At 53.0% G+C, this 50,472-nt stretch carries 56 protein-coding genes and 1 pseudogene (1 of these 57 cut by a window edge); 33 read left to right on the top strand and 24 right to left on the bottom strand.

Annotated features, from left to right (window positions below; translation table 11 throughout):
• The 3 genes in view from J9253_RS17215 to dapA are tightly spaced (at most 29 nt apart) and all read right to left on the bottom strand, a layout consistent with a single transcriptional unit that may run on beyond the window.
• Nucleotides 1-722: the 5' portion of an MBL fold metallo-hydrolase gene (locus tag J9253_RS17215; RefSeq protein WP_210222112.1), read on the bottom strand. The gene continues 43 nt to the left of window position 1, outside the view; only the first 722 of its 765 coding nucleotides appear in the window; it begins with the start codon at nt 720-722; its stop codon lies off the left edge, out of view.
• Complete coding sequence (gene bamC, locus J9253_RS17210) at nt 722-1,828, bottom strand: outer membrane protein assembly factor BamC (RefSeq protein ID WP_210222111.1); 1,107 nt, start codon at nt 1,826-1,828, stop codon at nt 722-724. The genes J9253_RS17215 and bamC overlap by 1 nt, the downstream gene beginning before the upstream one ends.
• Nucleotides 1,829-1,857: 29 nt before the next feature.
• On the bottom strand, nt 1,858-2,739 hold the full coding sequence (gene dapA, locus J9253_RS17205) for a 4-hydroxy-tetrahydrodipicolinate synthase (RefSeq protein WP_210222110.1): 882 nt from the start codon (nt 2,737-2,739) through the stop codon (nt 1,858-1,860).
• Nucleotides 2,740-2,854: 115 nt separating this feature from the next.
• Between dapA and J9253_RS17200 the strand changes: the two genes are divergently transcribed.
• The 3 genes from J9253_RS17200 to J9253_RS17190 are packed head-to-tail and all read left to right on the top strand — an operon-like array spanning nt 2,855 to nt 5,420.
• Nucleotides 2,855-3,328 (top strand): peroxiredoxin, encoded by a 474-nt coding sequence (locus J9253_RS17200; RefSeq protein WP_210222109.1) that lies wholly within the window; start codon nt 2,855-2,857, stop codon nt 3,326-3,328.
• 20 nt (nt 3,329-3,348) lie between these two features.
• Nucleotides 3,349-4,770, top strand: a complete 1,422-nt coding sequence (locus J9253_RS17195; RefSeq protein ID WP_210222108.1) for a PhoH family protein — start codon at nt 3,349-3,351, stop codon at nt 4,768-4,770.
• 47 nt (nt 4,771-4,817) lie between these two features.
• Nucleotides 4,818-5,420, top strand: a complete 603-nt coding sequence (locus J9253_RS17190) for a DedA family protein (RefSeq protein ID WP_210222107.1) — start codon at nt 4,818-4,820, stop codon at nt 5,418-5,420.
• On the opposite strand, the gene J9253_RS17185 is transcribed toward J9253_RS17190, so the two are convergent.
• Nucleotides 5,421-6,311: a LysR family transcriptional regulator gene (locus J9253_RS17185; RefSeq protein ID WP_210222106.1), complete on the bottom strand. Its 891-nt coding sequence runs from the start codon at nt 6,309-6,311 to the stop codon at nt 5,421-5,423. It abuts the gene before it with no gap.
• Nucleotides 6,312-6,415: 104 nt separating this feature from the next.
• Here J9253_RS17185 and J9253_RS17180 point away from each other — a divergent pair, with 104 nt between their 5' ends.
• Genes J9253_RS17180 through J9253_RS17170 form a run of 3 tightly spaced genes read left to right on the top strand, consistent with a single transcriptional unit; the run spans nt 6,416 to nt 8,264 of the window.
• Nucleotides 6,416-7,129, top strand: coding sequence for a pirin family protein (locus tag J9253_RS17180; protein WP_210222105.1), 714 nt, complete (start codon nt 6,416-6,418; stop codon nt 7,127-7,129).
• Nucleotides 7,130-7,681, top strand: coding sequence for a cytochrome b (locus J9253_RS17175; RefSeq protein WP_210222104.1), 552 nt, complete (start codon nt 7,130-7,132; stop codon nt 7,679-7,681).
• Between the two features lie 22 nt (nt 7,682-7,703).
• Nucleotides 7,704-8,264, top strand: coding sequence for a YceI family protein (locus J9253_RS17170; protein ID WP_210222103.1), 561 nt, complete (start codon nt 7,704-7,706; stop codon nt 8,262-8,264).
• A gap of 37 nt (nt 8,265-8,301) precedes the next feature.
• Here the strand turns inward: J9253_RS17170 and J9253_RS17165 are convergent, their stop codons facing one another.
• From J9253_RS17165 to J9253_RS17150, 4 genes are read right to left on the bottom strand one after another with little or no spacing between them, the layout of a single operon-like run.
• Nucleotides 8,302-10,497, bottom strand: a complete 2,196-nt coding sequence (locus J9253_RS17165; RefSeq protein ID WP_228291415.1) for a patatin-like phospholipase family protein — start codon at nt 10,495-10,497, stop codon at nt 8,302-8,304.
• Nucleotides 10,442-11,266 (bottom strand): exodeoxyribonuclease III, encoded by an 825-nt coding sequence (locus tag J9253_RS17160; RefSeq protein WP_210222101.1) that lies wholly within the window; start codon nt 11,264-11,266, stop codon nt 10,442-10,444. The genes J9253_RS17165 and J9253_RS17160 overlap by 56 nt, the downstream gene beginning before the upstream one ends.
• Nucleotides 11,263-12,213, bottom strand: a complete 951-nt coding sequence (gene argF, locus J9253_RS17155; protein ID WP_407701774.1) for an ornithine carbamoyltransferase — start codon at nt 12,211-12,213, stop codon at nt 11,263-11,265. The genes J9253_RS17160 and argF overlap by 4 nt, the downstream gene beginning before the upstream one ends.
• Entirely contained in the window at nt 12,210-13,403 is a 1,194-nt protein-coding gene (locus J9253_RS17150; RefSeq protein WP_228291414.1) for an aspartate aminotransferase family protein, read from the bottom strand. The genes argF and J9253_RS17150 overlap by 4 nt, the downstream gene beginning before the upstream one ends.
• A 611-nt stretch (nt 13,404-14,014) precedes the next feature.
• Between J9253_RS17150 and hslV the strand changes: the two genes are divergently transcribed.
• The 3 genes from hslV to J9253_RS17135 are packed head-to-tail and all read left to right on the top strand — an operon-like array spanning nt 14,015 to nt 16,293.
• Nucleotides 14,015-14,548: an ATP-dependent protease subunit HslV gene (hslV, locus tag J9253_RS17145; protein ID WP_210224654.1), complete on the top strand. Its 534-nt coding sequence runs from the start codon at nt 14,015-14,017 to the stop codon at nt 14,546-14,548.
• Entirely contained in the window at nt 14,548-15,915 is a 1,368-nt protein-coding gene (gene hslU, locus J9253_RS17140) for an ATP-dependent protease ATPase subunit HslU (protein ID WP_210222100.1), read from the top strand. The genes hslV and hslU overlap by 1 nt, the downstream gene beginning before the upstream one ends.
• A gap of 12 nt (nt 15,916-15,927) precedes the next feature.
• Nucleotides 15,928-16,293: a gamma-butyrobetaine hydroxylase-like domain-containing protein gene (locus tag J9253_RS17135; RefSeq protein WP_028489339.1), complete on the top strand. Its 366-nt coding sequence runs from the start codon at nt 15,928-15,930 to the stop codon at nt 16,291-16,293.
• 69 nt (nt 16,294-16,362) lie between these two features.
• Here J9253_RS17135 and J9253_RS17130 read toward each other — a convergent pair whose 3' ends face one another.
• Nucleotides 16,363-17,031: a glutathione S-transferase N-terminal domain-containing protein gene (locus tag J9253_RS17130; protein WP_210222099.1), complete on the bottom strand. Its 669-nt coding sequence runs from the start codon at nt 17,029-17,031 to the stop codon at nt 16,363-16,365.
• A gap of 89 nt (nt 17,032-17,120) precedes the next feature.
• Here J9253_RS17130 and hisI point away from each other — a divergent pair, with 89 nt between their 5' ends.
• Both hisI and J9253_RS17120 read left to right on the top strand, forming a co-directional pair.
• A complete protein-coding gene (gene hisI / locus J9253_RS17125; RefSeq protein WP_051543097.1) occupies nt 17,121-17,507 on the top strand; it encodes a phosphoribosyl-AMP cyclohydrolase in 387 nt (128 codons plus the stop codon).
• Nucleotides 17,507-18,241 (top strand): sulfite exporter TauE/SafE family protein, encoded by a 735-nt coding sequence (locus tag J9253_RS17120; protein WP_210224653.1) that lies wholly within the window; start codon nt 17,507-17,509, stop codon nt 18,239-18,241. The genes hisI and J9253_RS17120 overlap by 1 nt, the downstream gene beginning before the upstream one ends.
• Nucleotides 18,242-18,246: 5 nt before the next feature.
• On the opposite strand, the gene J9253_RS17115 is transcribed toward J9253_RS17120, so the two are convergent.
• Nucleotides 18,247-18,714: a Dps family protein gene (locus J9253_RS17115; RefSeq protein WP_210222098.1), complete on the bottom strand. Its 468-nt coding sequence runs from the start codon at nt 18,712-18,714 to the stop codon at nt 18,247-18,249.
• A gap of 225 nt (nt 18,715-18,939) precedes the next feature.
• On the opposite strand from J9253_RS17115, the gene J9253_RS17110 reads away from it, so the two are divergent.
• The 6 genes from J9253_RS17110 (at nt 18,940) to J9253_RS17085 (ending at nt 23,830) form a co-directional block, all read left to right on the top strand.
• Nucleotides 18,940-19,971: a bifunctional nicotinamide-nucleotide adenylyltransferase/Nudix hydroxylase gene (locus tag J9253_RS17110; RefSeq protein WP_210222097.1), complete on the top strand. Its 1,032-nt coding sequence runs from the start codon at nt 18,940-18,942 to the stop codon at nt 19,969-19,971.
• Nucleotides 19,972-20,032: 61 nt separating this feature from the next.
• Nucleotides 20,033-21,415 carry a nicotinate phosphoribosyltransferase gene (locus tag J9253_RS17105; RefSeq protein WP_210222096.1) on the top strand — a complete coding sequence of 461 codons (1,383 nt, stop codon included), beginning with the start codon at nt 20,033-20,035 and terminating at the stop codon, nt 21,413-21,415.
• 71 nt (nt 21,416-21,486) lie between these two features.
• Complete coding sequence (locus J9253_RS17100; protein ID WP_210222095.1) at nt 21,487-22,374, top strand: AAA family ATPase; 888 nt, start codon at nt 21,487-21,489, stop codon at nt 22,372-22,374.
• On the top strand, nt 22,374-22,799 hold the full coding sequence (locus J9253_RS17095) for a PIN domain-containing protein (RefSeq protein WP_210222094.1): 426 nt from the start codon (nt 22,374-22,376) through the stop codon (nt 22,797-22,799). Before J9253_RS17100 ends, J9253_RS17095 begins: the two co-directional genes overlap by 1 nt.
• Nucleotides 22,796-23,053 (top strand): membrane protein insertion efficiency factor YidD, encoded by a 258-nt coding sequence (gene yidD / locus J9253_RS17090; RefSeq protein ID WP_210222093.1) that lies wholly within the window; start codon nt 22,796-22,798, stop codon nt 23,051-23,053. The genes J9253_RS17095 and yidD overlap by 4 nt, the downstream gene beginning before the upstream one ends.
• A gap of 72 nt (nt 23,054-23,125) precedes the next feature.
• Nucleotides 23,126-23,830 (top strand): flagellar basal body-associated FliL family protein, encoded by a 705-nt coding sequence (locus J9253_RS17085; RefSeq protein WP_210222092.1) that lies wholly within the window; start codon nt 23,126-23,128, stop codon nt 23,828-23,830.
• 5 nt (nt 23,831-23,835) lie between these two features.
• On the opposite strand, the gene J9253_RS17080 is transcribed toward J9253_RS17085, so the two are convergent.
• Nucleotides 23,836-24,492 carry a thiopurine S-methyltransferase gene (locus J9253_RS17080; protein ID WP_210222091.1) on the bottom strand — a complete coding sequence of 219 codons (657 nt, stop codon included), beginning with the start codon at nt 24,490-24,492 and terminating at the stop codon, nt 23,836-23,838.
• 19 nt (nt 24,493-24,511) lie between these two features.
• The gene (locus J9253_RS17075) at nt 24,512-25,975 is read right to left on the bottom strand and encodes a RimK family protein (RefSeq protein WP_210222090.1); all 1,464 of its coding nucleotides are present in this window, start codon (nt 25,973-25,975) and stop codon (nt 24,512-24,514) included.
• A gap of 62 nt (nt 25,976-26,037) precedes the next feature.
• On the opposite strand from J9253_RS17075, the gene rimI reads away from it, so the two are divergent.
• A complete protein-coding gene (gene rimI / locus J9253_RS17070; protein ID WP_210222089.1) occupies nt 26,038-27,147 on the top strand; it encodes a ribosomal protein S18-alanine N-acetyltransferase in 1,110 nt (369 codons plus the stop codon).
• Here the strand turns inward: rimI and J9253_RS17065 are convergent.
• On the bottom strand, nt 27,106-27,387 hold the full coding sequence (locus tag J9253_RS17065; RefSeq protein WP_210222088.1) for a helix-turn-helix domain-containing protein: 282 nt from the start codon (nt 27,385-27,387) through the stop codon (nt 27,106-27,108). The genes rimI and J9253_RS17065 overlap by 42 nt on opposite strands.
• A 118-nt stretch (nt 27,388-27,505) precedes the next feature.
• Nucleotides 27,506-28,591, bottom strand: a complete 1,086-nt coding sequence (locus J9253_RS17060) for a ChaN family lipoprotein (protein ID WP_228291413.1) — start codon at nt 28,589-28,591, stop codon at nt 27,506-27,508.
• A 30-nt stretch (nt 28,592-28,621) separates the two neighbouring features.
• Here J9253_RS17060 and J9253_RS17055 point away from each other — a divergent pair, with 30 nt between their 5' ends.
• Together J9253_RS17055 and J9253_RS17050 are read left to right on the top strand one after the other, a co-directional pair.
• The gene (locus J9253_RS17055) at nt 28,622-30,637 is read left to right on the top strand and encodes a M1 family metallopeptidase (RefSeq protein ID WP_210222086.1); all 2,016 of its coding nucleotides are present in this window, start codon (nt 28,622-28,624) and stop codon (nt 30,635-30,637) included.
• Nucleotides 30,638-30,760: 123 nt separating this feature from the next.
• Nucleotides 30,761-31,858: a hypothetical protein gene (locus tag J9253_RS17050; RefSeq protein WP_210222085.1), complete on the top strand. Its 1,098-nt coding sequence runs from the start codon at nt 30,761-30,763 to the stop codon at nt 31,856-31,858.
• A gap of 58 nt (nt 31,859-31,916) precedes the next feature.
• On the opposite strand, the gene J9253_RS17045 is transcribed toward J9253_RS17050, so the two are convergent.
• The 4 genes from J9253_RS17045 to J9253_RS17030 are packed head-to-tail and all read right to left on the bottom strand — an operon-like array spanning nt 31,917 to nt 34,918.
• A complete protein-coding gene (locus J9253_RS17045; protein ID WP_028488768.1) occupies nt 31,917-32,657 on the bottom strand; it encodes a dolichyl-phosphate beta-glucosyltransferase in 741 nt (246 codons plus the stop codon).
• Entirely contained in the window at nt 32,650-33,048 is a 399-nt protein-coding gene (locus J9253_RS17040; RefSeq protein ID WP_210222084.1) for a DMT family transporter, read from the bottom strand. The genes J9253_RS17045 and J9253_RS17040 overlap by 8 nt, the downstream gene beginning before the upstream one ends.
• A complete protein-coding gene (locus J9253_RS17035; RefSeq protein WP_210222083.1) occupies nt 33,045-33,410 on the bottom strand; it encodes a DMT family transporter in 366 nt (121 codons plus the stop codon). Before J9253_RS17035 ends, J9253_RS17040 begins: the two co-directional genes overlap by 4 nt.
• Nucleotides 33,410-34,918 carry an ArnT family glycosyltransferase gene (locus J9253_RS17030; protein ID WP_210222082.1) on the bottom strand — a complete coding sequence of 503 codons (1,509 nt, stop codon included), beginning with the start codon at nt 34,916-34,918 and terminating at the stop codon, nt 33,410-33,412. The genes J9253_RS17035 and J9253_RS17030 overlap by 1 nt, the downstream gene beginning before the upstream one ends.
• Nucleotides 34,919-35,054: 136 nt before the next feature.
• Between J9253_RS17030 and opgC the strand changes: the two genes are divergently transcribed.
• The gene (opgC, locus tag J9253_RS17025; RefSeq protein ID WP_210222081.1) at nt 35,055-36,281 is read left to right on the top strand and encodes an OpgC domain-containing protein; all 1,227 of its coding nucleotides are present in this window, start codon (nt 35,055-35,057) and stop codon (nt 36,279-36,281) included.
• A 7-nt stretch (nt 36,282-36,288) separates the two neighbouring features.
• Here the strand turns inward: opgC and J9253_RS17020 are convergent, their stop codons facing one another.
• From J9253_RS17020 to J9253_RS17010, 3 genes are all read right to left on the bottom strand, one after another.
• Nucleotides 36,289-37,527 carry a cation:proton antiporter gene (locus J9253_RS17020; protein ID WP_210222080.1) on the bottom strand — a complete coding sequence of 413 codons (1,239 nt, stop codon included), beginning with the start codon at nt 37,525-37,527 and terminating at the stop codon, nt 36,289-36,291.
• A gap of 82 nt (nt 37,528-37,609) precedes the next feature.
• On the bottom strand, nt 37,610-38,506 hold the full coding sequence (locus J9253_RS17015) for an EF-hand domain-containing protein (RefSeq protein ID WP_210222079.1): 897 nt from the start codon (nt 38,504-38,506) through the stop codon (nt 37,610-37,612).
• Complete coding sequence (locus J9253_RS17010) at nt 38,475-39,050, bottom strand: LemA family protein (protein WP_028488779.1); 576 nt, start codon at nt 39,048-39,050, stop codon at nt 38,475-38,477. The genes J9253_RS17015 and J9253_RS17010 overlap by 32 nt, the downstream gene beginning before the upstream one ends.
• A 116-nt stretch (nt 39,051-39,166) precedes the next feature.
• Here J9253_RS17010 and J9253_RS17005 point away from each other — a divergent pair, with 116 nt between their 5' ends.
• Nucleotides 39,167-39,709: a chalcone isomerase family protein gene (locus J9253_RS17005; RefSeq protein ID WP_210222078.1), complete on the top strand. Its 543-nt coding sequence runs from the start codon at nt 39,167-39,169 to the stop codon at nt 39,707-39,709.
• 116 nt (nt 39,710-39,825) lie between these two features.
• On the opposite strand, the gene J9253_RS17000 is transcribed toward J9253_RS17005, so the two are convergent.
• Nucleotides 39,826-40,977, bottom strand: coding sequence for an RNA-guided endonuclease InsQ/TnpB family protein (locus tag J9253_RS17000; RefSeq protein WP_210221241.1), 1,152 nt, complete (start codon nt 40,975-40,977; stop codon nt 39,826-39,828).
• 218 nt (nt 40,978-41,195) lie between these two features.
• On the opposite strand from J9253_RS17000, the gene J9253_RS16995 reads away from it, so the two are divergent.
• Nucleotides 41,196-42,797 (top strand): flotillin family protein, encoded by a 1,602-nt coding sequence (locus tag J9253_RS16995; RefSeq protein ID WP_210222077.1) that lies wholly within the window; start codon nt 41,196-41,198, stop codon nt 42,795-42,797.
• Nucleotides 42,798-42,802: 5 nt separating this feature from the next.
• On the top strand, nt 42,803-42,970 hold the full coding sequence (locus J9253_RS21020) for a hypothetical protein (RefSeq protein WP_228291412.1): 168 nt from the start codon (nt 42,803-42,805) through the stop codon (nt 42,968-42,970).
• Nucleotides 42,971-43,041: 71 nt separating this feature from the next.
• Here J9253_RS21020 and J9253_RS21190 read toward each other — a convergent pair whose 3' ends face one another.
• Both J9253_RS21190 and J9253_RS21365 read right to left on the bottom strand, forming a co-directional pair.
• Nucleotides 43,042-43,170 carry a hypothetical protein gene (locus J9253_RS21190; protein WP_266097350.1) on the bottom strand — a complete coding sequence of 43 codons (129 nt, stop codon included), beginning with the start codon at nt 43,168-43,170 and terminating at the stop codon, nt 43,042-43,044.
• A 34-nt stretch (nt 43,171-43,204) separates the two neighbouring features.
• A pseudogene (locus J9253_RS21365) lies at nt 43,205-43,764 on the bottom strand (ATP-binding protein); the annotation flags it as partial.
• 219 nt (nt 43,765-43,983) lie between these two features.
• Here J9253_RS21365 and J9253_RS16975 point away from each other — a divergent pair.
• From J9253_RS16975 to J9253_RS16935, 9 genes are all read left to right on the top strand, one after another.
• Entirely contained in the window at nt 43,984-44,304 is a 321-nt protein-coding gene (locus J9253_RS16975) for a hypothetical protein (RefSeq protein ID WP_210222075.1), read from the top strand.
• A 121-nt stretch (nt 44,305-44,425) separates the two neighbouring features.
• On the top strand, nt 44,426-46,621 hold the full coding sequence (locus tag J9253_RS16970) for an SdrD B-like domain-containing protein (RefSeq protein WP_210222074.1): 2,196 nt from the start codon (nt 44,426-44,428) through the stop codon (nt 46,619-46,621).
• A gap of 87 nt (nt 46,622-46,708) precedes the next feature.
• The gene (locus J9253_RS16965) at nt 46,709-47,335 is read left to right on the top strand and encodes a hypothetical protein (RefSeq protein ID WP_210222073.1); all 627 of its coding nucleotides are present in this window, start codon (nt 46,709-46,711) and stop codon (nt 47,333-47,335) included.
• Between the two features lie 10 nt (nt 47,336-47,345).
• Nucleotides 47,346-47,987: a hypothetical protein gene (locus J9253_RS16960; RefSeq protein ID WP_210222072.1), complete on the top strand. Its 642-nt coding sequence runs from the start codon at nt 47,346-47,348 to the stop codon at nt 47,985-47,987.
• The gene (locus tag J9253_RS16955; RefSeq protein WP_210222071.1) at nt 47,984-48,466 is read left to right on the top strand and encodes a hypothetical protein; all 483 of its coding nucleotides are present in this window, start codon (nt 47,984-47,986) and stop codon (nt 48,464-48,466) included. The genes J9253_RS16960 and J9253_RS16955 overlap by 4 nt, the downstream gene beginning before the upstream one ends.
• Nucleotides 48,463-49,281: a fimbrial biogenesis chaperone gene (locus J9253_RS16950; RefSeq protein WP_228291411.1), complete on the top strand. Its 819-nt coding sequence runs from the start codon at nt 48,463-48,465 to the stop codon at nt 49,279-49,281. The genes J9253_RS16955 and J9253_RS16950 overlap by 4 nt, the downstream gene beginning before the upstream one ends.
• Nucleotides 49,278-49,898, top strand: a complete 621-nt coding sequence (locus J9253_RS16945; RefSeq protein WP_210222070.1) for a hypothetical protein — start codon at nt 49,278-49,280, stop codon at nt 49,896-49,898. The genes J9253_RS16950 and J9253_RS16945 overlap by 4 nt, the downstream gene beginning before the upstream one ends.
• A 231-nt stretch (nt 49,899-50,129) precedes the next feature.
• The gene (locus J9253_RS16940) at nt 50,130-50,273 is read left to right on the top strand and encodes a hypothetical protein (RefSeq protein WP_210222069.1); all 144 of its coding nucleotides are present in this window, start codon (nt 50,130-50,132) and stop codon (nt 50,271-50,273) included.
• On the top strand, nt 50,264-50,458 hold the full coding sequence (locus tag J9253_RS16935; RefSeq protein ID WP_210222068.1) for a hypothetical protein: 195 nt from the start codon (nt 50,264-50,266) through the stop codon (nt 50,456-50,458). The genes J9253_RS16940 and J9253_RS16935 overlap by 10 nt, the downstream gene beginning before the upstream one ends.
• Nucleotides 50,459-50,472: the final 14 nt, after the last annotated feature.

Genomic DNA, 50,472 nt, shown 5'->3' with positions numbered 1-50,472 from the left:
ACTTGAATCCAGCTTTTATCACAACCGACTCCTTCACAAAGCGCCTGATACGCGTAAGAAGGAAGGTTGTTATTCTCACTCAAATGCATCCCCACCAGATGTTGCAACTGGCTCAAATCGAGTTGCCCCAACAGATGTGTCGACTGTTTATTATCCAAATGCCCGTAACGCCCGGCAACCCGCGCCTTTAACGAAGGTGGATAAGCACTACCAGCCAGCAATGTTGCGTCATAATTACACTCTAACATTAACGCATCTAGCCGCTGAAGCATTTGCAGAATAAGCGGCGTATGACTTCCCACATCCGTCAGAATCCCCAGCTTGTGATTACCATTACTGAATACAAACTGACAGGGTTCTCGGGCATCGTGGGGAACGGGAAACGGCGTAACCTGCAAGTCTTGGATTTCCAGCGCTTGATGGACGTTGATATAGCGGGTTTCAGCAAACTTGACATCACGCATCGCGTGACAAGTGCCAACGGTTAGCCATACAGGGATGTTGTAGCGCCGTGAAAGCCGCCCCACGCCCGCGGCATGATCGCCGTGTTCGTGGGTAACAAGAATGGCAGTAAGGGATTGGGGCGAGCACCCCAAACGGTGCAAACGTCGTTCAGTTTCACTAAGACTAAAACCACAGTCCAGCAAAAGGCGGGTTTTGCCGGACTCGATCAGTGCGCCATTGCCTTTGCTACCGCTACCGAGGGAAGCAAAACGCAACATTAGCGCTCAAATTCAGACTTGAGGCGCTCCAGCAATGCAGTGGCTACGGCTGGCTTGAGCGGATTGCCTTCAGCATCCCCGACCGTGATCAGGCTACGGTTGCCCGCATCAGAAATTTGCACCTGATACTTGCTGCCCACTTTCAGCGCCTCTTTATCAGAGCTAAACAGGCGACTGAAGAAGCCTTGCTTGCTATCACCAGCGCCGCCACCATCAGTCGCGAGGTAAACACCATTGGAACGTTGCTGGCCTTCAATGCTCATACCGATACGCCCTAGCATCACACCGGTACGGATCCAGACATCATTCGCAGCACCGCCTACCGCCAATGCTGGTTGACCACCATCCAGCGCCACCATTGCCACGGGTACAGCAACCTGTTTGGACTCTGCTGCCGGAGCTGCCGCTGCTGTAGCATCACCACCTTGCAAGAAAACCATCAGGCGGTTGAGCATTTCAGCTTCCAACTCTGGTCTGGCAGGCACGTATTGCCATTTCGTCCCCGTACCACTTACTGATTCTTCAGCACGCTCGTGGCTCAGGTAAATATTGGTAGCTTGTGCTGCTGGACGCTCCAGACGAATTTTGAAGCGATCACGACTACCTGCGTCATACGCCCCCTCAAACGCCTTACCAATGGTTTTGCGAATAAAGTCGAGGGGAATTTCCGCCTTATTTTCTGCCCAATCGGTTTCCATGATGCCAACTCGTGGCTCATCACGCTTAATATCAACCCCCATCGTGCGCCAGAATTCCTGCAATTTCGGCCAGACGGCTTCTGCGGGTGCGTTGACTTGCAGCCAACGGACATTGCCTTCACGCATGAGCTGGATACCCGCATTGGTCGGCAGCACCATACGGCTATCATTTTGTACACCACCGCGTGCCAAGGCAGCAGCGCTGACCGAACCACCGGGGATAGTGGCATACGTTGGATCATAATCCGGCGCACTCAGATCAGGGGGCACTTCCAGCGAATTGATGCTTTTATTGTTTTTGTAATCCACCCGTTCGCCGACTGCATCAATGTTCAACCCAGAGCAAGCTGATAAAGCCAGCACTGAACCAAGAACTACCACTGAACGTGACAGAGGAAGAATATTCATGGAACTCATTGTCTATTCCGTTTAGAAAACTAACACTCAATACCGGCTTTACGCATGGCTGCCAGTAATTGGGGCTTAATGGCATCAGAACAAGGTACCAGCGGTAAACGTATGCCGCGCTCATCCCCAAAGCCCATCTGCGCCAATGCCCATTTGACTGGCATCGGATTGGGTTCGAGGAACAGGTCACGGTGCAAAGCTTCCAACGTCGCGTTGATACGGCTGGCGGTTTCCCGATCACCTGCCAACGCCGCCGCACACATGTCATGCATGGCTTTGGGGGCAACGTTAGCCGTGACTGAAATATCACCCTTGCCGCCCATCAGGATTAACTCCATCGCAGTCGCATCATCGCCACTGTAAATGTCGATGCTGTCGCCACAACGCTGCTGGATTTCCGTAACGCGATCCAGATTGCCAGTGGCTTCCTTGATACCGATGATATTGGAAATCGCCGCAAGGCGCTCAACGGTACTGGGCAACATGTCGCAGACTGTCCGACCCGGTACATTATAGAGGATTTGCGGAATCGCGACCCGTTCGGCGATCAGCTTATGATGCTGATACAAACCTTCCTGCGTCGGCTTATTGTAGTAAGGCGTGACCAGCAAACAGGCGTCCGCACCGTCCTGCATGGCGATTTGCGTCATTTCAATCGCTTCTGCCGTGCTATTGGAACCTGTCCCGGCGATGACCGGAATTTTGCCCGCCACCAGTTGAATCACACGTTTCATGACATGCCGGTGTTCCTTGTAATCCAAGGTTGCCGACTCGCCAGTTGTGCCCACAGCTACAATGGCATCGGTGCCATTTTCCAGATGGAACGCCACCAGGGCTTCCAACGCTGCCTCATCCACATCCCCGTTAGCTGTCATCGGGGTAATGAGTGCCACCATACTGCCGCGAAACATGCAATCCTCCAAAAAATGATTTGACAGCATACTACTGAGGCGGGTAATGAAACACAAGCATTACCATATTGCCGCGCTTGGCGCATTGAAAGACGTGTCTAAAAAGGAACCTATCATGACCACACCCACCCTTGGCAACCCTGTTGACGACTTTAGCTTGGCAGCCACATCCGGCCTGACTTTCCGTCTGTCTGATTTTCGGGACAAGGCGCATATCATCCTCTACTTTTATCCTAAGGACAGCACACCCGGCTGTACCACAGAAGGTCAGGACTTCCGCGATGCCTACCCCCAGTTTCAGGCAGCGGATACAGTGATTTTTGGCATTTCCCGCGACAGTCTGAAATCGCACGAGAATTTCAAAGCGAAACAGACCTTTCCGTTTGAACTATTGGCGGATGTGGAAGAAACAGCCTGCCAATGCTTCGATGTCATCAAACTGAAAAACATGTATGGCAAACAGGTACGCGGCATTGAACGCAGTACCTTCCTGATTGACAAACAAGGCATCCTGCGCCATGAATGGCGGAAGGTTTCTGTCAAAAACCATGTGGCAGCCGTGCTGACGGCGGCGCAAACATTATCCTAATCATGACCCCTAGGAGTAACATGAGCCCGATACCAGCCCCCCACACACACGAAAAGCGCCTGTTTGTCCTCGATACCAATGTGCTGATGCACGACCCTACCGCCCTGTTCCGCTTTCAAGAACATGATATTTTCCTGCCGATGGTGGTGTTGGAAGAACTCGACCACAGCAAAAAAGGCGTCTCCGAAGTCGCTCGCAACGTGCGCCAAGTCAGCCGCTTCATGGATGACCTGATTTCAGCAGCCGGTACTGAATCCATCCACGCAGGCGTACCACTGGCTGGCAATACGCTGTTGAGCGGCGGCAAAGCGCCCAGCGGCAAGCTGATGTTCCAGACCGAAGCACTGAACGCCCCTGCCCCGACCGGGCTGCCCGGTGATTCGCCGGACAACACTATCCTCAGCGTTGCACTGAGTTTGCGGGATAAATACCCGGAACGTGATGTCATTCTGGTTTCCAAAGACATCAACCTGCGCATCAAAGCCACGATTGTCGGCCTGAAAGCCGAAGATTACTTCAACGACCAAGTGCTGGATGATGCCGACCTGCTACCAACCGGTTTCCACGAACTACCGGCGGATTTCTGGGAAGCGCATAACAAGGAAATGGAATCGTGGAAGGAACACGGGCATACCTTCTACAAGCTGTTTGGCCCCCTGACACAAGAATGGCTACCGGGGCACTTTCTCGCCCTACCGGGGGATCAGCCGTTTCAAGCGATTGTGCGCAAAAAAACCGCTGATCACGTCGTTATTGAAACCACCCGTGACTTCACCGAACCGCGCCATGCGGTGTGGGGCATTACCGCGCGTAACCGCGAGCAGAACTTTGCCCTGAACCTACTCATGGATCCTGACATCGACTTCGTGACCCTGCTCGGTGCGGCCGGTACAGGCAAAACCTTGCTGACACTGGCGGCAGGCTTGGCACAATTACTCGACGAGCAGCTTTACAAAGAAATCATCATGACCCGCGTCACCGTGCCTGTTGGCGAGGACATTGGCTTTTTGCCCGGCACCGAAGAGGAAAAAATGGCTCCGTGGATGGGTGCATTGATGGATAACCTCGAAGTGCTGACCCAACCGACCAACGGTGGCAAATGGGGACGCAATGCCACGGATGAGTTCCTGATGAGCAAAATCAAGATCAAATCCCTGAACTTTATGCGTGGTCGAACCTTCCTGAATCGTTATATCATCATCGACGAAGCGCAAAACCTGACACCCAAACAGATGAAAACCCTGATTACGCGTGCAGGGCCGGGAACCAAGGTAGTGTGTCTGGGCAATATTGCGCAAATTGACACGCCTTACCTGACCGAAACCTCGTCAGGCTTGACCTATGTGGTAGACCGTTTTAAGGGCTGGGAACACGGCGGGCATGTCACGCTGCAACGCGGCGAACGTTCACGCCTAGCGGATTACGCTTCTGATCATCTTTAATTAAATATCCCTTCGACTACGCTCAGGGAACAACAAAAGGGTTTGATATGTTGCACGATTTTATCAACTGGGTACTCGCTACGGTTGAAGCATGGGGTTATTGGGGTATTTTCATTGCAATGGCGATGGAATCAACCGTGTTACCCGTACCGAGTGAATTGGTGGTTATCCCCGCAGGCATGTTGGCACACCAAGGAAAAATGGACTTAACCCTGGTGGTGTTGGCCTCCACTTTTGGTAGTTTGCTGGGCGCATCCATCAACTATGCCTTCGCCTTGTGGGTGGGACGCCCGTTTTTGGAAAAGTACGGCAAATACTTTTTCGTGCGCCCCGCCTTGCTGCAAAAAACGGATACATTTTTCCTCAAACACGGCGCTATTTCCACGTTTACCGGACGCTTGGTGCTAGGGATTCGCCACCTGATCTCCTTACCTGCTGGCCTCACGCGGATGAATCCGGCGAAATTTGCCTTGTATACCGTGCTAGGCGCGGGGCTGTGGTCGCTGGTATTGGCACTGTTTGGCTATTTCATCGGCGGTAATCAAGCACTGATTGAGGAAAACAAGCTACTGATCACTGCTAGCGTTCTGGGCTTCGTCGCAGTGGTGTTGGTTGGCTATTATTTCTGGCAGAAACGCCGCCCGGCATAATTACGTCATCTGTAAGGACTGAATCAAAAAGTCCACCAATGCCCGGGTCTTTTCGGGCAAGAACTGGCGGCTAGGGTAAACCGCATAGACCGACAGGGTTTGTGCGGAATACTCCGGCAGAATGCGTACCAACTCACCTTTTTCCAGCGCATCGGTCACTTCAAAATCGGGCTGTAGAGCAATGCCCATCCCCGCTATCGCCGCCTGCTTCAGCACTTCGCCATTATTGGTACACAGTTGCCCCTGTATTTGCACGTTATGGGCATTTCCGCCCTCATCATACAACGTCCAGCCTTCACGATGACTGACATTGGTATAGTGCAAACACTGGTGTTTCGCCAAATCAGCCGGGATTTGCGGCACACCCTGAGCTTGCAGGTAAGCCGGGGAAGCCACCGGCATCAGGTAAACATTTTCCAGCTTACGGGCAACCAGCCGTGAATCTTCCAGCACCCCAATGCGAATCACCACGTCGTAATCGCCATTCGCCGCATCGGTGTAAGCATCATCCAAATGCGCAGTGAGGTGAATATCTGGGTGTTGTTGCAAAAAACGGATCAGCCATTGCGACAAACGCACTTTGCCGTAGGTCATCGGCATATTAATGCGTAACGAGCCACTCAGCGTACCTTGCATGGCGAGCAAATGCTGATCAACCCGCGAGACCTCTTCCTGAATTTCGCGGCAATGTTGGTAGTAATATTGCCCAGCTTCCGTCAGGGAAAGCTGGCGCGTATTGCGAGTCAGCAAGCGCACCCCCAGCTCCGTTTCCAGCATTTTCAAGCGCTTGCTCACAGCGGCAACGGTCAATTCCAGCTTGTCAGCAGCAGCGGTAATGCTGCCACCATCAACGATGGCGACAAAATTTCCCATGTATTCCAAACGGCTCATTATAAACCCCTGATTAACAGTCAATGCAATAACAATGACTTTATCAAAACAAGATTAAACATTATCCTGTTACTCAAGTAAAAACAAGTTATCAGGAGCACATCATGGAACACATCCACGCAGATTCACGCGGCGCATTCAAAAATGAATGGCTGGAAAGCCGCCACAGTTTCTCGTTCAGCGAATACCACGATCCTGCTCGCATGAACTTTTCATCACTACGGGTGATCAATGAAGACTGGGTAGCCGCAAAAGGTGGCTTCCCGATGCATGGGCATCGCGACATGGAAATCGTCACTTACGTGATGGAAGGCGCATTGTCACACAAAGACAGCCTCGGCAATGGCAGCGCCATCCGCCCCGGCGATGTGCAGCGCATGAGTGCCGGGCGCGGCATTTTGCATTCGGAATTCAACCATTCTGAAACAGAGGCTGTACATTTACTGCAAATCTGGCTATTGCCGACTGTCACGGGTATCCAACCCGGTTACGCGCAAGCACATTTCCCGCTAGAACAACGGTGTGGCAAACTACAATTACTGGTATCGCCTGATGGACGTGACGGCTCACTCAGCATGAATACTGACACCTGTTTGTACGCCAGCATTCTGGCAGCCGGGGAAACCACGCATTGGGTGAAACCGGACAAGCGTGCGGTTTATGTACATGTGGCACGCGGTAGCTTGATACTGAACGGTATGACCCTACAGGCGGGGGATGCTTTAGCCATACCCGAAGCAACCCCGTTAGAACTCGCCTTTTCCAGCGATTCAACGGCAGAGTTTTTGGTATTTGATTTGCCCGTAGCGAGGGAATAGATGCAACTGAACAATTCAACACAGGCTTACGGCTGGGTTTCGATCCTGCTGCATTGGCTGATGGCGGTGGCACTGATTGGCATGTATTGCGTCGGCACTTACATGGTCGATCTGGAATATTACGACCGCTTGTACCACACCCTGCCTACCTTGCATAAAGCCACAGGTCTGCTGTTGGCGGGCTTGTTACTGATACGGCTGGCATGGGTTTATGCCCAACCGCGCCCTTTGCCCGCTGTAAGCCGTGCGCCTGCCTTCACCCATCTCGCGGGCAAATTAGGGCATATCGCCTTGTATGGCCTGCTGGTCGTGATCATTATCAGTGGCTACCTGATTTCCACCGCAAAAGGGCATGGCATTAATGTGTTCGACCTGTTCGAGCTACCCGCACTCTTGCCAGCAGATAAGGATCGCGGTGAACTGGCGGGCGACATCCACGAAATCGGCGCCACCCTGTTCATTTTTCTGGTGGGTGTACATGCACTCGCCGCACTCATCCACCATTTTTACTGGAAAGACAAGACCTTGACCCGCATGTTGGGCAAAGGTTAATACCAAACATTGGGAGAACCTCATGAAAACCATTATCGCAAGCTCACTGCTAACCCTCGGCTTACTCGCAGGCAATGCCGCGTATGCGGACGACTACACCATCGACACCGAAGGAATGCACGCCTCCATCCAGTTCCGCATCCAACATCTGGGCTATAGCTGGCTGTACGGGCGTTTCGACAAATTCAGCGGCAACTTCAGCTACGACGAAGCCAAGCCGGAAGACACCAAGGTCGAAGTGACCATCGACACCACCAGCGTCAACAGCAACCACGCCGAGCGCGACAAGCACCTGAGCGGGGAAGATTTTTTGGACGTGAAAAAATTCCCGGAAGCCAAATTCGTCAGTACTAAGTACAGCGGTGGCAAGCTGGAAGGCAACCTGACCCTGCACGGCGTCACCAAACCGATCAGCATTGACGTGAAAGAAATCGGCGCAGGCGCTGACCCGTGGGGTGGCTTCCGCCGTGGCTTTGAGGGCAGCACCAAGTTTACCTTGGCAGACTTCGGCATCGAGAAAGATTTGGGGCCTGCCTCTAAAGAAGTCGAGATGATTCTGGCGATAGAAGGCGTGAAGAAATAAGCAGTCCTAGGGCGTGAGCGATCACGCCCTATCTCTCTTAAAAATCCCGCCCAAAATTGAAATAAGCTTCATGATCAAAGCCTTCGGTCTTGCGTACCCCGATGAATGCAGGGCCAATCGGTGTTTCCCCACCCAAAAAGACTGAACCAGTCGCCCGTAAATCGCTCAGGCTCACCTCATTCGCTTGTTGCCACGCCTGACTACCACCCACTGACGCTCCCACATGCACTTTGGCTACCTGTGGTATTTCGGCAAGCTGACGCATATAGGTCAAGGAACCATCCAGCGTATAATTACCCACCAACTGGTCATTATCGACAAATGACAACCGCCCGGTTTGCAAATCCCCCCCCGCATTACTGGCGCTGAACACCAAGCCATCATCGTTATTGGCCTTGGCACCGACCTGCCCACTCACGATCAAGCTGTGTTTATCGCGACTCAAAACCCGCTCACCTTTCAGTTCAATCCGGGAAAAGTCCGTATCGCTCCCCATCGCCTTCATGCCCTGAGTATACGCAGCCGTCACCCGCCCGCCCTTGGTGGGGAAATTCACCGAATCCAGCGTATCAGATTGATATTGGAAGACTATCCCCGCCTCAGCCAGCGAGTCATCGGGTAAAGTCAGCGTGCCGGTTTTCACCTCCGGCGTAATATGCTGGTAAAACACCCCAGCACGGACTTCGGCATTATTACCCAGGGCACGCCCCACATCGAACTGCGTTCCAGCCTCACTCGCCCGCAACTCCGCCACCTGTTGCGTGCCCTGCAAAATGCTGGCATCGCGTTCCTGATACCATGCACTGGGAGCGACAAAGGTTTCCTTGCCATCCTGCAAGGGATGGTGCAATTCGGCTTTGGCGAGAATGCGTTCGCCGATCACCCCTTGCAGGCGCAACTCCGTCCCCTGCGTTGTCAAGCCCTTGCGCACGTATTTCACCCCAGCCTGATACCCCGTGTCGCCATTAAAGTCATCGCTCAACGCAAACCCGGCACTGATCCGCTGATCGCCTTGGTCAGCCTTGCGTGCCATGACTTTGAGGTCGTAATCACCATCCGAACGCTGGGTCAGGTGGTAATCCACCAGACTGAAATACCCCAAGCTGTACACCCGATCCAGACCTGTTTGCAACCGCTGGTCGTCGAGCACCTCACCCGGCTGGATACCCAGTTTTTGCAACACCAGCTTATCGCTCAAGGAGGACTCATTCTCAAGCTGCACCCGTGCCAATTTGATCGGGCGATCCGCTGTTGCGGGCTGAACATTGGCGCGACGGGGCATCTGTTCCGGCAATACCGCCAGTTTTTTTAAAGCCCCTAATGTTGCATTCGCCCCTTGAACGCCACGCGGAATGGTTTCAGCGACCCGGTCAAACGCCAGATTGCCAATATCGCCCACCGGCGGCTGGATCAGAATATCCTTGTCCGTCAAGCTCGCCAACTGCGTATCGCTGGTCTTGCGCATCAGCAAATCCATCGACTGCAAACTGATGTCCAGCGCCGAATCCAGCGTGCGGTTGGCTTCAGGCGGAATGCTGGAAACGATCACAATGTCAGCGCCCATTTGCCGCGCTATATCTACCGGCAGGTTGTTCGACACCAAACCATCCACCAGCAAACGGTTGTCGATAGTCACGGGTGCAAACAACCCCGGAATCGACATGCTGGCACGTACCGCCGTCGCCAGATTGCCTTGTTTCAATACCACGGTTTCGCCCGTGCGGATGTCGGTGGCTACCGCCCGAAACGGAATCGGCAAACGGTCAAAGTCAGTGACCCGATCCACCGGCTTGAGCAAGCGGCGCAACTCAAACATCAGCCGCTGCCCGTCAATCAGGCCGCCGGGTAGTTTCACCCCATCCTTGGACACACCCAAGCTGAAGGCACTGAAAAAATCCGCGCTCTGCTGCTTTTGGTCATACGATTTGATTTGGTAAGAAGGGTCGTCGCGGAACAGATTGATCCAATCGAGATCGTGCACCACTTTTTCGATGTCAGCGGCACTCATGCCGGAGGCATACAAACTGCCGACAATCGCGCCCATGCTATTGCCCGCAATCACGTCAATGGGAATATGGTTGGCTTCCAACACCTTGAGCACACCGACGTGCGCTACCCCGGCAGCCCCGCCGCCGCCCAGCACCAAACCGATTTTGGGACGCTGCTCGGTATCCGCGTTAGCCGGTGACAGACCCAGCGTTAGCAGCAACAACAGACTGACAAGGAATTTCATAAGCATAATCCAAGCTCAGCGGCGCATGATCGGAGAAGCGTTCATCTTTATAAATCGCCGCTGCGCTCACCTTGCCTTGCAGTGATGGCGAAAGAATCTGGTAATCAATCCGCCAGCCGACATTCTTTGCCCACGCCTGCCCACGGTTTGACCACCACGTATACTGTTCGGCTTCCTGATTCACTTCACGGAAACCATCCACAAAACCAACCTCACCGAACAACTTGTCCAGCCAAGCGCGTTCTTCCGGCAAGAAACCGGAATTTTTCAGGTTGCCCTTCCAGTTTTTGATGTCGATGTTTTGGTGGGCAATGTTCCAGTCGCCGCAGATGATGTAATCACGCCCGCTGGCTTTCATCTGCTCCATCAACGGCAGGAAATGATCCATGCAACGGTACTTGGCTTGCTGACGCTCTTCACTCGACGAGCCGGAAGGCAAGTACAAGGAAATCACGCTCAGTTTGCCAAAACGCGCTTCAATGTAACGGCCTTCCGCATCGAATTCGGCATCGCCCATCCCCATGATGACGTCATCCGGCTGGGTACGGCAATAAAGCGCTACCCCACTATAGCCTTTCTTGATGGCATCATGGTAATAGCAATGATAGCCTTCCGGGAAAAACAGCGCGGGGTTTTCTTGCAGTTGATGGATTTGTGCCTTGGTTTCCTGAATGCACACCACATCCGCCTGCTGCTGCTTCATCCACTCGAAGAAGCCTTTTTTCGCCGCAGAGCGGATGCCGTTGGTGTTGGCTGAAATTATTCTCATGCCGCCTCAGAAGTGCCTTCCGGGAAACCGCACAGCAGCACTTCCAACAAGGCTTTCTGGGCGTGCAAGCGGTTTTCGGCTTCATCCCAGACCACGCTTTGCGCACCATCCATGACTTCAGCGGACACTTCCATACCACGGTAAGCAGGCAGGCAGTGCATAAACAGCGCATCCGGCGTTGCCAGTTGCATCATGTCGGTGGTGACTTGATAACCGGCGAAGGCTGTTTCACGGATTTTCTTTTCCGCTTCCTGACCCATGCTTGCCCACGTATCCGTGACCACCACATCCGCACCTTTGGCCGCTGCGCTAGGGTCACGGAAAAAGGTCACGTGCCCAGCCGTTGCCGCGATCACATCCCCGTCCGGGTCGTAGCCTTCCGGGCAAGCCACATTCAGGTGGAAACCGAACAGCTTGGCCGCATTCATCCACGAATGGCACATATTATTACCATCGCCAATCCATGCCACGGTTTTGCCGTTGGGCAGGCCGCGCTGTTCGATCCACGTCATCATGTCCGCCAACAACTGGCAAGGGTGATATTTATCCGTCAACGCATTGATGACCGGCACGCGGGAATTCGCCGCAAACAGCTCCACTTTTTCCTGCTCAAAGGTGCGGATCATCACCACATCGACCATGCGCGAAATCACCCGCGCAGAATCTTCAATCGGCTCACCCCGCCCCAACTGGGTATCGTTGGGCGACAGGAACATGGAATGCCCGCCCAATTGGGTCATACCCGCTTCAAACGACACGCGGGTACGGGTAGACGATTTCTCGAAAATCATCGCCAAGGTGCGCAGGTGCAGCGGCTCATGGGTTTCCCCGCGTTTCCACATCGCCTTGAGTTGAATGGCACGACCAATCAGGCTGATCAATTCAACCGGAGTAAAGTCAGTTAACGTCAGGAAATGCCTGACAGGTTTATTATTCATCGTTGTCATGAGGGTCTCTCTCCAGCAGCGGGGTGCAAGAATGCCTGCACCAATGCAGTTACCATAGTTATTATTTGGTCGGCCTGTTCGTGCGTAATGACTAAGGGTGGTAACAAACGGATAACATTGCCAGCCGTAACATTGAGCAACAGACCGCTCTCCAGAGCCTGTTTCACCAACTCGCCGCAATCACGTTCCAGTTCCACTCCCACCATCAAACCTTTCACACGAATCTCGCGTACACCTGTCTCACCCGCCAGTTTTGCGCGGAATTGCGACAGGAAATAGTCACCCAACTCAGCCGCACGGGCTGGCAGGTTTTCTTGTTCCATCACGCCAATCACGGCACGCGCCGCACGGCACGCCAGCGGATTACCGCCAAACGTCGAACCATGATTGCCGGGGCCAAACACATTGGCCGCTTTACCACCCGCCAGACACGCACCAATCGGTACGCCATTGCCAAGCGCTTTGGCCAGCGTCATCACATCCGGCTGGATGCCAGAATGCTGGAACGCAAACCACTTGCCGGTACGCGCCATGCCAGACTGAATTTCATCCACCATCAGCAGCCAATCGTGCTGGTCGCAGATAGCGCGTAAACGTGGCAAATAATCGTCTGCCGGGATGCGGATACCGCCTTCACCCTGCACGGGTTCGACCAGCACCGCGACGATATTCGGGTTGCTGCCCAAAGCGGCTACCGCATCGGCATCACCGTATTCGACGCGCACGAAACCTTCGACCAAAGGGCCAAACCCGGCTTGCGCCTTGGGGTTGCCGGTCGCGGTCACGGTGGCCATGGTGCGCCCGTGGAAGGCATTGCTCATCACCACCACCGTGGGGATTTCGACACCTTTATTATGGCCATACAGACGCGCAATCTTGATGGCGGCTTCGTTCGCTTCCGCGCCGGAATTGCCGAAAAACACGTTCTCGAAACCGGACAGCGCACACAGCTTTTCTGCCAATGCCTGCTGGTGTTCGATCTGGTACAGATTGGAGGTGTGCAACAACTCATGGGCTTGCGCACAAATGGCATCCGCCACCTCGCGTCGCGCGTGACCAACGTTGCAAACGGAAATGCCGCTGAGGGCATCCAGATATTGTTTGCCTGCGGTATCCCACAGGAAAGCACCTTCGCCTTTCGCGAAAGTGACCGGCAAACGTGCATACGTCGGCATTACTGCATTAGTCACGGCAAAACCTCCAAAAAATAGCCATAACAGCCAAAAATGCGAAAGGCAGCCCAGACAGGCTGCCTTTGCGAGAAAGCGGGAAACTATAGGCAATCGACTTACGCTTGTCAATCACCAAATTAGTGCCTTGTCAAGCGCTTTCTGTCAGGTGCTCTCAGCGCGTGAATAACAATGAGAACTGCCCGCAGAACACGGGCAGTTCAGGTTTCAATCGGTAGGTAAATATTTTGGGTCGAATTTGTTCTGGATAGTCAACTTACAGCAGTTTCTTAATTTCATCGGGTAAGTTTTCGCGACGGGTACCAAACTGACAGGTATAGCAAGCCGCGAACACAATGATAACGAATATCACCAAGCCAAATATACTCATACAACACCTCCTGAAGGCTCAAGAGCAACAAAATGGGCTGTTGCATCAAAACAACAATGTTGCACCAACAACCCATTGAACTTAAAAGGAAAAATCTCGCACTCCGCTAAGCATAATACACGCTGCAAGCACATTCCTTAAACAATATTTTTTTTATGGCGATGTGGGTATTCCCTAGCCCTTGAAATTTACCCCAAACACCCACACGCTAGGGGCTAGACTAAAAAATCTGGAGCTGATTTTGGAACAATACCGAGGAACCACCATCCTGAGCGTGCGCCGCGACGGCAAAGTTGTCGTAGGTGGTGATGGTCAGGTGACGCTAGGCAATACCGTCATGAAAGGCAATGCCCGCAAAGTACGCCGCCTGTACAACGACAAAGTGATTGCTGGCTTCGCTGGCGGCACGGCGGATGCCTTCACCCTGTTTGAACGCTTTGAAAGCAAGCTCCAGGCACACCACGGCAACCTGACCCGTGCAGCAGTGGAACTGGCGAAAGACTGGCGCACCGACCGCATGTTGCGCAAACTGGAAGCCTTGCTGATCGTCGCCGATGCCACCGCGTCCCTACTGATCACCGGCAACGGCGACGTGATAGAGCAAGAAAACGATTTAATCGCCATCGGTTCCGGCGGTGCATTCGCCCAATCGGCAGCACGCGCCCTGCTGGAAAACACTGAGCTTTCCGCGCGTGAAATCGTCGAAAAAGGCTTGCACATCGCTGCTGACATCTGCATTTACAGCAACCACAACCTGACCATTGAGGAACTCTGATGAGCGTCGGAACCATGACCCCCCGCGAAATCGTCCAAGAACTCGACAAGCACGTGATTGGTCAGGACAAGGCCAAGCGTTCCGTCGCCATTGCCCTGCGCAACCGCTGGCGTCGCCAGCAGCTTGATGATGCGCTGCGCCCCGAAGTGACCCCCAAAAATATCCTGATGATTGGCCCCACGGGTGTCGGCAAAACCGAAATTGCCCGCCGCCTCGCCAAACTCGCCAACGCACCCTTCATCAAGGTCGAAGCCACCAAATTCACCGAAGTCGGTTACGTGGGCAAGGAAGTCGACTCTATCATCCGCGACCTCGCCGACATGGCGATGAAAATGATGCGCGAACAGGAAGTGGACAAGGTTAAATACCGCGCTGGCGAAGCGGCGGAAGAACGCATCCTCGACCTCCTATTACCTGCGCCGCGCAAGGAAACCCCGGTCAACGAATGGCTAGCCACCGGTGATGACGAACCCGCCAAGCCGGTGCGTGACGATTCCCCTACCCGCCAGAAATTCCGCAAAAAACTGCGCGAAGGTGAACTCAACGACAAGGAAATCGAGCTGGATGTCTCCGTCGGCGGTGCCAGCGTGGAAATCATGACCCCGCCGGGCATGGAAGAAATGGCCAGCCAACTCCAAGGCATGTTCCAGAACCTCAACCAGAGCAAAAAACGCAAGCGCAAGATGAAAATCAAGGACGCGCTCAAAGTGCTGACCGAGGAAGAAGCCCACAAGATGGTCAACGAGGATGAGCTGAAGCAACGCGCCTTGTTCGCCGTTGAACAAACCGGCATCGTCTTCCTCGACGAAATCGACAAAGTGGCACGCAGCGGACAAACCAGCGGCGCAGATGTTTCCCGCGAAGGTGTGCAACGTGACTTGCTGCCACTGATCGAAGGCTGCACCGTCAACACCAAATACGGCATGGTCAAAACCGACCATATCTTGTTCATTGCCTCGGGCGCCTTCCACGTTTCCAAACCCTCTGACTTAATACCGGAATTACAGGGTCGGCTACCTATTCGTGTAGAAATGGATGCCTTGAGCGCGAATGACTTCGAGCGCATCCTCACCGAACCGAATGCATCCCTGACTGAACAGTACGAAGGCTTGCTGGCAACCGAAGGCGTCAAGCTGACATTTGCCCCGGATGCGATCCGCCGCATTGCGGAAATTGCCTTTGAAGTCAACGAACGCACCGAAAACATCGGCGCGCGCCGCCTGCACACGGTGGTGGAGCGTTTGCTGGAAACGGTGCTGTTTGAAGCGCCCGATTGCGACAGCACCATGACGGTTGACGCCGCCTACGTGGACAAAACCCTTGGCGAACTGGTTAAAGACGAAGACCTGAGCCGTTACATTTTGTAAAGAGAACCAAACATGACACCACTCGACATTACCCTGAACCAGAAAACCCGCGAACTGCTGATCACTTGGCCGGGCGACGAAGTACACGCCTTGAGCTGTGAATACCTGCGGGTGAATTCACCTTCTGCCGAAGTGCGTGGTCACGGGCCGGGGCAGGAAACCCTGCAAATCGGCAAGGAAAACGTGAATATCAAAGGCATTGAACAGGTAGGGCATTACGCCATCCAGTTAACCTTTGATGACAATCACGACAGTGGTATTTATGACTGGAACTTGCTGTATGACTTGGGCAAGAACATGGAGCAGAACTGGGCAGAGTATCTGGCTAAACTCGAAGAACGCGGTTATAAGCGCAAACTGCCGGGGCAAGTGATTTAACGGTATCGTGGAAGAAAATCCTCCCCCAACCCCTCCTTTTGCAAAGGAGGGGAGCAAGAGAGGGTCTTGTTACGCGCCCATCATGCCGCGACAGGCTTCGTACCAGCGCCCAAATTCAGGGTTGGTCACAGCCGCTGCTTCGAGAATGCCCATGCCTTGGGCAGAACGTAAGACGCCGAAGACGTTGGTGTCCACCAAGCTGGGTTGCTCTCCTCCATAAAAGGCTTTTCCGGCTAAACCTTTATCTATCCAATGCGCCAGTGCTGCCTGAAATTCGCTTTCAGGATTCTGGATATGGTGTTTCAGCTTCATTTTGTTGGCGACACGTGGCATAACCAGCGCTCCCGCCAAACGCACGAAGAAACGCTTTGCTGCGCCATCTTTACTGCTGGTCATCAACAGGCCAAGGTTCTTGAACGACTTGCCGATGTTGGGGTGAATCAATGGCGGCAGGTAATGCACCAGCGTGTTATCTACCCACGCCTGCCATTCATCATCCTGCGGGGCGGGAAGCAAATCTGCGTATTTGTCGTTCAGGTAACGCACAATCGCGCTGGATTCCACCACGATTTCCGCACCGTCTTTCAGCACGGGCACTTTTTTATGGTCGGTAAAATCCAGCTCCTTCATGCCAAACGGGGTGACTTCCACCACGTCATAGGGGATGTGGGTGTAGTTCATGAAGGCTTTCACCTTCCAGCAGAACGGGCAGGCATTAAATTGGTACAGGGTTAACATGGGGTCATTTCGCTTAAATCAGAGGTGGGCTATATCTTACAACATGCTGGTATACTCGCACCAATAAACGATGCATTAGCAGGAACACCATGACACTGACCGACACACTCGACGCGCTTAAATACAATGCTGATGGCCTGATCCCCGCCATTGCCCAGCAACACGATACCCACGAAGTCCTGATGATGGCGTGGATGAACCGGGAAAGTATCGAAGAAACCCTACAAACCGGGCGCGTTTGTTACTGGTCACGTTCGCGCAACAAGTTCTGGCGCAAGGGCGAGTCCTCTGGGCAGATGCAGGTGTTGAAGGAATTGCGCATTGATTGCGATGCCGACACGATTTTGCTGTTGGTGGATCAGACTGGGCCTGCTTGCCATACCGGGCGGCGCTCCTGTTTTTACAACAAGGTGGAAGGCGATCAGGTCATCATTGACCGTGACGTGCTGATTGACCCGCAAACGCTCTACGCTTGATGGAAGTCTGGCAGTATGCTGCTGCAACGGCGATTGTGGTGCTGGCGTATTTCATCCGGGGCATTGCGGGGTTTGGGTCGGGCTTGATTGCCGTGCCCTTGCTGGCGCTGTTTTTGCCGCTGACCTTTGTGGTGCCGCTGATTCTGCTGCTGGATTTCACCGCGTCGCTGGTGATGGGCGGGCTGGATTTGAAGCGGGTGCAATGGCAGGAAATCAATATCCTGATTCCGTTTAGCCTGCTGGGGGTGATCATTGGCACGCAATTGCTGGTGAATCTGCCGATGACGCCAATGTTGTTGGCACTGGCGGCGTTCATTTTAGTCTTTGCCATCCGCAGCTTGCTGAACCTCAAGGGTGAAAAGCCGATTTCACGCGGGTGGGCAGTGCCTGCTGCTTTGACGGGTGGTACGGTGGGCGGCTTGTTCGGCACGGGTGGGCCGCCTTATGTGATTTACCTGAACCACCGCATCCACGACAAAAGCTTGTTGCGAGCCACGTTTTCGGCGCTGTTTTTCATCGAAGGTGCAGTGCGTATTGTCACGTTTTTTATCGCCGGGCTGCTGATGGCGCAAACGGTGTGGTGGAGTGCATTGTTTGCTTTGCCTATTATGTTGGGGGCATTGTGGTTAGGCGGTCATGTGCATACGGGTTTGACGCAAACGCAGATGACGCGCCTGATTGGGGTATTATTGTTGCTGGCGAGTTTGTCGTTGACCTTGAAAGCGCTGAGCTAAACGGATCACTCCAACATGCTACGCAACATCCACGCATTCTTTTCGTGGATTTGCATCCGCTGGGTCAACAAATCCGCTGTGGGTTCATCGCTGGCAGCATCGACCAGTGGGAAAATGCTGCGGGCAGTGCGTACCACCGCTTCCTGACCTTCCACCAGTTTGCGGATCATGTCTTGTGCCTTGGGCACGCCTTCTTCTTCCTTGATGGATGAGAGCTTGCTGTAAGCCGCGTAAGTACCCGGTGCTGGGTAGCCAAGGGCGCGGATGCGTTCTGCCACCAAATCCACCGCAAGTGCCAGTTCGGTGTACTGCGTCTCGAACATGAGGTGCAGGGTATTGAACATCGGCCCGGTCACGTTCCAGTGATAGTTGTGGGTCTTCAAATAAAGCGTGTAAGTGTCGGCGAGCAAGCGTGAAAGGCCGTCAGCAATGGCTTGGCGTTGGTCGTTGGGAATACCGATATTGATGTCCATGAGTAATCTCCTGTCTGGTGTTTATGTATCAATATAGCCAGTATGGGGCTTTCTTCTATTTTTATAAAATTGATTGTCTAATACGTAACGATCTTAAAAAACGATAGATAACCAGACACTTCATCACCAGATGGGCGGTAATTGACTCCCCTCACGAATGGGTGTCTACTGATAAGTATCTTGGATAGACCAAGACCAACCATTCTCAGTAAGGAGCTTACTGACATGTCCAAACCTGATTTCGATTTTCTGGTCTTTATCGGCCGCTTCCAGCCTTTTCATGCAGGCCACCAAGCCGTGGTGGAAACCGCGTTGCAGCGTGCCGAGCGCGTCATTGTACTAGTCGGTTCCAGTTGCCAGCCGCGCACCTTGCGTAACCCGTGGACATTTGCCGAACGCGAACAGTTTATCCGGGCGGTGTTTCCTGAGGCAGGTGAACGCCTGATCCTCGCACCCTTGCTGGATGACACGTACAACGAGCAAGGCTGGATTACCCTTGTGCAACAATCGGTGCATGGCATCACTTGCCGCTTTCCACCCAAAGTGGGCAGTGCCGCGCCGCGCATCGGCCTGATCGGGCACAGCAAAGACCACAGTTCCTACTACCTGTCGATGTTCCCACAATGGCAATCGGTCGCGGTGGACAACGTGCGCGGGCTGTCATCCACTCCGCTGCGTGAACAGTATTTCCAACACGGTACAACGCAAGGCGAATTGCCTGATGCCGTGCAAGGGTGGCTGGAAACCTTCCGCGAATCCGCCACCTTCCAACACATTGCAGGCGAATGGGAATTCGTCAACCAGTACCGCAAGGGCTGGGAAGCTGCACCTTACGCGCCCACCTTCGTCACGGTCGATGCGGTGGTGGTGCAAGCCGGGCACATCTTGCTGATCGAACGCAAAGCCCGCCCCGGCAAAGGCCAATGGGCGCTACCCGGCGGTTTCCTCGACCCGCACGAAAAGCTGCGCGAGGCGGTCATCCGCGAATTGCGTGAAGAAACCCGCATCAAAGTCCCCGCGCCGGTGTTGGCAGGCTCGATTGTGAAGGAACAGGTCTTCGATGACCCCTACCGTTCCGCACGCGGGCGCACCATTACCCATGCATTCCTGATCGAACTCAAACCCGATGCGCACGGCCTGCCGAAAGTGAAAGGCGGCGACGATGCGCAACAGGCTTTCTGGGTTCCGTTGGGCGACCTCGACCCTGAACGATTGTTTGAAGACCATTTCCAGATCATCAAAACGATGATTGGGTAAACATTCTCACTTTCCGCGCTGGATAGACCGGCGCTTAACTCTCAACACAGGAGGATTTCCTATGTTCACCAACCTGATTCTCAACACTGACAGCTACAAAGCCAGCCACTTCCTGCAATACCCTGCCGGAGCGGACGTTGTGTCATCCTACATCGAAGCACGCGGCGGGCAGTTCAAACAATCGCTGTTTTTCGGTTTGCAGGCATTCCTGAAAGAAACCTTGAGCAAGCCCGTCACACTCGCCGATATTGACGAAGCGGAAGCACTGTTTGCCGCGCACGGCGTACCGTTTTACCGCTTGGGCTGGGAACAAATTGTGCAACGGCACGGTGGTTTCCTGCCCATCGAAATCGCAGCCTTGCCTGAAGGCACGATAGTCCCCACCGGCACTGCGCTGGTACAGGTACGCAATACCGACCCGCAAGCCTACTGGCTGACGTCGTATCTGGAAACGGCTTTGCTGCGGGCGATTTGGTATCCGACTACCGTTGCCACACTGTCATGGCAAGTTAAACAGACTATCCGCCAATCACTCGAAGCCACTTGCGAAAACCCGGACGCGGAACTGCCGTTCAAACTGCACGACTTCGGCGCTCGCGGAGTGTCTTCCCACGAATCCGCAGCCCTCGGCGGCATGGCACATTTGGTCAATTTCATGGGCACGGATACGGTCGTGGCCTTGCTGGCAGCGCGGAAATATTACGGCGCAGACATGGCGGGCTTCTCGATTCCAGCGGCGGAACACTCCACCATTACCGCGTGGGGACGCGATGGCGAAGCAGACGCTTACGCCAATATGCTCAAGCAATTCGCCAAACCGGGGAAATTGTTAGCGGTGGTGTCCGATTCCTACGACATTCACCACGCGGTTTCCGAGATTTGGGGCAAGCAATTGCGGGCGCAAGTCGAAAGCAGCGGCGCAACTGTGGTGATCCGCCCTGATTCCGGCGTGCCAGAAGACATCGTGCCGGAAGTGCTGGAACGCCTGTATGCCGAATTCGGCGGACGGGTAAACAGCAAGGGTTACAAAGTGCTGAGTGATTGCGTGCGGGTGATTCAAGGCGACGGGGTGGACGTGGACTCCATCGGCGTGATTTTGCAACGTATCCAGCAAGCGGGCTTTTCCACCGAAAACGTCGCGTTTGGCATGGGCGGCGGGCTGTTGCAGAAGGTTAACCGCGACACCTTGAGCTTTGCCATGAAAGCTTCCGCGATCCAGATCAACGGTGCATGGCGTGACGTGTACAAACAGCCGGTCACCGATTCCGGCAAGCACTCCAAACGTGGGCGGCTGGCGGTGATTCGCGATGCTGGCAAGCTGACAACCATCCGCGAAGATGCGCTGTCGTGGGAAAGCAATTTGCTGCGCCCGGTGTTCCGCAACGGCGAATTGCTGGTGGATGATAGCTTTGATGCAATCCGAGCGAGAAGCAACCAACACTAAGCACCTGATTACCGACACTGAACCATTTCTGCTAAAGTAGCGGAAATGGTTCTACCGATGGAGCGACGACAATGCTGGATTTAACCCACTTACGACTGGAAGACGTGCAAGGCGTCGGCACAATCGAGCTTGACCTCGAACCGGGCAAGCAGGCTTACGTCTTCATCGGCGCAAACGGCGTCGGCAAAACCAGATTACTCAATACACTAGATATTAACTTTCAAATAGATTTAAAGGAAGAACCACCCGTTGTCTTCATTGAAACACAAGATAGGGGACATTTTGAAGAAGCGGCTGAAAAGCCCGACTCTCTACGTAATTGGATAGTGGAAAGTGCTAACTTATCGAGCATCTTCCAAAAAAACAAAAACAATCGCCAGCATTATTTATTCACCCTATTAAAGTGTTTACATGAAATTGATTCAAAATATGATGCCAATTATCTAGAACTTGACGACAAAAATAATATTACCTTAAAAGTTAATAATGAAGAGAAAGAACTATCTCAACTTAGCACTGGCTTTGTTTCTATATTCAAAATTTTAACTAACATTATTTCAGAATATGGTACATCGACTAATACGCGTGATTTGCAAGATGTACAAGGTATCGTCTTAATCGACGAAATCGAGAGCCACCTCCATCTGGCATGGCAGGTTAAGATCATTCCAACGCTCAAAAAGTTGTTTCCCAATACCATATTTTTCATTGCGACCCACTCCCCGCTAGTACTGAGTCAGCTTGAAGATGGTGAAGCCTACGAACTTCGGCGTGACGCTGATGATGTCGTGCGTACCTACAAAATCAAGAATCCGGGCAACACAGCCATGATTGATTTATTGCAACAAGCATTCCATATTGATCTCAACCGTCTAGCACTTGAACGCCCTGTCAGTGATTCGCAAAAAGAAGCGAAGCAAAAATTATTGAAGTATTTGCGTGAAAGGAAAGCATCATAATGCGAAATGTATTACTGGATGCTAATTTATTGATTGGTGTATTTGACACGCACACCTCAGAAGCCGAAACACGCTTTGAACGTTTACTGGAAGAAGATGCTAATTTAGCTATCACGCCACTGATTCGTTACGAAGTCTTATGTGGAATAAAGTGGCATAAACAAGATGACTATCAATTTATTAATGAACAATTAGCTACCTTCGGACTTTTTCAAATCACATCAGAAGTGGCTGAACTAGCGGAGAACCTATTTCGCTTTTCGCAGTACAAAAACATCAAAGTACCTGATAAGAAAAAATACAAATTTGATATTTTTCACTTCGCGGCCGCCAAATACTATGCCCTTGAAATCGAGACGTTCGATGGTGACTTTGATCAATTAGAACGTTTATACGCGGATTACCAACAGGAAATGACCGCATGAAATACCCACTCATCCTCATTATCCGCTTCTACCAATTGTTCCTCAGCCCGATGCTGGGGAGCAATTGCCGCTTCTACCCCACCTGTTCGCACTACGCGAAGGAAGCAATCGAAACCCATGGCGCACTCAAAGGCAGTTGGCTCGCCATTCGCCGCATCGGCCGATGCAACCCGTGGAACGAAGGCGGGGTTGACCCCGTGCCGGAAGCCTGTAGCTGCGGAAAACACCCGCAAAAGCCACCCGACCCTGAATAGCGCGTTCATCTGCCCATCATTTACATCCTGTCGGACTGCTTATACCCTCTAATAAAAAACAGGATAAAAACCATGTCAGAGTCACCACAAGCTCAAATACCAGAACTGTTCGATCTCGTCGTCACCGGGCATAGCTCCGACAAATCGGTCGAAGCCTTGGTGCGCGACGTCCTCACCTTGCTGGATGACAATAGCCCTTACCTCGAATTCAAGCTGTCGGATGCGCTGCTGTTCAACAACGGCATGGTATCCATCCGCGAAAATATCAGTCAGGCAGAAGCCGAAGCCATCAGCCAGCAACTCAGCACATTGGCTATCAAATGCGCGATACGCCCTACCCTACAACTGGTTCCTCTGGAAGAAAATACCCAACTCACTGGCCCGCTGTACACCTGCCCTGCCTGCAAACACCAGCAAGTTCAAACCAAAGAGCACAATGAAAAATGTGAAGCCTGCGGTGTGATCGGTGACAGTTTCCTGCGCACCCAGCGCATGAAAGAAGCCGTGGAAAGCGAACGCCAGAAATACGAAAACGAACTCAGCAAAAGCATCAAGGCAGCCGAAGAAAGCGCCAAGCGTTATGAAAGCGACTCAATGTATCAAGAAGCCCGTCGTCAACTGGGCGTTGAAGACAAATCAGGCGACTCCAAACTAAAAATAGTCGCTGTTGTGGCTGCTATCGGCATTGGCATCGCCGCCCTGTATGCGTTCAATAAACCTGACAAGGCAGCAGCACCACAACCTGAAACAGTCGCGGCTACTGCCCCCACCCAATAACTCCCTTAATTCGGCGTCAGCAAATACACCTTCTCCTCCAGCCGGGTTACGCCCCGCTGGCGGAAACCGGGTTCATCAGCCAGCGCATCCAGCACCAACAGACGTTCCACCGTACACTGCTCCTCATAGAAGCCACGCACTTCCGGTTCATGCACCGCAAACGGTGGCCCCTTCATTTCACTTTGATCGTATTCCAGCGTAATCAATAAAGTCTGCACACCCGGTGGCAAGATAGCCATGAAGTGTTGTGCATAACGAACCCGCATCTCCGGCGGCAAGGCAATCAGTGAGGCACGGTCAAACACCCCGGCACATTCCCGCACATCCACAGAACTCAACTGGAAAAAATCACCCCGCAAAATCACCAGACCATCGCATTCCCAACGCTCAAACGCGCCTTGCTGGGTAACAGTTGGCTTCAAACCATTCTCGGTAAAAAAATCACGGACAGCTACCGCACTGATCTCTATCCCGGTCACGTTAAAACCTTGCGCCTGTAACCACAGCATGTCGCGGCTTTTGCCACACAAAGGCACAAAAATCCGGCTACCGGCAGGCACGACCATCCGTTCCCAGAATGCCTGTAAATGGCTGTTGATTTCAGACTGATGGAAACCAATCTGGTTTTGCTCCCAACGCTCAAGCCAAAATTCTGCTTGCATAGTATCCACTCCTTTAACGCTATCCCTGCTCCAGCCGTCGCCGGAACTCACCCATGATCCGCTGGTAAAGCTGTTTACCCAGCACCTTGTCTTCCACGCCATACTCTAGGCTGGGGTTGTCATTGACCTCAATCACCACCACCCCGGTAGCAGTCTGTTTCAGGTCGACCCCGTACAAGCCATTGCCGATCAAACCCGCAGCCCGTAATGCCGTTGCTAACACCGTAGCCGGAACAGCATCCACAGGCAAGGTTTCCCACTTGCCTTCTTTCGCCTTGCCGCCAGTATTGTGGTTAATGATTTGCCAATGCCCGCGTGACATGAAGTAACGGCACGCGTACAACGCCTCGCCATTCAACACCCCGATGCGCCAATCGAACTCCGTATAAGTATACGCCTGCGCCAGAATCAGTGCCGAATGCTGGAACAATTCCGCCGCTGCACGCTCCATTTCCTCGCGATTACTCGCCTTGAACATGCCCCGCGAAAACGACCCATCAGGAATTTTCAACACCACCGGGTAGCCCAGTTGCTGTTCCGCCTTATCCAGTTCACCTTTCGCCAGAATCAGGCTCGCAGGTGTCGCCACCCCATTCGCCGTCAGCAATTCGCTCAGGAAAATCTTATTCACACAGCGGCGGATCGAATCCGGGTCATCAATCACCACCATGCCCTCGTTGGCAGCCTTGCGGGCAAAACGGTAAGTATGGTGATTCAAGGCCGTAGTTTCGCGGATAAACAGCGCATCGTATTCCAGCAAATGCCCGAAATCCTTGGGCGTGATCAGTTCCGCTGCAATGCCCTGCTCAGCAGCCGCGCGGATGAAGGCTTGCAAGGCTTTCGCATCCGACGGTGGCAGCTTTTCTTCCGGGTTATGCAAAATCGCCAGATCGTAACGCGCCTGTTTGGCACTCGCAGGCTTTTGCCAACGCTGGCGAACTTGCTTGTCGAGCACTTGCAGGAAAAAATGTTCCTGCGGGTAACTCAACTTATCCAACGTTCCCGCCCGCAATTTGCTGATGCGCCAGCGCCCGTTACGGCGAAATTCCACCCGCAACAGCGGCACGCGGAACGCCTCGTAGAGCTTGCGTGCCAAGGGGCGCAGGGTTTCGCTGTCGCATTTGCCGAAATGCAGCACCATTTCAAAGCGCGAAATATCCACGCCATGTGCTTCTTGCCCCAGCGCCTTGTTGACCAATGCATCCAGATCGTCCAGCACCGGACCGTACAAGGTCTTGCGGGTCAAATCCTGCAAAGTGCTGACGGTGGGGAGCACCCGATGCCCCCGCGCTTCCGCCAGCAAGGACGCATAGTAACCGAGGCTTTGGTAAGACAAGTCGCGGCACAAATTGATGACATGCAAATGCGGACGCTTCGCCCACACCTCCCCCGTCAGATAATCCTTGACCGTCGCCAGCGGGTGTTCGGGAAAATCTTTTTTCCAATGCTTGAGGTCATCGACCAGCAACAAATAGTCAGGCATGTAAGCGTTATCCCCATCGTTCGTGTAATAATTAATTTTGGTAAATTTAAGGCTACCCCTGCATGTTTGCAACCGATATTCGTCCCGCCACCAACGCCGACATTGCGGCGCTGGTCACACTGGAAAACACCAGCTTTGATAGCGACCGCTTAAGCCGCCGCAGTTTCCGCTATTTCCTGCAACACGAGCAAAACTGTTTTCTGGTGGCGTATCAGGGGCAAACCCTCGCAGGTTATGTGCTGGCATTATTGCACCGGGGCACGCATCTGGCACGTATTTACTCCCTTGCCGTCGATACCAGCCAGCGCGGGCGCGGTATCGCCCAGCAATTGCTCGAACACGCTGAAAAAGCCTGTGCCGAAAACGGGCGCGTCAGTATGCGCTTGGAAGTACGCACCGATAACGACAGTGCCATTCGCCTCTACCAGCGTTTGGGTTACAAGCCCTTCGGCGAATACAAGGATTATTACGAAGACCATGCCGATGCGCTGCGCCTGCAAAAACGTATCTTGCACCCCAAAGCCCAAACCACCCATGTGGATGTGCCTTATTACCCACAACACACTGATTTTACCTGCGGCCCGGCAGCCTTGATGATGGGCATGGCAGCCCTCAGCGCCCAACAAACCATGAGCATGAGCGAAGAGTTGGGCATCTGGCGCGAATCCACCACCATTTACATGATGGCAGGGCATGGCGGGTGCAGCCCGGTGGGGTTGGCGTTGGCGGCGATCCGACGCGGTTACAGCGCTGCAACTTACCTGTCTTCAACCGAAACGCCGTTTATTGACTCGGTGCGCGATGAAGACAAAAAGCAGGTGATTGAACAGGTACATCAGGATTTCCTGCACCAACTGGCGGAACAGGCCGCCCCGGTGCATTACACCAATATTACCCAAGTGGAATTGGAAGCGGCACTAGAACAAGGCCATGTGCCACTGGTGCTGATCAGCACCTACCGCTTCGACCACAAAAAGACCCCGCATTGGGTCGTGGTCGCGGCGATCGACAAGCGTTTCATCTACATCCATGACCCTTACATCAATGAACCCGACTACCGCTTTGCGCTGGATAATCAGTACTTACCGATCAGTCGCAGTGATTTCGACAAGATGTCACAGTTCGGGCAATCACGCTTGCGCACGGCGGTGATTATTGGCAGGCGCGTGTAAGTGCACCACATCCCCAGTGGTTTCTTCCCCAAAGTAGATGCTTAACAGATGCAGCGGGGTGGTTTCCAGCGCCTCTGCCAGCCGCGCCATGGTCGACAATTTAGCATCAGTGACCTCAGCACTGAGTAAGCGATACCATGTTTGGCGCGAAATATCAGCACGGCGTGCGACTTCTGACTTGGAAAGCCCTAATCTAGCAACGCGCTGCCCGAGATAATCAGCAAAATCTTTTGATGACATGAGTGCCCCTCCGGCTTCTGTTTTCTTTTGAATGATACTTTTACACTCTGTCGCATAATGCACCATAACCGTTCATCAAAATGCGTTAAAAACAGACTTTTTTGAGGGATACCTCTGTCTATTGCAAGACGACGCTGTAAGACAACAAGTCTCTTTCCCCGCTACGCTCCACCGCCAACTGTACCGTTGCGCCTGCCGGACGCTGAGCCAAGGCCAGTTTCAGATCAGCCATGTTATGGATCGTCACGCCGTCCAGACTTGCCACCCGGTCGCCCTCGCGGACACCCGCCTGCGCCGCGCCGCTTTTAGTATCCAGTGCGGCAACGCTCAAACCGCTTGCCTGAGGATTCAACAGCAAACCCAGTTTTCCAAGGGGCGGCAGCGCCAATAACGGGCTGGGTAGCGTGTGATCAACACTGTTCGGCGGCGCATCCGGCGAGCTAGCACTAGCAACGGTGGCTAGCTTGATAGCTGGGATTTGCCGGATCACATCTGCGGGAATGCCAGCGCCGTCGCTGATATGCCCGACGCCCGCGAACACCACCATCTGATGCTGCGGGTGTTTTTGCACATAATTCACCACATGCTGCGCCATGGTTTCATCCCAAATACGCTGCACTGCCAGGAAATGCTCAAACTGCGCTTTATCCTCGGAATGCATCGCAAAAACCGTTTGTAGCCGCGCACGGTAAGCGGTATCTGGCGGGTTAATCGTCGCGGGTAATTGCGCTCGTTCGGTACTGCTCAAGGCTTCCAACCCACCTTTGGACACTTTGCGGGTCAGCTCGACCGGCGCATTCAGGGCAATTACTGGCAAATGGTTGGCCTTGGCGTATTCCATGATCGGGCGTAATTGGCGGTAATCGTAGCCCCAACGCTCGAAATATTCCGTGCCACGCAACAGCTCGGTTTCGTTGATTTTTCCCGCCAGAAAGTCGTTGACCGCCGCTTGAAACGGCTGCTGGAACCATTCCACACCAATCGCAATGTTAGGATTTTTTTGGTGTAATGCCCGCAATACAGCTAGTTGGTTGAGGTGGTGGTCGTAACGGTCGTGGACTTCACCCACGAATACCACCCGGTTTTGCGCCAAGGTGTCTGCGAGCGGCTGAGCCAGTGGATGTGCGTCAACATACGCCAACGCATCTTCCGGTGTTGCTTCCATCGCCCCCCAAGGCAAGCACGTAACCAACAGCATGACCATGACACGACTCATACGATGGACTAATGATTTATGCCGATTCTGAAACATCTTGTTGTCCTACTGGTTTGGTTATTGCCTGCCCTGTCAGTGGCAGACGCTTTGCCAGTGCTGCACCACAACCTGCGGGTCACACCTGACATCAAAACAGGCCGTTTGCAGGTGGAAGACACGCTGCAAGTGCCGGATAGCCTGCGGGTAAATGGCGCGTTTGAATTCACACTCAACCCCGCTTTTAAGCTGACCCCTGATATTCCCTTCGACTCCGCTCAGGGAACGGGTGAGGAAATACACCGCTATAGTATTCCACTTCTGCCAGAGCAACGGGAGATCACCCTCAAATACAGTGGTAAGCTCGCCTCCACCCCTGACTGCGCGTGGCTGACGCAAGCTTGTGTACTGTTGAATGAAACAGGCATTTACCTCGACGGCGCCAGCCAATGGTATGCGCAAAGCGCCAATGCGCTGCACACCTTTGAACTGCACACCACCTTGCCCGAAGGTTGGGTCAGCCTCAGCCAAGGCAAACAGAGCGGCGATGGCTGGGCGGAAAATCAACCGCAAGACAGCCTTTACTTACTGGCGGGCAAATTCCACGTTTACCAGCAACCCGGCAAGCACGCCACCGCGATGGTGTATTTGCAGGAAGCAGACGAAGCCCTTGCGCAACGCTACCTGCAAGCCAGCCAACAATATCTGGATGAGTATTCCGACTTGCTGGGCGCGTACCCTTACGCCAAGTTTGCCACGGTGGAAAGTTTCTGGGAAACAGGCTGGGGAATGCCCTCGTTCACGCTGCTCGGTTCGCGGGTGATGCGCTTGCCGTTTATCCTGCACTCCTCGTTTCCGCATGAAATCTTGCACAATTGGTGGGGCAACGGGGTCTATGTCGATGCCAGCCAAGGCAACTGGTCGGAAGGGCTGACTGCGTACCTCGCCGATCAGCGCATCAAACAGCAAATGGGCGAAGGCACCGAATACCGCCGCAGCACCTTGCAAAAATACGCCACGTTTGTCGGCTCGCAAAACGATTTCCCGCTCACCAATTTCCGCAGCCGTCACGATGAAACCACCCAGGCGATTGGTTACGGCAAGTCGCTGATGCTGTTCCACATGCTGCGCCAGCAGGTTGGCGAAGCGGCTTTTTTCAAAGGCTTGAAGGCTTTCTATCAGGAATACCGTTTCCGCCCCGCCACCTTTGGCAACTTGCTGGACAGCTTGCACGCCGACCAAGCCTTCCGGCAAGTCTGGCTGGAAAGCACGGGTGCGCCACGTTTGAGCATCCAGTCACACACGCTTACGCCGCAAGGTACTGGCTACCGCCTGCAACTGACCTTGCAACAAACACAAAGCGGTAAAGCCTACCCGCTGGCGATTCCTGCCCACATCCGCTTTGCTGACAAACACCCCGCGCAAGTGGAAACCTTGTCGATGACACAAGCCACCCAAACCTTTGAGTTAAGCCTGCCTGCCGCCCCCGCGCAACTGGCGCTTGACCCGGATTTCGACCTGTTCCGCCTGCCGGATGCGGCTGAAATGCCCGCCACCATTGGCGTGTTATACGGCAAAGAAACCAAGACCTACGTGCTGTCGCGCAAAACGGATGAAGCCATGCAAGTGGCGTGGGAAAGCTGGCTGGATGCGCTGAAAGCCCGCGACCCGACGCTGCGGGTGCAATACGACGATGCGCCATTGCCTGATACCGGCACGGTAATCTTGCTGGGTGGCGACAATGCGGCGCTGCAAGGCTTGCTCGAACGCGCCAAGCAACCGTTCAACATGACCGATGCCGCGTTTACCCTCAATAGCGTGAATTACACCTGCGGGCTGCACACGCTAGCGCTGGGTTTACGCGCAGGGCAACAGAATATCGTATTGCTAGATGCCTCCAGCCCCGACGGTCTGGATAAGATGCTGGCAAAACTGCCGCATTACGGCAAGTACAGCTATCTGGTATTCAATAGTGCAACCGGTGAAAACGTCGCAAAAGGGCAATGGGAAGTAACCGATTCACCGCTGGTAGTGGATTTCCCCACTCATCGCCCCTAAGGCTACGCATTTTTTCTTGCATCAATACTAAGCAACAACTCACTCTAGCCATTAACATTATTGATAGATGGGAAGAATGACTGTAAAAGGTATACCGCCCCCCCAATAAATGAGGATACAATAATGTTTAGATTTCCCTCTAAAAAAGCCCTATCAATGGCCGTTTCTATTGCGGTATTTTTAGGTGTTAGCGGCCATGCTTCAGCCAACTATAACGGCAGTACGGCTACCGGCCTTGACCAAATCGTCACCATCATCAATACCGACAAAGCACTCAACAAACGGGTAACACCTGCAAACATTGAGCAAGCCGCCATGTCTGCCGATACCATGAATCAGATTATTATTCAGGCTATTACCACAACAGGTGTTGCCAATGACGCCAATATTTCAACGGCCGACGCACGAGAATTAAACGACTATATTTTTCAGTATCACCATACAGAGTGGCTGACATCCCATGGTGATGATGAAAATGGTGTAGAAACGGGCTTTCATCTGGTACAAGGCGATGGTGCAAAAACCACCCTCTTCGGCAAAAATGCCATCAACACAGTAGCAGACGGCATTTACCATCTGGGGTTTGAATCCCACCGTAAAAACAAGCTGTTGAACGAAGACGGCACCACAAACGCTAGCTATGCCAATGTTGGTCAATGGCTCAATGCACTACTGGCTCAGGATCTAAGCGCCGGAACCTTAAAAAACCCGACCATCACCGAAGTAAACGGAAGCACAGGAACCGGGTTGGATAAGATCATCGACATTATTTATCAAGACCCCGGCTTACAGAAAAAGATCTCAACCGGTGATATACGTGAAGGTGCCGCAGCAGCAGATGCGATGAACCACATTATCGTACAAGCCATTAAAGCCACAGGCATTGCTGCGGATGGCCTCATTGCCCCAACCGAAATACAAACCCTAAGTAACTATATCCAAGCCAATCATTATGACAGTTGGCTGGTTTACCATGGCGATGATGAAGCTGGCGAAGAAACTGGCTTCCATTTGGTGCAAAGCGATGGCGCAAAAACTCAACTCTTTGGCAAAAATGCCATTAACAAGATTGCGGATAGTCTCTATCACTTGGGTTTCGGTCTGAATAACACCCAAAAACGCCTAATCAACGAAGATGCCAATCGTAATGCTACCGTCAAAAACGTGGCAAGCTGGCTCAACCAACTTCTGGCCAACGACCTGAAAAACGGTTCATTGTAACGCTTGTGCTGAAGCCCCCCAGAAAAAAATTTCTGTGGGGGTTGAAGCTAATTGGTTGTCAAATAGCCCGATGCAACCAGCGAATCTTCAGTAAATCCATAAACATCCGAATCGAATCCTTGATCGGATCAACAGTAGAACCTTCCATGTGCTCCCACTTGACCGCCACTTCCTTAATCCTGAAGCCTTGCTTGCGGGCAATGTACAAATGTTCCACGTCAAAACCAAAACCGTAAATACGCTGCAACAAGGCAATGCGCTGCGCTGCTTCGCGCCGATATGCCTTGAATCCACACTGTGTATCCTTAATACCCGGCACTGACAGGGCACGAACCGCTAGGTTGAACAGCAAACTCATCGCATCCCGATACCACGGTTTCTTTTCCACCTCGGAATCTGCCAGTTTGCGTGAACCGATGACCACGTCATAACCTTGATCAAAATACGGCAACAGCTTCTCCAGTTCCTCAATCGGGGTAGAAAGATCAGCATCACTAAACAGCACGATCTCGCCAGAGGCTTTGATCATCCCGCGTGCAATGGAAAAACCTTTACCAACATTCTTAATATTTTCCAGTAACTCACCTTCATCCTGCTCCTTGGTTTCCTTACCGTAGATGTCGATAAACTTCACCACCTCGGTGGTCAGGTCACGGCTACCATCATCCACCACGATGATTTCGCTGCGGTAGGATTGCTGTGAAAGGTAATCTTTCACCTTATAGAGCGAATCGGCAATCCGACTCTGCTCGTTGTAAGCCGGGATAATGATAGACAGGTAAGGTCGTTCGTTATTCATGATTATTTGCCTTAGTCGGAGTTGCTACCAGTGCCACACCCAGCATGATCAGCACAATGCCCGCTGTCTTACCCAACGTGAACGATTCGCCAATCTGCGGCCATAACACTGCGCCTAAATAAACCAAAATATACCCCACGCTCAGCAAAGGGTACGCTACGCTCAGTTCAAAATGCCCGAGCACATAAATCCACACCAGCATTGCAATGCCATAACACACAATGCCCGCCACCACCCACAACACTCCGCCCCATTGTTCAGCACTCACTGTGCCGGATGGCAGCGCAGGAAAAAACGCCGCTAACGCCCCCACCGCTTGCATTCCCGCCTTCATGAACAACTGCCCCAACGCCCCACAAATAATCGACGTTGCCATCAGTAACCACTTCATACGACGCCCCCAACCAACAGCGAAATCCCCGCCATAATAAAGGCCGTACCCAACCAACGGCGCGGCGGAATGGTTTCATGGAATAACTGGCGGGCGGCGAGCATGACCACGACATACCCCATGCTCAGCATCGGGTAGGCTATGCTCAATTCCAGCCTCCCCAGCACCACCAACCACAACAGCAAGCCAGTACCGAGGAAAAAAATGCTCAGCAAAATGTTCTGTTTCAGCAGCAAACGCAACGGTGAGCCGACATGCGTTGCCAGATCCTGTGCGGCCAATTTTTGGAAAATTTGTGCGGCACTGCTACACCCGATCGACACGACCAGCACTACATAAATCCATGCGGGGATACTCGCCATTACTGAAACATCACATCGTTAGCCACTGCAATTCGCGCAGGCTCAGTACTTTTGTACAACTCCAGCACGCCCTTATCCTGATGGCTCATCACTTGCGAAGTCTGCCAAGGGATTTCCAACACCTTTTCATAACCACGGCTGTGCATAACACCCCGCAAATCCTGATTGGCTTTGGGCTGGATCAGGTTATTCATGAACACATAGGTAAACTTACGATCCCACAAGGCTTCCACCACATCCTTCTTTTCGGACTTACCGTCCCTGTTATTGTCCATCCACTGCAATTCCTTGATGTGGTTTTGCGGCAAATGGCTGAAAGCGGCATAGCGCATCAGGTAAGGGTCTTCGCTGGCGATCGTGGTATTGCCATCCAGCGGCTGTGCAGCCAGCGCCGCTATCACCGGGCGCACATCCGGGTAACCGTGGTGCATATCGCGCAAGAAACTGTCATTCAATCCAATCATCGCCAGCACTACTGCCGCCGCGCCTGCTTGCGCCATCAGTGTAAAATTGAAACGTTGCATCACATTCCACAGCAGCCACGCCATTACCGGCGCGAGAAAAAACAGCGCATACACCAGATGCTTGTACAAGGAAATCATGTTCTGCCCGTGTAAATGGTAAGCCACCAATGGCAAAGCAAACACCAGCAGCGCCAGCATGATCAAGGTTGTGCGGTCACGCAGCGCCCGTCCCCGCTGGTGATAACGCTGCCAGCCCAGTGCTGCCAGCCACATCGCCAACGGCAAGGCCAGATACAAACCTTCCATACGCAAAATATCGTCATAAGGCGCATTCGCCCCGTGTACACCCAGAATCTGAATCCGATACAAACCCTGCAAATCCACCCAATGCCAAGCAACATACGCACCCAGAATCAGCGTCACCCCTGCACCGAACAACAGCCCCACCAGCGGCGACAACCACAAAGCCACCAACACCAACAACGGCACATACGCCACCACAATGTATTTACTGGTAACAGCCAGCGAAACCAAACCCACCGCGACCAGCAAAGGCAGATAACGCTGCCTGCCTGACGACTGACACGCCCGTAACAACGGCATCAGCGACAAGCTGAAAAACGCCAAGGCAATAATGTCGTAAGTGGCAAATTTACTGATGAAAATGTGCGCCGCCTGCATCGAGAACAGCGCCACACTCAAGCCCGCCAACAATGCCGACCCGTACAACTGACGCACAAAGCAATACAGCCCTGCCAATGACAATAGCCCAAACAGCCCCGCCACTGCTCTTGCCCCCAGCAGTCCGCCGAGAGCTTCGCCCACCCCCAGCATGTACCAGTTCAAGTTAGAACCAAAAATATAGAAATAGCTGCGCCACTCATTGCCCGACCATAACTGCTTAGCAACAAACAAATAATCGTATTCGTCGATGTGTCCACCATTGAAATTCAGGTACAAGCGCATCACAACGGAAAACAATAGACCGAAGGCCAGCACCGCGAGGAAGAGATAAGGTCGTGCAGCAGGCTTATGGATTGCCACAGATTTGCCCCCTGAAATTATTGTTATGTGTGTAGGGATTTAAGCAGCACCGTATGGCGGCACATGCTTGCTTACCACCATCCTAATCAATAAGATCGATTGACGCGATATAAAAACTGATAAATGGCGGTACACCATGACGACAGACACCCTGCGAGCCTCAGGCTCTTTTTCCGAGCTGATCCCCTCCAGTTGGGCTTACCCCGACACGGGCGCGACCCGTGATTTGCGCCTTGACCTGATGCGTGGCTTTGTTATCCCGCTGCTGTTTGCCAGCCATTTTGAATACTTTTCAGCCTTGATGTTTATCGGTTGGGAACGCATCGGCGTGGTATCAACGGCGGAGATTTTCGTCATCCTCTCCGGCATTGTGGTGGGGATGGTGTACGGCAAAAAGATGAAACGGGACGGTTTAAGCGCCGTCATGCCGGGTCTGATCCAGCGTTCGGTGAGTTTGTACCGCATCAGTGTGGTGATGATTTTGATCGTGGCCGCCATTCGCTACCTGCCGTGGATCGACAGCACCATCATTACCACCTTCCACGACCCGTATGGTGGCAAAACCTTCCAGCTTTACCCGCCGATGGATGCCAGTATTTTTCAGGTAATCAGCAAAGCGCTGTTGTTGCAGATTGGCCCCCACCAGTTCCAGATCATTGGCATGTATGTCTCCATGTTCATCCTGTTCACGCCGCTGGTGTTTTTCATGATCAGCAAGCAAAAAACTGGCTTGTTACTGGGGTTAAGCTGGGTGTTGTACTTGATTAATCTAGGCGCAAACCCGTCTTTCCGCCCCACCAATGCGCAGTTTGAATACGCGTTTCCCATCCTGACTTGGCAGTTGATTTATGTGCATGGCATGGTGGCAGGTTATTACAAGCAAGAACTGATGGCGTTTTTCGCCACGGATTGGGGCAAGCGTCTGGTGTATGCCTGCATCGCCTTGGCGGTAGGGTTCATGTTGCTCACTTGGAACCATCCGCTGGACCAATTCCCTGACTGGGCAAAACTGCACTTCGTGCCGCCGGATACCTTTCTGTACCTGTACAACGAATACTTCCCCAAAAGCACACTGGGGATCGGGCGATTGATTAATGCCGTGGTACTGTTCGTGGCGATTTACGCGCTAATGACACGCTGCTGGCAGCCGATCAACCAGGCACTGGGCTGGCTGTTCATCCCTTTGGGGCAAGCCTCGTTGTATGTGTTCTTCATCCACGTTTTTCTATTGCTGGCGATTGCCAATACCCCGCTGCCGGGGTATGACAATTTCTGGCTCAACACCGGCATTCATCTCGGGTTGATCGCCTTGGTGTGGGTGCTGGTGAAAAAGGAATTCCTGTTTAAGTGGATTCCACACTAACCAACGCTTAGCCTTCTTCCAGCATCCCCAGTTTCCCGGCCACCCACTTTGTGGTCGTGGCCTGGATCAGGATGGTCATCAGGATAGCGATGAAGGTGACTGAAGCCACCACATCCGCCCCCGGTGCTTTCATCCCCACCAACATACCCGCCAACGCGCCCGGAATAACCCCGGTTTCACGTGTCCAGCACATAAACAGCAACTCATTGCGTGTCCACTTAGCTTTAGGGTCGAGTGCCGCACAGGCAAACACCGTTAGCGGGCGACCAATGAACATAAGAACCAGCACGATAATCACCCCACCCACCAAGTATTCATTCATCAAGGTGAAGTTCACCTGTGAACCCAGCAAGATGAAAATAAACATGCGCATGATCAATGCTGTGGTCAGGATATAATCTTCCATCCGCTCCGCTTCACGCTCACGCATGGCAAAGCCGAACATATCCTTATTGCCCAGAATAATCCCGAAGGTAAACACCGCCATAAAGCCTGAAGCATGAGCACCATCCGCCCCCATGTAAGCACCGATCACGGCCATTAACGTCACCAACGGCGCGTATTCCAGCAAGAAACTGAAACGTTCATGGGCAATCAGTACCGCTGCCAAATAGCCGAGCACACCCCCCACAGAAATCCCCAAACAAGACTGCCACAGCAATTCGCCGATCGAACCGAACAAGGAAAACTCTGCATGGCCTGCCGCAATGCCCAATACCGTGAAGGTCGCAATCGCCCCCATTGCATCATTGAAAGCTGACTCACTCATGACCGCTTGCGCCACCCGCTCACGGATTTTGACCTGCTGGAACACTGGCACTAAGGTCGCAGGGTCAGTCGACGCAATGGTCGCCCCCAGCAATAACGCGATAATGAACGGTATGCCCAAAATCCAGTACGCCACCACACCCGTGACCAACATGGAAATCAGCACCCCTAAGGTCGCCAGAATAACCACGGTCAACCACACTTCCTTCAACACCTTGAGCTTGAGTGAAGCCCCGCCATCGAACAGGATGTAACACGAACCAAAAATCAAAATCAGTTGGTTGGCGGCTGAATCTGCCTTGATGTCTATCAGACCCAACATTTCAGGGCCCAGAAGCATTCCGACCAATAAAAAGATGGCGACATCCGGCGTTTTCAACTTTTTGGCGAGGATGCCAACAAAAGAGCCGACTGCCAAAATCAAGCCAAATGTCAACAATGCTTGTTTGGCTATTTCAATAGATGCTGAAGATTCCATAACTTATAACTGTGCACTACAAAAATAAAGCCGCATTGTAGGACAATCAAAAATCAGGTATCAGCTAAATTGAAGATCATATTCAGCGAATGTGCGTACTCATTAACACCGCCAGCCAAAACCCCAAGTGCAGCCATGCTGCCCAGCGATAACGCCGCGCCAGTTCTTCCGGCGGGATATTGGTAATCAGGAATAACTGCCCGGCTTGCGCCCCGGCCATCACATGCGTACCGGGCGCACGCTGCTGTTCACGCAGATCTTCCGCTACCCATTGTTCCGCAGCTTGGCGCACGGTTTGCCATTCGTCCGGGTCGATCTGCCCATTGCCGTTGGCGTCGAAATTCTCCAGTAACTGCTGTTGGTCGCTTTTCCATTCCGCCAACAAGGCCGCCAGCCGTTCGCGCCGATCCAGTTGCAGGTTGTCGGCACGCTGGGTGTACAGCTCACCGAGTGCATACAAGGTTTGTCCGGGGTAAATGGCGTGTAATAGAAACAGGTGGTTATCACCGGTTCGGGTCACAATTTCAGCATGTTCCGGGTAAAGCAGGCAACAGCCATGTTCGTCTTCCAGCACAAACGGCTCATCTTCCACATAACCCGGCAACCAAACGGTGACGGGCAGGTGCGGTAAACCCCGGAAACTTTCTCCCGCTGGTAACAACGCTGTACCCCGCAATTCCACATAACCTTGCGCACTGCTGCTGAGGCGCGAAGTGGGCGTATCCACAATCAAACGGTAACGCCGAAATAGACCGAGGGAAAACAACAGGCTGACAGTGGCGGGCAACAACAGCCATTCCTGCCCCACCCGCTGATACAGGAAATAACACCCTGCCAACCACGCGATGGCAAAACCCCACGTTGCCGCCAGATTCATCACGCCCCCCCGGCGCAGCACAGCAAGCCGCTGGTTTTCCGCGACCTGATACCAGTTCAGGCCATCTGCTTCAGGGTTGGAAGTGGGCGGCCACATCGACATCGCGGGTTTCCTCGGCAGTAAAACTCATCAGGCGGAAACGCTTGAAGCTGAAGGCTTTGGCAATTACCACATCCGGGAATTGTTCGATGCGGGTATTGTTGAACGCGGCGGAATCGTTATAGAACTCACGGCGGTCAGCAATGCTGTCTTCCAAGCCACTGATGCGTTCGCGTAAATGCTGGAAGGAATCGCTGGCTTTGAGTTCCGGGTAGGCTTCCGCCACTGCGAACAGATTACCGAGGCCAATACGCAGCGTATTTTCCGCCGCGCCCAACGCGCCCATATCGCCGGACTGCATGGCACTGGCTACCCGGTTGCGGGCTTCCATCACTTTTTGCAGCGTCTCTTGCTCGTATTGCATGTGTTCTTTGCACACCGCCACCAGTTTGGGCAACTCGGCATTGCGTTGCTTGAGCAACACGTCGGTATTGCTCCAAGCCTTTTCGGTATTGTTTTTCAGGGCAACCAATTGGTTATACAGCAGGATGCCCCACAGCAGCAGGCCACCCAACAGGGAAACGAAAATAAGAAGTCCGGTATTCATGGCGTTATTTTTATCAATGGTTTATCGGGTTACGCCCAGTCTAACAGCTAGCCCTGCCCAGACCAACGTGGTATAGATAAGTGGTTATCATCACAGCAAAAAATGAGGAGGAAGGTATGCGTACCCTGTTGAAATTCTGGTTGGCGTTACTGTGTCTGTTACCTGTTATCGGGCAAGCAGCCGACAATTTTCCCGCCCAGCAAACCCTTGCCGGGCAAGCCCTGACCTTGAATGGCAAAGGCATCCGCACCAAGGCATTTTTCAACCTTTACACCGCCGGACTGTATTTGCAGGCTAAAAGCACCGATGCGGCTGCCATCTTGGCTAGCGACACGCCGACGGCTATCCGCCTCGAAGTCACCTCGTCCATGATCACCAGTGAAAAAATGGAAGAAGCGGTGCGGGAAGGCTTTAAGAAATCCACTGCTGATCCGGCTATTCAGCCGCGTATCGAGCAGTTGATTGGCGTGTTCAAGGAAGAAATCAAAGAAGGCGACGTGTACGATTTCGTCTACAAACCCACCAACGTGGTCATTATCAAGAATGGCAAACCATCCGCGACGATTGCGGGCAATGACTTCAAACAGGCATTGTTTGGCATTTGGCTGGGTGAAAACCCGGTGCAGGCGAGTTTGAAGAAGGCGTTGCTGGGGCAATAAGCACGTTCGGGTTTCATGGAGTGATGATTAATCACTACGGGATAGCCTGCATACAAATCCACGCAACGGAATCAAGATTGACTACTCCCCACGGCTAAAGCCGGGGGATTCCTAATTCACCGAGAACAGGACGACGACACCGAAATGCCATCGCCACTAACATTCTCTCCAAAGGCTAACACCGCCAGCCCGGCGGCTAAAATGTTACGTGCTGCATTCACGTCACGGTCGTGGGTTGTGCCGCATTCGGGGCACTCCCACGATCGCACGTCCAGCGGCATGTTTTCTTTCACGAACCCACAGCAGGAACAGCGTTTAGTGGACGGGAAGAATCTCCCTATCTCAACGTATGTCCTCCCGTACCAGCCAGCTTTGTACGCAAGCTGGCGAGTGAACTCACCCCAACTTGCATCCGCAATGTGCTTGGCTAACGTTGGGTTCTTAATCATGTTCTTCACGGCGAGGTTTTCAGCACAAACCACTTGGTTCTCGTTAATCAGTTTGCGGGACAACTTGTGCAAGTTGTCCGAACGGTCATCGGAAATTTTCGCGTGAACACGGGCGACCTTGCGTTTAGCTTTCAACCGGTTCTTGCTGCCGAGTGTCTTCTTGGCAAGACGGCGTTGGTACTTCGCGAGTTTAGCCGCGTGTTGTGCGGTGTGGCGGGGATTACCGGATTTAAAACCGTCAGAGGTAACGAACAAATCCTTGATGCCCACGTCAATGCCTGCCTTTTTATCGGTGACGGGCAACAGCGTGGGTTCAAATTCACACAAGCAAGACACAAAATAGCGTCCGGCCTGATCTTTGGAAACAGTAACCGTGGTGGGGTCAGCCGGAAGTGCCTGACTCCACTTGATATTCAGCGGTTTATCGCACTTCGCCAGTTTCAATTCACCGTCACGGTAGCTGAACGCGCGGTACGTGAATTCAGCCGATTGGCGGTGCTTTTTAGATTTGAAGACAGGGTATTTTGCCCGACCTTCAAAGAAGTTTTTGAACGCCGTTTGCTGATTCCTCAAGCATTGTTGCAGCGGAACACTGGAAACGTCGTTCAGGAAAGTAGCTTCAGGCAGTTTTTTGATGGCAGTCAGTTGGGAACTCGCTTTCGTGTACCCAACTTTTTCCTGAGCCTGATAGTAGGCATCCGTGCGGTAACGCAAGATGCTGTTGTAAACGTAGCGCACACAACCGAACGTCTGAGCCAGCAACGTTTCTTGTTGTGGGTCTGGGTAGAATCGGAATTGGTAGGCGCGTTTAGTTTTCATTATTCACAAAATATCGTATATTTCGTGAAGAGTCAACAACCGAAGATAGCAAACCAAACGGAGGAGCGAGAAGAGGGTCGGCTGTCGCCGACGCGCTATCCCTCCCCATGCCTAAAGGCAGGGGTATCTCGCGCACGACTGATGAAGGGTTTCCAGCGTACCGTGATTATATTGCGTATACTCCTCCCTATATTGAGTTGTCATATAGGGGCGGATGCATGAACTTTGATCTCTACATTTTCCTGTCCATCGGCATACTGGTCTTGCTGGGGCTGGGTGTCGCGCTGATGTTTTTTTACAAGAGGGCGCAGAAAGACACGTCTTACGTGCGTACTGGTTTGGGTGGCGAGAAGGTTGTCATGGGCGGCGGCGCTTTTGCGTTCCCGGTGCTGCATGAAATGATGCCAATCAACATGCAAACCCTCAAAATTGAAATTACCCGTGAAATGGAGCAAGCGCTTGTTACCAAAGATCCTTTGCGGGTGGATGTGACCGCAGAGTTTTTCTTACGGGTAGAAGCACGCCCTGAAGCAATCAGCATGGCAGCACGGGCGTTGGGCTTGCGTACCTTGGACTTGGCAGCCATCAGAGAGGCGTTTGAAGCACCGTGCGTAGCAGCGTTGCGCTCAGTGGCAGCGGGGATGGAGTTGAATGAGTTACACCAAAAACGTGCTGATTTTGAACACAATGTAGAAGATGCGGTGAATGCCGAGTTCCGCAAAAATGGCTTGGAATTGGTGTCGGTTTCTCTGACAGGGCTGGATCAAACCGACCGAAAATACTTTGACCCTAACAATGCCTTTGACGCCAAGGGCTTAAGTATTTTGGAGCAAGTCACCTCCGATAACGCCAAGCGCCGCAATAATATTGAGCAAGAAACAGCGGTAGCCATCAAACAGCGCAACCTTGAAGCCACCATCAAAAAAGAAGAGATGGAGTACAAGGAAGTCGTCGCGCAGAACGAACGCAAGCGCCAAAAAGCTGAAAACGAAGCCGAAACCCAGCGCAAGATCGAAGAAATCAACATTGAAAAAGAACTCCTGATCGAACGCGCCCAGCAATCGGTGAATGTCCAGCAAGCGGCGTTGGAGCGCGAAGTGTCGATGGCTTGGATCGAAACCAACAAGGTCAAGGCCGAGTTCGAGAAAATTTCCGAAGAAATCCGTACCGCCCGCGAACGTGCTGAAGCCGAACGTTCCAAGGTCGTTGAGCTGATTAGTGCAGAGAAAGAAGCGCGTCGCCAGTACATCATTGCCGAGGCCAATGCGGATGTTGAGAAGCTGGCCTCGATGTCTGCCCAGTTGCGTTACGAAGTGGAAGCGGCGGGCAAGCGGGCGCTGAATGAGGCTTCCAACCTGCTCTCCAACGACCAGATTGCCATGCAGGTCAAAATGGAAATTGTGCGCCAGTTGCCGAATATTATCCGCGAAAGTGTGCGCCCGATGGAAAACATCGAGGGCATCAAGATCATGCACATCGACGGTTTGAACAACGCAATGGGGCGTTCCAGTGGTGGTGGCAATGGCGGCTCAGGGGGTGAGGGTAATAACGGTAATGGTAACGGCGGGGGCGGCAGCAACCTTGCTGAGCAAGTGGTGGACAGTGCCTTACGTTACCGCGCCCAAGTGCCACTGATTGAAAGCTTGCTGGGTGAAGTCGGCTTGAAGGGCGGTTCCCTCAATGATATGACCCGTGGCTTGCATGAAGAAATGTTCTCCGCCAGCAAACCGGCATCAAAACCCGCTCCGACACCTGCCCGTGAGCGCGAACAGCCTGCCATGGCGGATGACGATGATTTCTACCGGGATGAACGTGACTAAGCCTTATGCTGGAGCTGCTTCAAGTTAACGAGAATGCTGTTTTCCTGTTTGCGGGTGAGAAGTTCAAGTCGTGGAAGGCTTGCTGGGCTGTACCTTGCAAGCGCGATACATCCGCCAGCGAAATCAGGGTGATTTATCAGCCTGCCTGTAAGGCTAGTCGGGCAATGACGTAGCCATCCCCGCCATTGTTGCCTGTTCCGCAGAGGATGCTGAGTGAACGGGCGTCAGGCCAGCGGGCGCGGAGTTAGTCGAAGGTGACTTGCCCGGCGCGTGACATCAGAGTGTAGGCGGGGATGCCTGCGTCGTGGATGGCGATGTGGTCGAGTTGGCGGACTTGGGCGGCGGTATAGACCCGGTGTTCTACGGCTGTCATGGTGTATTTTCCTTCAGGGATTTGGTTGATGACGCTACACCGTCACCTTAAACAAATTCCCGTCCCGGTCATCCTCAAAATCAATGTCCGGGTACACCCCCAATGCCCGCCGAATCCCCGACCCCAAGCCATGATACGACACCAGAATCGGGTTACGGCTATTCGCATTCCCGCTACGGATTTTGGCCACCGTCAGGTTATTCGGCAAATGACCGGGGCTGATAATCTCTACCTGGTTGTCGTAGATGAAAATCCGTATGGCGGCATCAATCAGGTAATCCCGGTGTATCAACGCATTCACCAGCAACTCCTCGAAGACCACCGAGGGGATTTCTGGTGTTCCGGGGCATTCACGCCGCGCCCTGCCTGCACCTTATGCAAATTACGCATGATGAAACCCAGCGTATCATCCTCACACACCAGCTTGGTGGTGAACTTTTGTAGCGCATCGTTGCGCTTGTTTTTGATCTTGGCATGAATCGCTTTCACGCGCTTTTTCTGTTTGGCGCGTTGGGCAATGCCTAGCTTTGCTTCGAGGTTGCGGTAGAAATCACCGCGTTCTAGCTTGTCGCCATTGCTGCACGTCGCGGTGTCTCCGATGCATTCACTACCTAACACTTAACTCCAGTCGTTGCAACACAAGCCCATTCTATCCATTGCGCTGACCACTTGTCGGGATAGTTGTGCGGTATGGCGACTGGCTGACTGCAAGCTGAATGAGTATTGCCCAGATGGCTTGTCATCAGTAATTTTCAGCTTTACCATAAGAATAACTTAATCTCAACTGAACCTGATAAAGCGAGGGAGCAAGCGATGAAGTTCATGGACCACAAATATATCGAGATAGCATCAGGGTTCACTGCTGTGGCGTTTGTGATGCTTGCTTGTCAATCTTTGCAGGCGGGTGATGCTGTTGGGTATCGAGGTGACGGCGGGGCGGCGAGTGCTTCAGCAACGGTCAGGCTGGTGGTGAATGTGCCGGTGCGCACGCTGTTGCGGGTTTCTGCCGCCGGAGTTGAGGGACAGGTCAATGTTGATTCAGCCGCTGGCAATGTCTTGATTAGCCAGCCGGTATTGCCTGCTATTGATCCCCTTCTGCCGCCTGCTGCTGTGACTACAATTACGACGCTGTAAGGCGATAATATTCGCTGCTGGCTATCGGTTTTTTACTTGACTCTCCCTGTGTAGTAGTGAGAATATTTTACTATAAAATAAATTAATGATTTCTGGGAAAATAAAATAAGGGCATTGGGGCATGTTAAGAGGTAATCGTTGTGTGCGCTGGCATACGCTTTGCTGTGTGGCATTATTGGCTGCGGGTAAAGTTGCGTTCGCTGCACCTGATGCCTCACTTGCTGCGGTGACTGTCCAGAATCACACTACCAATGCCACCATCCAATCACTGAGCCCTTTTGAAGCCGAGCAGGAACGCTTGCAGCAACTGCTTGAAAGCAAACCGAAAGCCTATCAGGATAAGGTCATGTACTCTGGCGCTGAGCTGAGTGAAAGTGACGATGCGGCTAGTGAAGCGGAGCAGCCGGAGGGCTTCCGTAGTTACTCATTGGAAAGCCGGGTGGGTTTCGCAGAATCTCAGGCGACCGGTATCAATAAAAGTCAGGCCAGCGAAGTCGGAGTGCGTGGGGAATACCGTTTTGAGACCCAAAATTACGGTGAAATGGTCGGGCAAGTGGATGTGCGAACCCAAAACAGCGGGGCTGATGGCATCGGTGTCAGCGCCTTTGCCCGTGCAAACGAACAGCAAAACATGCGTGTGACCGCGCGTAATCTTGGCTTGCCTGTCACCCCGGAAACCCTTGCGGATACGTCGGTAGGTGACATTAGCAGTGAAGTGACCGATGCCTTTGGGCGTAGTTATCGCTTGTCGTTGGGAACCAGCCCGGTACGTGGGGTTGGCACGCGGGTTTACAACAATACCTTTGATTTGCGTGCCGGGTCGGGGAAACGTGGCGAACTGGCTGGCGGGCCTTACCCCGGTTTTGAGACGACGCAAGGGGATGTTGCTTGGTTGGGCTATACCCATAAATTCACTGATAAGGTGGTGGCAGGCGTGCAAATAAACCAAGCCAAGGGGCTTGAGTTAGGGTTTGATCAGGCGGCTGAGACGGTACGTAGTATTGCTACTTCAGCCCGTTATGGGCGCGATTTACAGGCGGATGGGGATAAAACAGCACGGGTCACCTTTGTGCAAAGCCAGACCGAGGGATCAGGCGGGCAGGGTAGCGACGCCCGTGGTGTCTTTCTGGAAGGGGGGATACGTGATGGGCATTACCGTCATGAAGCAGGGATTTATAATGCCGAACCCGATTTACGCTTTGGTGATAACCGCTTGACCTCGAATAACCGGGGGGCTTATTGGCGCATTGACCGTGACGATACCCGTTTGAATGTCGGCGGTGGGGTGGATGTGGAACACTATAACCCAGATCATGCCACCACCGGGGGGCGTTCGCAGCGGGTCAGTGTGGATGCGAATGCGCAATACCGTCTGGATGGGCGTAGTAGTGTCGGTGGGACACTGCATGTCAGCAATACGGATGTGGAGGCGGCAACCTCGCTGAATACAGCGGGTTCACGCAGTACCCGTGGCACGGCCTTTTACCAGACCCAAAGCAAGGACTGGGGGCGTAGCCGAGTCAGCGCCACCTTGCACCGCAATGAAACGCTGGTGAACAACGGGGCGGCAGCAACGGGTGATGAACTCCAGTGGGAACAGGAGTGGATAACGGGTAAATATGAAACCATGCGCCCGGAATTGACCACCACGCTAGGCTTGGCGCATGACCGCAGCAATGGTGACAAACAAACCTACCCGACGGCCAGTGTGACTGCGCGGCAATGGCTGGATGCGGACTGGAATATCGCGGGCAACCTGCGTTACAGCTCGCGCACCGGCAATCTTGCTACCAGTCAAGGGTTGTCGGGCACGGTGTCCAGCGATTACGAGGTCGGGGATGGTTGGCATGTCGGGGCGTCAGCAAGTGTCAATGAGGCGCGGGTCGATATTGACAGCCCGCTTGCTGGGTCGCAGGTCAGCCGTTCCAATGACAAGACGGCTTACCTGTATGTTGGTTGGCAGGGTAGTCATGGCTCGTCCTACTCGACAATGGGGGCGCGGCAACCGGGCAAAAATGGCGCAGGCGGTATTAAAGGCGTGGTGTTTTATGACGCCAACCGCGATGGTGAACAACAGGCCAGTGAGCACGGTGTGCCGGGGGTCGAAGTACTATTGGATGGGCGGTATCGCACGACTACGGATAATCTTGGATACTTTACATTTTCGCAGGTGGCAACAGGTAGCCACCCGCTAACACTCAACCTTGACAGTATCCCGCTGCCTTGGGGGGCTTCACTGGGTGAAGCGTTGAGTGTCGATGTTCCCTTGCGCGGTCAGGTCAGCGCCCGCATCCCGGTGGTGCAGGTTGGTGAATGACGGCGCAGTGAACCAAATGGCACGTTAGCATGACTAAGCAGTGTCGAATTGATAATACTGATGAATAAATAAAATAAGGTAATCACTATGAAAATGATGAAAAAACTTCCCCTCGTATTAGCTGTTGGCGCGATGCTGGCAGCAGGCACTGCTACAGCGGAAAGTACCTATGGGTACAATGAATCTGGTACAGGTACTGTTTCAGCGACAGCAAAAACCAAGGTAACGGTCAAGGTGCCGAAGTTGATTTTGTTACGGGTGGGAGCTGCGGGTACAGCCGCTGATAATTTGATTTTTAACGCCGAGCCTAATATTAGTTCCGCCCCCGGTTCTACTATGGGCGCTGATGGTAATAGTAAGGCCGCTACGTGGGATGGTGTTGCCCCGACATTTGCAGACCCAGCTAGCCAGTCATTGATCGCTTTCGGTTGGACTAATGCACTAGGCGGTGCAAACCTGACCTGTGCGACGACGGCAGATACTATGTTTACTGGGGCTCAGGGTTTGGCTTCCAGTGATGTCAGTGTCGTGAGTAGTGCTGGTGGTACATTAGCGCACCCCGGAGCAACGACTGCCTGCGTCGGTACGACCACCATGGCTAAGAACACTTTGTTGTCATCGACGTGGACGTATTCTGTATTAGGTACTGCCTTGGCAAATGCGGCTGCGGGTACACATGTACAAACGACCACTTATACTGCGACTACATTGTAAGAGGTTTGTGATGATCTCAGCCATACGCTTTTTACACCTTCATGACCAGTGGCTGCGGGCGTGGGGGCGTGTGGTTGTGGGTCTGCTACTGTTACTGGTGCTGATTCCAAAAGCGTCGGCGGTGTTTACGTTTAGCGAGTTAACCCCCGAACGCTCAATCACGATGCAAGTCGGTTCTTCCCTGTTTGGCAGGATCAATAGCGTTAAATTTGATGTGAGCAATGCAAGCATCAGCTCCAATTCCGTGCTAGTAACCGGCATACCCAGCGATACGGCGAACACCGCAGCTACCAGCCCGGCTGGCGGAATGTCGGTTCACCTGACGGCTAAAATGCCGGAAACTGCTCAGGTTACACTAAACGTCGATTCGGCTGCGGGGTTAAGCTGTGTCGCGGGCAGCGGATGTGGCATGACCATTATTCCGTTTAATACTATCAGTTGGATATCGTACAATCATAATGCGACCTATCCAACCCTTGATATTCAAAACGGTACATTCAACGGCTCAAGTAGCCAGATTCTGGCTACTTATTCTTTCTTCAACACCAGCGTCAAGATGTCGAATGTGCTGATTTTTCAATATGCGAATACCACACTGTATCCAGCAGGACAATACAGTGGACGTGTCACCTTCACCGGGAGTATGCCATGAACCGTTACGGTCGTTGGCGTGAATGCTTGCTTGCCGCTTGCTTAGTGATCACGTTACCTAGTTATGCGGGTGAACGGCTGGATGATTCTGCCTCTCCCCGGAGTCGGGTGGAAGCACCTCAAGCCATTGAAATCCCGGATACCACGCAGGTGGTGCTGAAGTTTGGGCAGGTGGATTATAAGCTCGCCACCGCCAACTTCGTCGGCAAGCAGGCACGTATTGATTATGTGATTCCTGCCAGTATTCCGGGTTTGGTGTCCCCGAATGGTTTGCTGGTGGAATGGCGCGGGAATGCGCCGTTTGAGAGTGGTACAGGTCGCCCCGGTGATCGTGTGTTGGTGTGGACAGGCATCGTCAGCGAGGCGTGGATGAGCACTCGGCTGGATTTGACCATGCAAGTTGATTTGGCTGCGTTGCGTTTGCCATCAGGCGTACCTTTTGGGTTCGAGTCTTATTTTGAAATTGAGGTTTTACCGTGAATAATAATAAAAAAATGGGGTTATTGATGGCCGGGTTTGCTAGCGTGCTGGCAACGTCTGCGGTGAATGCCGGGTCATTTGAAGTGGCGGTTTCCCCCTCACGCTTTGAGGTGACAGCCAATGCGGGGAAACGTCTGGGGCAATCTATCGAGATTCAGAACGTAGGGGCGACGCCAACCGAGGTATCCTTGCGTACCTTGGACTGGACGTATTCCCCTGATGGCAATATTACCTATTACGACGAATTGTTGCCCAATAGCTGCCGCCCGTGGGTAACGCTGGAACGTCCCAGCTTGACGGTGGCGGCAAAAAACAAAAAATCCTTCCGTTTTCAGCTTGATGTGCCCGCCAATGCGCCGCGTGGTGAATGCCGCTTTATGGTGGCGGTAGAAGGGGTGGAGCCTGCGCATAAAGCCCTGATTGAATCTGCCGGAGCCAGCTTGAGTTTGCCAGTCAGCGGGCGTATCGCCGTCGCCGTGTATGTGGCGGTGAATGGCGCAGAACCGCAACTGCAAATGAAACAAGTGTCGGTGCAAAACATCAAGGGTAAGCGTACTCCGGTCGCGGTCGTCACCAATACAGGTGATGGGCACGGGCGTTTGGAGGGCGCTTTGAGTGCGACGGATGCCAAAGGCCAGTCGTTGGAGCTGATCCCGGAAGGCACGCCGATTTTGCCGGGGCAAACCCGTACCTTGCCACTCACGCCGCAAGGTGCTGATAAACAGCCAGTGCCAGCCGTGGCATTCCCGCTCAGTAGTAACGGTACGCTGGATTGGGATAATGGCAGCTTTAAAGTGGATGCGGTTTTCCAATGAAACGGCTCGGATTTGCCATCTTGAGTCTGTTGCCACTGACGTTAGTACAGGCCGAGCTGAAATATAATAGTGCTGGTCCAACAGAGGCTGTATCTGCCAGTGTTAGCTTGGATTTTGAGATCAATATCGGCAAATTTATTTTCTTGCGGGTGGGAACGGGTGCGTACCCGACCGCCAGCAACACGGTTGATACCGTGGCGATTAATACGGCTTTGCAGATTCCCGGTGTTGCTAGCCCTCTGAGTAATGGGAATGGGGTGGCGGTGAATTGGGCGGGCGATGTGCCCACCTTGACGGCTTCCAGTGCCGTGTTGCCAGTGGAGGTGCGCAGCAATGCCGGGCAAGTGAGCTTGCGGGCAACGGTCAATACGCCGTTGAGTAATGGGGCGGTGACTATCCCGTTTTCGCGCATTGCGGTTACGTCCAGCGACAGTGGTTTGCCAGCACCGTTGATCCCGGATACTGGTTCGGGGGCGGGGGTGAATGTGACGGGTACATCCTTTGACGGTTTGATCACCGAACGCAGCGCGAACTGGACGTTTACCTATACGGGCGGGGTTATTCCCGCAGCGGGAATTTATAACGGAGAGGTGGGTTTCACCGCCAGTGCGCCGTAACGTCAGGATTTGGCGTATACTCTTCCGTAACTGTTCACGGGGTAGCGATAAAATTTTATCTTTTAATTTCAACTGGTTGAGAAATCTTAAGTTTTGAAAAATCACGAAATTCATCTAAAATTGGCTAAATCTTGCAGTTTTTTAAAAATCAGCCTGTTATGAATCAATAACTTAACCCCGTGAACAGTTACTACTCTTCCCTATATTGAGCTGTCACATCGGGGCGGATGCATGAACTTTGATCTCTACGTTTTCCTGTCCGTCGGTATACTGGTCTTGCTGGGATTGGGTGTCGCGCTGATGTTTTTTTACAAGCGGATAGTGGTGGACAGTGCCTTAACAGTGCCTTACGTTACCGCGCCCAAGTGCCACTGATTGAAAGCTTGCTGGGTGAAGTCGGCTTGAAGGGCGGTTCCCTCAATGATATGACCCGTGGCTTGCATGAAGAAATGTTCTCCGCCAGCAAACCGGCATCAAAACCCGCTCCGACACCTGCCCGTGAGCGCGAACAGCCTGCCATGGCGGATGACGATGATTTCTACCGGGATGAACGTGACTAAGCCTTAACGCTACG

The sequence above is a fragment of the Thiothrix litoralis genome (assembly GCF_017901135.1).
Classification (GTDB): domain Bacteria; phylum Pseudomonadota; class Gammaproteobacteria; order Thiotrichales; family Thiotrichaceae; genus Thiothrix; species Thiothrix litoralis.
The sequence above is the reverse complement of the archived record's forward strand: the minus strand, read 5'-3'. Positions and strand labels throughout refer to the sequence as shown.

What these genes read in the sequence shown, in the direction of transcription:
- argF (WP_407701774.1), bottom strand. Translation starts at nt 12,213, where the DNA reads ATGACAACGATGAATAATAAACCTGTCAGGCATTTCCTGACGTTAACT.
- J9253_RS16955 (WP_210222071.1), top strand. Translation starts at nt 47,984, where the DNA reads ATGAACCGTTACGGTCGTTGGCGTGAATGCTTGCTTGCCGCTTGCTTA.
- J9253_RS17185 (WP_210222106.1), bottom strand. Translation starts at nt 6,311, where the DNA reads ATGAGCCGTTTGGAATACATGGGAAATTTTGTCGCCATCGTTGATGGT.
- J9253_RS17120 (WP_210224653.1), top strand. Translation starts at nt 17,507, where the DNA reads ATGGAAGTCTGGCAGTATGCTGCTGCAACGGCGATTGTGGTGCTGGCG.
- J9253_RS17100 (WP_210222095.1), top strand. Translation starts at nt 21,487, where the DNA reads ATGCTGGATTTAACCCACTTACGACTGGAAGACGTGCAAGGCGTCGGC.
- J9253_RS17010 (WP_028488779.1), bottom strand. Translation starts at nt 39,050, where the DNA reads ATGAATACCGGACTTCTTATTTTCGTTTCCCTGTTGGGTGGCCTGCTG.
- J9253_RS21020 (WP_228291412.1), top strand. Translation starts at nt 42,803, where the DNA reads ATGCTGGAGCTGCTTCAAGTTAACGAGAATGCTGTTTTCCTGTTTGCG.
- bamC (WP_210222111.1), bottom strand. Translation starts at nt 1,828, where the DNA reads ATGAATATTCTTCCTCTGTCACGTTCAGTGGTAGTTCTTGGTTCAGTG.
- J9253_RS17105 (WP_210222096.1), top strand. Translation starts at nt 20,033, where the DNA reads ATGTTCACCAACCTGATTCTCAACACTGACAGCTACAAAGCCAGCCAC.
- J9253_RS17065 (WP_210222088.1), bottom strand. Translation starts at nt 27,387, where the DNA reads ATGTCATCAAAAGATTTTGCTGATTATCTCGGGCAGCGCGTTGCTAGA.
- J9253_RS17175 (WP_210222104.1), top strand. Translation starts at nt 7,130, where the DNA reads ATGCAACTGAACAATTCAACACAGGCTTACGGCTGGGTTTCGATCCTG.
- J9253_RS17000 (WP_210221241.1), bottom strand. Translation starts at nt 40,977, where the DNA reads ATGAAAACTAAACGCGCCTACCAATTCCGATTCTACCCAGACCCACAA.
- J9253_RS17190 (WP_210222107.1), top strand. Translation starts at nt 4,818, where the DNA reads ATGTTGCACGATTTTATCAACTGGGTACTCGCTACGGTTGAAGCATGG.
- J9253_RS17115 (WP_210222098.1), bottom strand. Translation starts at nt 18,714, where the DNA reads ATGGACATCAATATCGGTATTCCCAACGACCAACGCCAAGCCATTGCT.
- J9253_RS17055 (WP_210222086.1), top strand. Translation starts at nt 28,622, where the DNA reads ATGCCGATTCTGAAACATCTTGTTGTCCTACTGGTTTGGTTATTGCCT.
- J9253_RS17130 (WP_210222099.1), bottom strand. Translation starts at nt 17,031, where the DNA reads ATGTTAACCCTGTACCAATTTAATGCCTGCCCGTTCTGCTGGAAGGTG.
- J9253_RS17075 (WP_210222090.1), bottom strand. Translation starts at nt 25,975, where the DNA reads ATGCCTGACTATTTGTTGCTGGTCGATGACCTCAAGCATTGGAAAAAA.
- J9253_RS16960 (WP_210222072.1), top strand. Translation starts at nt 47,346, where the DNA reads ATGATCTCAGCCATACGCTTTTTACACCTTCATGACCAGTGGCTGCGG.
- J9253_RS16965 (WP_210222073.1), top strand. Translation starts at nt 46,709, where the DNA reads ATGAAAATGATGAAAAAACTTCCCCTCGTATTAGCTGTTGGCGCGATG.
- hslU (WP_210222100.1), top strand. Translation starts at nt 14,548, where the DNA reads ATGAGCGTCGGAACCATGACCCCCCGCGAAATCGTCCAAGAACTCGAC.
- J9253_RS17020 (WP_210222080.1), bottom strand. Translation starts at nt 37,527, where the DNA reads ATGGAATCTTCAGCATCTATTGAAATAGCCAAACAAGCATTGTTGACA.
- J9253_RS17160 (WP_210222101.1), bottom strand. Translation starts at nt 11,266, where the DNA reads ATGAGAATAATTTCAGCCAACACCAACGGCATCCGCTCTGCGGCGAAA.
- opgC (WP_210222081.1), top strand. Translation starts at nt 35,055, where the DNA reads ATGACGACAGACACCCTGCGAGCCTCAGGCTCTTTTTCCGAGCTGATC.
- dapA (WP_210222110.1), bottom strand. Translation starts at nt 2,739, where the DNA reads ATGTTTCGCGGCAGTATGGTGGCACTCATTACCCCGATGACAGCTAAC.
- J9253_RS17045 (WP_028488768.1), bottom strand. Translation starts at nt 32,657, where the DNA reads ATGAATAACGAACGACCTTACCTGTCTATCATTATCCCGGCTTACAAC.
- hisI (WP_051543097.1), top strand. Translation starts at nt 17,121, where the DNA reads ATGACACTGACCGACACACTCGACGCGCTTAAATACAATGCTGATGGC.
- J9253_RS17035 (WP_210222083.1), bottom strand. Translation starts at nt 33,410, where the DNA reads ATGGCGAGTATCCCCGCATGGATTTATGTAGTGCTGGTCGTGTCGATC.
- J9253_RS16995 (WP_210222077.1), top strand. Translation starts at nt 41,196, where the DNA reads ATGAACTTTGATCTCTACATTTTCCTGTCCATCGGCATACTGGTCTTG.
- J9253_RS17005 (WP_210222078.1), top strand. Translation starts at nt 39,167, where the DNA reads ATGCGTACCCTGTTGAAATTCTGGTTGGCGTTACTGTGTCTGTTACCT.
- J9253_RS17060 (WP_228291413.1), bottom strand. Translation starts at nt 28,591, where the DNA reads ATGGTCATGCTGTTGGTTACGTGCTTGCCTTGGGGGGCGATGGAAGCA.
- J9253_RS17165 (WP_228291415.1), bottom strand. Translation starts at nt 10,497, where the DNA reads ATGAAATTCCTTGTCAGTCTGTTGTTGCTGCTAACGCTGGGTCTGTCA.
- J9253_RS17095 (WP_210222094.1), top strand. Translation starts at nt 22,374, where the DNA reads ATGCGAAATGTATTACTGGATGCTAATTTATTGATTGGTGTATTTGAC.
- J9253_RS17195 (WP_210222108.1), top strand. Translation starts at nt 3,349, where the DNA reads ATGAGCCCGATACCAGCCCCCCACACACACGAAAAGCGCCTGTTTGTC.
- yidD (WP_210222093.1), top strand. Translation starts at nt 22,796, where the DNA reads ATGAAATACCCACTCATCCTCATTATCCGCTTCTACCAATTGTTCCTC.
- J9253_RS17015 (WP_210222079.1), bottom strand. Translation starts at nt 38,506, where the DNA reads ATGTCGATGTGGCCGCCCACTTCCAACCCTGAAGCAGATGGCCTGAAC.
- J9253_RS17110 (WP_210222097.1), top strand. Translation starts at nt 18,940, where the DNA reads ATGTCCAAACCTGATTTCGATTTTCTGGTCTTTATCGGCCGCTTCCAG.
- J9253_RS21190 (WP_266097350.1), bottom strand. Translation starts at nt 43,170, where the DNA reads ATGACAGCCGTAGAACACCGGGTCTATACCGCCGCCCAAGTCCGCCAA.
- J9253_RS16940 (WP_210222069.1), top strand. Translation starts at nt 50,130, where the DNA reads ATGAACTTTGATCTCTACGTTTTCCTGTCCGTCGGTATACTGGTCTTG.
- J9253_RS17040 (WP_210222084.1), bottom strand. Translation starts at nt 33,048, where the DNA reads ATGAAGTGGTTACTGATGGCAACGTCGATTATTTGTGGGGCGTTGGGG.
- J9253_RS17170 (WP_210222103.1), top strand. Translation starts at nt 7,704, where the DNA reads ATGAAAACCATTATCGCAAGCTCACTGCTAACCCTCGGCTTACTCGCA.
- J9253_RS17050 (WP_210222085.1), top strand. Translation starts at nt 30,761, where the DNA reads ATGTTTAGATTTCCCTCTAAAAAAGCCCTATCAATGGCCGTTTCTATT.
- rimI (WP_210222089.1), top strand. Translation starts at nt 26,038, where the DNA reads ATGTTTGCAACCGATATTCGTCCCGCCACCAACGCCGACATTGCGGCG.
- J9253_RS16945 (WP_210222070.1), top strand. Translation starts at nt 49,278, where the DNA reads ATGAAACGGCTCGGATTTGCCATCTTGAGTCTGTTGCCACTGACGTTA.
- J9253_RS16975 (WP_210222075.1), top strand. Translation starts at nt 43,984, where the DNA reads ATGAAGTTCATGGACCACAAATATATCGAGATAGCATCAGGGTTCACT.
- J9253_RS17085 (WP_210222092.1), top strand. Translation starts at nt 23,126, where the DNA reads ATGTCAGAGTCACCACAAGCTCAAATACCAGAACTGTTCGATCTCGTC.
- J9253_RS17080 (WP_210222091.1), bottom strand. Translation starts at nt 24,492, where the DNA reads ATGCAAGCAGAATTTTGGCTTGAGCGTTGGGAGCAAAACCAGATTGGT.
- J9253_RS17180 (WP_210222105.1), top strand. Translation starts at nt 6,416, where the DNA reads ATGGAACACATCCACGCAGATTCACGCGGCGCATTCAAAAATGAATGG.
- J9253_RS16970 (WP_210222074.1), top strand. Translation starts at nt 44,426, where the DNA reads ATGTTAAGAGGTAATCGTTGTGTGCGCTGGCATACGCTTTGCTGTGTG.
- J9253_RS17200 (WP_210222109.1), top strand. Translation starts at nt 2,855, where the DNA reads ATGACCACACCCACCCTTGGCAACCCTGTTGACGACTTTAGCTTGGCA.
- J9253_RS17135 (WP_028489339.1), top strand. Translation starts at nt 15,928, where the DNA reads ATGACACCACTCGACATTACCCTGAACCAGAAAACCCGCGAACTGCTG.